Raw genomic sequence first — 55632 nt, 5'->3', positions numbered from 1 at the left:
TACATATAATGAAGATATAAGGAAAATTGTTTTTAATATGGTTCTTGAAATCACGAATAATGATGATTTGGCAGCATATATATCTGACGATTTTGGTCTAATTTGGGATGCTGAAAAAGTTGATATCAATAATAATTGGATTAATGTTTTATGGCAATCTTATAAGAAAGGAGAAATACCTTCAAGATAAATATAACAAGTGGCTCAACCTCCCCTTAAAGGTCGGTTAGCCACCAATTAGTAACGTGAAAAGAATTTGATTAGATGAAATTTAAGGATTTAATAGGGAATATAGAAAAAAGGCCAAGAGGCTATTTAAGAAATGAAAGTGTAACAGAACTTTACGTTTTGTTACTTGGCTTTTCTTTATCAGATCATGAGAAGGATACAGATGAAATTGACTTTTTCCAGCATTTCAATAAGTATGTAAATTCATATTATTCTTTTCAAGATACAAATTACTCATGGCCATATTTACTATTACTTAATACAGGTGGTAGTGAATGTGCTGCTTTGAATATGTTCTTCGCAATTTATCATGACTTTGTGAGTAAATATTCATCAGATTAAGAATTGGCAAAAAATCGTTACTAACAAACAGATGAAACATTTAAGGTGGTTTATCCGCCGAACATCAGTTTGATTTTTAATATGAAAGCAGAAGAATTACGAATAGCAATAAGAAATGTATTAGAACAAGGGGTTATTTCAACTTTGTCTAAATATGGATACAGCTGGAACAAATCTAAGATGTGTTTTCATCGTAAAGTAGGAGATTTCAAGCAAACGATTCTTATCAATTCCTCTGTTAATCCTCGATTCACTAATGGCATAGGCTATATAAGTTTTCATTTATTCTATAATTCGCCAAAAATTGAAAAGATGGCTTCTGTTCTGATAGATGCCAAAACAGATTTTGAGAAAGTTGGAAATGTTCTTAATATTAATTCAGGTTTTATTTCTGGAAAAGGGGCTGTATCGTTTGACTTGTTATCATTAGATGATCTTCTAAATGTATTTAATCTTGATAATATGCCATTCAAGGAAATATTAAGTTTCCTTAATGAAAGAACAACAATCCAGGATATACTTATGGATTTTGAGAATAATAAAGACTATATTTGGTGGAATTATAAATATCATTCTATCCTTATAATAATTACGATGTATTATATCACTGGTAATGAGAAAAAAGCTAAAGAACTCGCTATATCTTATTATCAAAATGATAAATGTGGAAGATGGTATAAGAATGTATTACGATATTTCGAAGAATCAAATAATTTTCAAACTAACAAACAGCAAACCGACTGAACAAGCGGAACGCTGCCAAACATTAGTGTTTTGTCCATAATAAAAAATGAGAAAGCAGAAATGTAAAGAGCAAGAATGCCTACGGCGTTATTATTTCTTCGACTATCTGTTCTGGTTGGGAGAAATAACATGGGAGAATTATCACAAGGTCAATTTCAAACAGCCCAGAGGAAGTGATATGCTGTGGGCCTGTATCGTGCTTTTTATATTCATACCGCTTCTGGCCATAGCCGGTCTTTTCCTTCATGACTTGGCATACGAGGTGTTTGGAGTCATTCTTGTAATCGTGTTTTCCGTTTCTGTCATCATGACAGACCGCTTGTTCGGCAAAATATACCCGCCTTCCCGGCGGAAAGCGGTCATGCAGCATTATGCGGGCTGTAAGTTCAGTCCTTTCCGACGTAACCTGTTCTTTTTCTCTCTCTATTTACTGGGTATTCCCGCAATGGTTTTATTAGTAACCGCACTGAAATGGATAAATGAAATACTCAAATGACAGAAGGAAAGAACATATTCAGCCGATTTTTCCGCATGTTGGTGATGCTGCATAAAATTCCTTATGCGCATTTCACGGAATGGAACAATAAGAGGAAGCACAAGGCGTTAGCTGCCGGAGTATATTGCCTGAGCATCATCCCGGAATATGTCCTGTTGGCCGGCACATTCCTGGCAGCAAGGGGGCAAGACGGGTATGTGCATCTGGTAAACGTGCCGCAAAAGGTTGTCTTCTACGGTTTGGCGGGTCTGGCGGTGCTGCTGTCCGCCATCCCTCTGGGATTTTTTGACGATAAGAAGATATGCAAGGAAGTCCGTCAGGAACTTCGTAAGCGTCCCCGTTACTGGAGACGGGCGTTAGCGGTCTATTGGGCGGTTATCGTAGCAATAGTGGTAGTTGTGAACATGGCGTTTCCCACGGCCTCGGAGAATACAGTTCCTGCGGAGAAAGAGCAGGTCGAAGTACCACAAAGTTACAGGGATTATCTTTCACTGCATTTCAAGATAGGAGCCCGTCAGGAAGCACCCAATGAAGCCTTGCAGCGTCAGATCGACCAAGACGAACGCACGACCCGATACGGGCAACCGGTCTATGCGATGCAGGTACGGGCAACAAAGGGGGATATGGACGGAGGGTTCCGTGCAAGGTTGTTGAACCATGCCACCATTGATGAAATCAGGGACGGCACACGGAAGTTTGCCGAATGCACATGGGGCAAGGGATATACGTCTGACAGCATAAGGATACTACTGACGGTATGGTATGAAATGAAGAAAGTTGAACTTTGTCCAGTGGACAGTCTGGAATGGACTGAAGATACGAGGTTCTAAGTACAGATTTATCTTGATTTCTTCCACATTATTGCATGACAATCAACCGATTTCGTTACTTTTGTCCTATATGAATGGAATGTTTCTGAAATACATATGTTTGGTATTACTGAATGGAATATGGAGAAAAGAAGACATAAATATAATCAGGAAAGGAAGGAAGCATACAAGCAAAAGCCCTTCATCAAACCTCCCCGAATTTCATTCTGGGACAATATCTTCTATTGGTCATGGTATTCGACCAAACATGGCTTGCCGCACCGTACCTTTGCGACTGTTACAGTTATGCAGTATGTCTATGTCGTGCTGTTCACGGCTGTCATACTCAACTGTCTTGACAGTCAGACTGCATGGCATCTGTATATTCTCCACAAGTCAAAGGGGATATTGGGCTATATCCTTGTTCCGTTTGTCATATTGATTCTGGTAAACGGACGGATCTACAAGGAAAGCCGCTATGAAAGGTTGAAGGCGGAGTTTGACCGGATGGAAAATTCAGAGAAGAAGAGGCGCAGAACAATATTTTGGATTTTTATAGGTATCACCCTGCTTGCTGGATATGCGGCATACAGGCTGTTCTGCCGTTTCAACATGCAGTTCCTGCTGCCTTGACATTAACAAAAACAGATTATCAAATGAAAACAACCCGCATCATGAACAAGATTATCATTTATCTGAGTGCCGTATTGCTGCTGTGCAGTTGCGGCAGTGCAAGACATTATGCAGCGTTTCAATATGACAACGGAGACGACTATGTAAGTGAAGGACTGTACCGCATAGTGGACCGGAAAGGACGTATCGGTTACGCTGACGAGACAGGCAAGACCGTCATCCGTCCTCGTTTTGCCTTCGGCTATCCATTCGAGGGTGGCAAGGCGAAAGTCACCGATTCGGGGGAACGGAAAGAGGTGGCAGGCTCCGGCGGCGAGCACTGGTATTGGGAAAGTGATGACTGGTACTACATTGACCATAGCGGAAACAGGATTGAATAGATGTAATCGGGGCATGATATTGTCACACCCCGATAGGATTCACTTTCATGGTGGAGAGATTCAGGTACAGCCCGTGATACTCGATCATACCGTTGCGGAACATTTTCCACAGGATGTTGCAGCCGAGCTGTGCCAATGTGGAGTTGATGAACAGGTCCTGCTTTTCCAGGGCCTCCGCCAGCGAACAGCTCGGTCCGGAATCTTTTTCCTTCACTCTCGCGTATTTGACATATCGTGTGATCACCTTCAGCGATTCCACCGTTTCGTACAGCTTGGATGCCGGTTGTTTGATTTTCTTCGGTACGGTTCCGAGGATGACCTGTCCCGTATCCTGCGTGTTGCCGAAGTCCATCCAGTACAGGGGGGTCTCGTGGCTTCTGTATTCTGAAACCGGCACGGCTTTCAGTATGTTCCACAGATCGAGACGGGACTTTATGTTGTCCGTGCATGTAATCGTTATGTTGGCCAGATTGTCCCGTCTGGCGTCCTTCAGAGCTGCCGGATAGATGTCCGGTACCGCCTTCCAGTCGTTACCGAAGAAGTTGTTCATGCGTGTGACAAGACACTGTGCCTTGTTCAGGCCGATGTCCGAGGGACTGAAGAGCTGTCGCCCGATATTGGCCTCCGTTACGATGTCGGAATCATACACAGTTATGAACAGCCCGGGGTGTCCGAGTCCCCTCAGTGCCGTGTCAAGCCTGGCCAGGCAGGTAAGCACCTGCGAGCCTGTTCCTCCCGCTCCGATAAGGTTTACCGTTACCGGATGCTGCGGGTTTATCAGATAGTTGTCGATGTAGTGTACTCTTTTCATTTCAGTATGTCTTTAAGTTTCATGTTGTTCAGCGGTTTCAGTTCGTCGAGGTTGAAGTCCCTGTCCCGTGCCGCCTTTGTCACCAGCACGAGGTTTGATTTTGTCGGGTTCCCGTTCCCTCCCAGGTGGGAGAATTCCGTAAGCCAGAATTTCCTTTCCCAGTACTGCAGCAGCTTCTCATAGGTCAGGTCCTTCGGCAGCTCTATCCTGGCGTTTCCCAGACATACGCTGGAACCTGTTACGTTGAAGAAGGGCGCGGCGTACAGCACGGTATCCGGTCCGGGAACATTTTCCTTGTAGGCATAGATTCTCATTCCGTGTTCTCCGGCCTCATAGATCACTCCCGGCAGGTAATATTCCGCGTTTTCTATTTTGAGCGCGGGGCTGAAGAACATCATCCTCTTGTGCGGAGGGTTGTACCACACGTATCTCTCGCTGCCCTTGCGCGGGTCGCAATACAACAGGTTGTCGGGTATCTTCCCGTATGGAGTGGTGCTGTGTCTTTCCGAGTATCCCTTCACGAGCGTGTTCATGAATTCCAGGGTTACCGGTCTTCCTTCCGTCATGTTTCCCCGGTCGTCAATTTCACGGATTTCAAGGAAAAAGTTCCTGTCATTCTCCGAGGCATAGGCAATCAGTGCCGCCTTGGGGTTGAGCGGCGTCTTGATTTTTCTGGTCAGTTCGTTGCTGTCTATCATATGCTTTCAGATTGGTTTATACAGTGATGTTGATGAATTTTTCCGCCCATTTGAAGAAACGTTCCGGATAGTCGTCCATATGGAACAGTTCCTCCGTTTCCGGAGACAGGTCACAGGTGGTGACCGGAATGATGTCGTATGTCTCCTGGCTGTAGGAGTTGTAATAGTCGGTGAGATATTCCGTTATCATGTCGGTGCAGTCATAGATGACCCGGATCTGCTTGCTGAGATACATGGGCAGAAAGTCCGGTTCTTCCTCGTAGAAGGGATCGTAGCCGTATTCCATGATGCCGTGTTCAGGTGTAAGGAACTCCAGCCCCTCCTTCATGACAGAGAGCAGTGACTGTTCGTACCCGTCCTTCGGCTTATATCGGTCGATTGCCTTCGGCAGATTCTTGTAATAGGATTTGCGTTCCACCCGGCGTAACAGGGCATGTATCCTGCCTTCCTCATAGGAGTGCAGGAGCCGCCGCCTCTTTTTCCGGTCAGATGCCGTTTCACCCGAATCATCCTCAGACATCAGTGTCAGGGCATAGTCCATGTCGTCCTCGTCCAGTATGGTGTTTATCCCGTTCGCCTGCATCAGGTTGTGGATGAAGGTGACGGATATGCGTCTCAGTTCCGGTCCGAGCCTTTCCATGAACTTCGTCGGGAAGTAATACAACGTGAGTTCTCCCCATTCATGACATTTCCAGAGACGGAACAGGAGTCTTTCTTCGTCCTGCTCAATGTTGACATTCATGTCATTGCCTACAAGGTTACACATCTCTTCGTGCAGTCTGGCAATGCTTTCGCCGGGCGTTCGTCCCGGTGTATGTACCGCCTCCTTCTTCATGAGGAGTGCATATCTGAAAAAGGAATCACGCAGGTACTCATAGTTTTCCTGCGTGATAAGATTGTGCGGCTTCCCGTCAGTACCGTCCGTGAACAGTTCCGATGGGGATATCGGCAAGAATGTAGCGTTCAGAAAAGAATTACGGCACCGCTGGGTGCCGCAATCCGTTTCTTCCTTTCCGTGCCGTAATGCACCTTCCTTTCGGTTTCCGCAATGATAAGTCTCGCGAGCTGTTCCGCCTGATATCCGTCCAATGGTACACATGATTTCTTCTTTTTTCTGTTGTCCTTTGCCATATCCTTTATCCTTTTGTTCCGATAGTTGTCTTGAACTCATATTCTGTCATGTCCTCCCTGATGACCGGTCCGTGAACGGTAGCCGTCGTCAGTTCCGGGTACATGTTCGAATAGTAGCTCATGACCATGTCCGGCGAGATGTTCGGATCCGGGTCATGAAGGGTTATATACTCCGTTCCTTTCTTGAATTTGAATGAGCGTGTCATTCCTTTGATTTCGAGTGCCATGTCTTAAACTGTCTGATAAGGTGAATACTTGGGTTCCAGCATGGACTGCGGGAAATCGATGTATTCCTCGTAGTCCTTCTCACTGTATGCGGGGTGTTCCTGATCGGAGAGGTACGGTTGCTGTTCGTCCTCCTGCATGAACCGTTCTTCCTGCCAGTCCTGTATTTCAGGCTGCGGCGGATATTGAGGTTGGGAAGGCTGCTGTCCTCCTGTCCGCTGTACGTATTGCGCGTGTGGCTGTATCTGCGGTCTTGCCTGCGGCTGTGGCGGCTGTTGTTGCGACGGCCATATTCCTGGCTGTTGCGGATGCTGCGTGTATGCCTGTTGTGGTCTCTGCGGTGCCGGCTGAGCCTGTCCCGGCATCGGCTGTGACGGTCTCCGCGTGTATGTCTGCTGCGGTGCCGGCTGTTGCGGACGTTGCGGTTGCGGATTTCTCTGTTCCGGTGCCTGCGTGTATGTCGGCTGCTGGGAGTGTGGCTGTTGCTGCTGTACCGAAGGTTCCGGCTGTGCTTCCTGTTCCATCAGGTCGAAGAGGCTTCCCCGGTTCATTTCCGTGTCGGCCGCCTTTATCTTCTCCTCGATTTCCTTCAACTGGGCGGCATTCGCGTGTGCTTTCGCCTGTGTAAGCACACTGACGGCTTCCCGGTGGTTTCTGGCCGCTGTCAGTTCTTCCGCCTTCTTCATCAGTTTCTCATACCTCTCCCGTTTCTCGCGTTCTTCCTTCGTCTCCTTGGATTTCGCTTCCTTGGCAGCCTTGCTGCTGGCGGCGGCCTTGTCCGCCTGTGCCTCGAACTGTGCCATGTTGGAGATCAGTCCGCACGTTTTCTGTATGGGTCTTGTGACTGCCTGCAGGAATCCCGTANTTTGGCGGGAATGCCATTCCCGGTTTCAGGGGCTTTCTTGCAGTCCGCCTCCACAGGCAAGGTTTTCGGGAAAAATACCGGAGCCTCGGGCGAGGATGATTTTTCCCAGAAACCGTAAGGCCAGACCTTGCCGGTGGAAACGGGCGGGCTGCGACCTTTGCCCCGCGAATCGGGATGGCTTCATCATTTCCTTTTCCTGCCGTTCCCGTTTTTGGGGAACGAAAGTGTCAGGGTGAACCCGGCGTCGAAAGTGACCGAAGCGTCGAAAGCCACGCCCTTCTTTCCCTTGAATCCCTTGATGAGCCGTGTGGAGCCGGAGGAGAAAAGCTGTTCCAGATGCTGGTCCGTCAGTTCCTTGTTCAGGAACCTGCGGTACACGGTCAGTCCGCACCCTTTATTGTCGCAGCGGGCACTCTTCTCCCTGACGATGATGTGTCCGGTCTTGCATTTGGGACAGGTGAACGTGCGGGCGGCTACCGCCGGAAGGCTGAGGTTCAGGATTTCACGGGTAGCCTTGCGGGTGTAGTCCGTGATGGATGCCATGAACGTGTCCGGTCCGAGTGTGTGCCGCTCTATCTGGAGCAGGGTCTTCTCCCAGCTTCCTGTCAGGGAAACATCCGCCACGAGCATGTCCTTCACCGCATCGTAGATATGGAGTCCCTTCTCTGTGGGGAGGATGCTCTTGCCGGAGCGGGCGATATAGTCACGTTTGAACAGTGTGGTGATGATGGCGGCTCTTGTGGCGGGCGTGCCGATACCCAGCTCCTTCACGGCCTCGCGTGCCTGTTCGTCGGCTATCTCCCTGCCGCAGGTCTCCATTGCTGCCAGCAGCGTGGCTTCGGTATAGAGCGGTCTGGGCACGGTCTTCTTCTGGGCCAGTCCGAATCCTGAAACAGGGACCGTGTCCCCTTCGGCAAATATGGCCGTACCCTCGTCGGTTTCCGGTTCGTCGTCCTGCCTGTCCTCTTTCCTGCGGAAGATGCCGCGCCATCCCGGACTGACGACAAGGGAGCTTTTCGAGCGGAAATCCATGTTGTCCAGACGGCACTCCATAAGAATCAGTTCCTTCTCGCAGCAGGGCGAGAACGCCTCCAGCATACGTCCGGCTATCAGCGTATAGACGGCCTCTTCCGCCTCGGAAAGCCCTTCGGGTGCGATGCCGGTCGTGATGAGGGCATGGTGGTCCGTCACTTTGCTGTCGTCCACGCTACGGGTGTTGAGATGCGCAAAGTCAAGGATTCCGGCACTTGTGGCGAATCCGGGCATGGCCAAGATTCTTTCCAGCAGACCGGGCACGCAGGCCATCACGTCGTGCGGGATATACCGGCTTCCCGTTCTCGGGTAGGAAATGAGCTTCTTCTCGTAGAGCGACTGGGCGATGTCCAGCGTCTTTGCCGCGGGCAGGTCGAGGTGCACGTTGCAGTCCTTCTGAAGTGCCGTCAGGTCGTAGAGCAGCGGCGGCTGTTGCAGGGTTTTCCTGCGCTCCACCTTCGTAACCGTCGCCGAAGAATCGGGAGTGAGACTGCGGTAGGCGGTTTCTGCCTTCTGCCTGTCGTCAAAGGTCGCGGGATGGAAGAAGCGGCGGTGTGACGTGCCGCCATTGAGGGTGACATGTAGCTGCCAGTATGGTGTGGATACGAAACTGCGGTTCTCCCTGTAGCGGCTGCATATCATGGCGAGCGTCGGAGTCTGCACCCGTCCGATCGAGTTGTTGGACGAGCCGGAGACGATGGCCAGGGCACGGCTGGCGTTCATGCCCACCAGCCAGTCCGCCTTCGCGCGGCTGTCGGCGGCGGCATACAGGCTGTCGTATTCCGAGCCGTCCTTCAGTTCCTCCAGCCCTTTCCGTATGGCCTCGTCAGTAAGCGAGGAAATCCACAGGCGTCTGAACGGTTTCGTGCAGCCCAGAAAGTCGTATATCCAGCGGAAGATAAGTTCCCCTTCACGACCGGCATCGGTAGCCACGATGATGCTGTCACAGCGGTTGAATACGCTTTCTATGACTTTCAGCTGTTTCGAGGCGGCGATGTCCGTAACCATTCCCCTGTCCGTGCGCATCTGTCGGGAGACCAGGCGGAACGGGTCCGGCAGCATCGGCAGGTCCTCCGCTGCCGTTTTCGTATAACCGTAAGTGTCCGGCGTGGCCAGTGACACGAGGTGTCCCAGTGCCCAGGTTACCATATATCCGTTACCGGAACAGTAGCCGTCATTTCTTGTATCAGCCCCGACTACACGGGCTATGTCCATGCCTACACTCGGCTTTTCTGCGATGATTGCTATCATATTGTAAGATAAAAATTAAGCCGTTTCCCGTTTTCCATGCGGAAGACAGGAAACGGCGGTAAGACATCGGTTTACTTGATAATTGCTCTCAGGTTATTTGCCCAACGGTGTCACTCCCTGGATTTCCAGCAGCGGGGCCTCGCCCTTACGGACCAGCTGGAGTGTGGCGTCCATCAGCACGTCCACGCCGAGGAGCACGAGGCTCAGGGACATCACTTTCGTTTTCTCTCCCCTGAGGAGGGTGTCCATCTCGCCGGAGAGTTCCAGCTCGTCCTTCATGATACCGATACCGGAGAGTTCGTCCCAGTTCACTTCATCAGCCTTGAAAGGCATGTCGTTTCCGTTTTCCTTTTTCATATTTCTTTCTTTTTTTATTCAACATTCATTTTCCGTTACCTATAGTCAGGCAATGCTCGCACCTTTTGACTTGCGGTTGCCCTGTTCCTGTCGCTGGCTGTTGGCCACCACGTTTCGCTGTGACGCGTCACGCTTACGGTCGGGATTTTCGTTGTAGAAGTCCAGACGCCCCTGGTTGAAGTTCGCCTTGACGTACTGCGAGATGGTCTTCCCGTCATATCCCTTTATGCCTTCCACCAGCACGGCCTTTCCGCTCTGCAGGTCCGCACGCTGCTGTCTGGTCAGTTCCACGTCCCATACCTTGGTTGGAATCTTGAAATCCTCGCGCTGCTCGAAACCGTCCGGCGTACGGGAGTAGCTCAGGCGTCCCGTTTCCAAATCGGCCTTGATGAAGGAGGAGAATTCCTCTCCCTTGCGGTTCACCATGTCATTGAGGAAAATCACCTTGCCGTCACGGAGTTGCTGCTGTTCCTCCGCCGTAATCTTCACCCCGTTGATTTCGTTGGGGATATAGATTTCTCGTGCGCCTTCCGGAGAGTCCGGGTTGTAGCGGGTGTAGGACGGGCGGCCCGTCGCCTCGTCCAGCTTCACGTAAGAGGAGAACACCTCACCGTCCTTGCGCTGCATTCCCTCCACGAAGATGGCTTTTCCGGCGTTCAGGTCCTCAATCTGTTTCTGTGTCAGTTCCACGCCCCCGAGTGTCTGGCGGTTGAAGAGTTTGTCGTTCTCGAAAATAAACTCGACACCCCTGCGTTCGGCATTCACCTGAATGAAGGCGTTGAACTCGTTGCCGGACTTGGCGATCATGCCCTCTACATAGACCTTCTTGCCTTCACGCAGGTCGTTCTGCTCCTGCTCTGTCAGTTCCACGCCCTTGATTTCCCTTGGGATGAAGGCATTCTCCGCTTTCATGGCGACCACCTCGTTGGTCAGCTTGTCGATGCTGATGAAGGATGGGATATACTCCCCGTTACGTCCTTTCAGTTCCACGACACGCCCCATGTTGCCCGTTTCGAGCAGGTTCTTCTTGTCCTCGTCGGAGAAGATATGTCCGAAATACGGTCGGTCGAGGTCGGGTTTCTGTCGGATACCATGGATGCCGAGCACCACTTCGCCCGCCATGGACTGCTGGAAGGACAGACGTGCGTCAGTCCTCAGTACGGCCGAACCGAAGTTCATGCTGATGGGTACTACCTGGTTGGTCTTGTATCCTTTGAGCATCTGTTCGAGCAGTCCGCGTTCCTGGAGGTATTCACGGGAGATTCCGAAATTCTTTAGCTGTTCCCAGTTGATCATGGACTCGTTGTAACGGTACTGGGGGGACTGGGTCTGCGGCTGGCTGTCAGCTGCGGCAGCCTGCTGCCGGGTTTCATTTTTCTTTGCCATTTCTTCTTGATTTTTTTGGTTGATACTTTGGTTTTCCTTGTTGCGCGGAACAATCTCGTACTGCTTGAGAAATTCCTCCACGGCTTTTGTCTTTTTTCCTGCGGCGATGTCCTCGATGGCCTGCTGTACGGCAGGGTCGTCCAGCCTGTCTTCCTTGACGGAGAGGATTCCGAAGCGTGTCGGGTCTTTCAGTTGGCTCCAGAAGTTCTTGATGAAGTTCTCGAAGGCGTCGGCATAGCGGTCAATTTTCAGGAAGGAGTTCCGGTTCTTCTTGTCGGCGGCTACCGTGTTGAATTTTCCGTCCTTTCCGATTTGAGATACCGCTTCAAGAATCAGTTCCATCTTGTCGAGGATGAACACGATGTCACTCATCTGCTCGTTTTCGGTGACCTGTGGTTTCGGGGGTTCTTCCCGTGCATTTTTCTTTGCCATAATTTTTGATTTTTAGTGTTGATAACTCATGTTGTCACCGCAAATATATAGGAGAAAAATTGATAAATAATTGATTTGCAATGTGTTAGGATACACATTACATCTTGTGTCATCACATTACACCGCAGGCCGGAGAAAACGGAGTGAAAAAACGGGGTAAAACGGCAGGAAAAGGAGAAAAAACGAAAGGCGGCAAAGGAAAGGGAAAAGGCTGGAACAGGCTGTACAGACAAGGGCATGGCGGTACGCACAGCCGCACAGAAGAAAAGGAAAAACTGTAATTATGCAGAGTTGGGAGCGAGCTGCTTTTGTCCCCCTTGATGTGTCCTTTTGTGACAGGAAGCGGATTTTTTTACGGGAATAACCGGATGGCGTAATCCATTGGGACGGCATACGGGAGCATGGTTCTCCCGTCAGATTCTTTTTTATGTTGACCTGTATCTATGCGTCGTAGGTCGCTTCGCTTGCTAAGTCCCGGTCCTTTCCCCAACTCGGACGGCAATACCAGAGCGTTTTTTCGGGCGGAAAATTACCGCAGGGAATTTTGTGTCCCGAAAACCGTAGGCTTGAACGTGGAGGTATTCGCCCTCCGAGTTAACTTCTCTGAAGGGACTTATCAAGTGAAGTGGAGCTTATGACCGTATGTTTTTGAATAAGGATTGCAGAAGCCTATCTGCCTGTCATTTCATTTAGTTTGTCGTAGAAATCAGAGGTGTTCAAACGACACCATAAAAGAGAAGTTAATTGAATGATTCTGAATAATTTCCAATCATCATAAATATAGTTGTCTTTTATGGGAGATTATGTGGAATGTTTCATATCTTTGTAGATAGCCATTGATTTACAATATCCTTGGCGATAACTTGGTAGAAATAGTACTAACCAAGAATAATCATAGATAATTTAGGAGATGAGATGTATTTTGATAATAATACTCATATTCATTACCTATTCCTTTCAAATAGTGAAAGGCAATGAATATGTGCCACAAATGGTTGATAAAGAATCAGCTATTATCATACGAACAGATAAAAAAACATATTTTTCTGTTCAATTATTTTGTAGATTTACAGAAGAAGGATTTTATAATAAATCTCTTTTTGTTGAAAAAAACAAGAAAACTATTGCAAAGATAAAATTCCCTTCTTCAGAAGATATAAAGAATTTTAGTGTGAAAATAAAGAAACACAGAAAAGGGGTAATACTTGAATGTTTTTATGGAGGAGGTAACAATTTATACAGTCGTCATTTTTATTTTAAATGCGATAAAGATGGTATGTATTTATATAAAATTATAGGGACACATACCACACCGAACTCTGATAAGACAATGACTGATAAAAAATACATACAACCTCAAATTGATATAAGTGATTTTGATATTGTAAATTATATAGATAACACTCCGTAATTTATTGTATTTAGAAATATTGGTGTTAATCCCGACAAATATAAGCAATCATGAAAGCAATAATGAAACAAATAATAGTATATGAATTATGAAACTTTTTTTATATCTAATTGCGCTATTTAATGTGCTTCTATCATGTTCTTGTTCATCACGTATTTCATATGAAAATTATGAAAATAAAAAATACAAAATTACGCTCAAACAAAAGTCCAATATCATTGTAGGTTTCATTATTTCAAATAAAGAGACAAACTCTAAACTGGCTTTTACTCCGTCATTAATTATGATTGATGGAGAAATACCTGAAGGAAGTCTCAGGTCTGATTATAATAGTACAGATGAAACAGAGCTTTATCAATGCGATTCTACATATTGTATAGATACAGATTCTATTTCAATTGCCTTTGCATTGGAGGTCTTAAATCATAAAAGACTGGATTTGTTAATATGCAATTCCCAGCTACAAGACTATAAAGATGAAAACTGTACGTTACTGAAACAATCTAAATAAATCAACTGGAGTATAAGAAGAAAAGCAATAAGAATGAAAATATGATAAAAGCATGGATAACAGATTATTTGGGGGCATTATTAAGATTTACATATTATAAATATGTTAAGAGGAAAAAAGTTATATATTCAAATTTTCTCACAGGTGTAAATACGCCTCGAACCAAAGTAGATAAAGCATTGTATGATAATAATTATGGTAAGAATAGAATGTGGTGTGCCGTTTTTCTATTAATCTTAGCTGGTATTTTAGGAATATGTTTTTCTTAATATACTATGATTATCAATAGTTAGATGTCGTGATTTACTCATAAAAACAAGGAAATGAAAAGTGTTACAAATAAGGAACTTATAAGTGTCATATTGGTAAATATTGGCTTATTAGCAGCTGCTGTTTATATGTGGCTCATATACGACCATAGACAAACGATAATCAAAAGTGAGGAACCAATACAAAATTATTCGGTACTGGAAGTTAATTGCCGTCGTAGAACTTCATCATCCATAGTCATAGAGTTCAATGGGAAGCGATATTATGTAGGAATTTCCAGAGATAAATGCGTACAGTTTGATCCACAAAAAATAAAATTCTTTTATGACAAAGAAAGAGATAAAGTTTATGAAGAAAGTGGGGCGGTGGTAAGACATTTAGTACCTAATTTCATTCTATATTTATGCTCATGTATATGGTTATTTTTCGTAATAAAAAAAAGACTTAGTAGTAGTTGATTATGTATTTGATGTCGAACAACTTCAGCGATGAGACTGGCATCGGCAACTCAATTTATGACGTGGCCGATGGCGTTCGAAAGAGAATTATCCGGTCACTTGAAGGCAACGTTTACTATGAAGCGCAATGTTACATGACAAGAAAGCAGGCGGTAAGCGGAAGAATTATAGAGAAAGAACAAGATTCCAGAAATGTTGCATAAATATTTGCTTGGTCATGGCAAAAAGTTCGGTGAAGAAGGTTTCGATTTAGGAACGGAAATATTGGAACAAGGTCGAGGACTCAAAGTCTCAGGAGCTGAAAAAATCACCGATAAGGTAATAGAAAAAAAAGAATCTAATAATACAAAAGAAAGTAAATAATGAGAACAATGGAACCCGTATCTCTATGGTGTATAATATTTATTAATTGCATGACAATCTTGAGCAGTATATGGATACTTATACGCCTATACAGAAACAGGAGCAAAAGAAGTGTTTCATTTTACATATATGGAATAGCTTCATTAATAGGACTGTTCCTAGGTGTAATAAGTTTCTTTTATCATATCTGTCATGCACTTTGTGCAATATTATGGGGGCTATATGTATTTATTGATACATATAAGGACCAGAAAAGTCATCCTGTATCAAAATGGACGACTAGTTATTCCTCAGTCCTTAACGGATATTATTGTGGTGCTGGTTTTATGCTCTATGGAACAATGATAATTTTATCGTATTACAACATAATATAGCACATGTTGTAAGGTAACTATTTGGCGGAAAGGAGGCAAGTGATGAAAAAACAAGAATTAAAGATGTATTCCAAAATAGTAACTATTATAGCTACCATAATTGGTCTGTTTGTTTTTGTGTCCCTGTATTTAGTTTTACCTATTCCCAGAGGTAGTAAAGTTGATAGTGATTATTATACCTACTATAAAAATATCAGAGGAATATACTATATCTCGGTTGAACACTCGCTTGAATTGATAAATCACGGCAGTTGGAGCTATCTCAAAGATGTGGACGAATCAACATTTACGGTATTAGATAACCAATGGGCAAAGGATGCAACCCATGTCTGGTTTGGAGACAAGTTGATAGAAAACGTAGATGTCAAAACATTCCATATCAATGCCAGTGGAGTTGCTGTGGATAAAGACAATGTTTATATCCGAGACTATTCGGGTAACGGTTCATACAGTTCCTACATAAGCCCTTCTCACAGTGGTATAGACGTCGAAACTGCAGAATACTTTGTGTATCGTCTCGGTTCCAGACAGGACGAATGGATGAGGGATAAAGACTACGTTTATCACTATGATAAGAGAACGGATGTTGACAGAAACAGTTTTAGGATTATAGGGGAGGACTGGTTTATTGACAAGAACTATGTCTATCTGACCGTGTATAATAATAAAACTCAAGCGTGGGATTTATGTCGTATAGACTCCTTGCAACATCCTATAGAGCCGGGTTACTGTTATTTCCGTAATGGCAGGAATGTCATTTATGGTGATTCTGTAATTGTCCGGGATATAGATATTCGGCGTTTTGAGGAAATCGGTGTCGGCAAGTATTTAGTTAATGATATGCTCTTCTTGAATGGAGAACCTTTCCTCAAAGACTCATTGGACGTAAATAATGCCACATTCTATTTTTACGGGCGCATTGCAACCGACAAACATCATGTCTTCTTTGACAGGAAGCAACTGGATGATATCGACGCCGCTACTTTTCGTCAAATAAGCAATGAGGTCTTTGAAGATAGAAACTACATCTATACCATAAAAGAAAATTCATGGAAAGAGGAATATCCATTCGATAAAAAAAGGAAATAGTAATCAAATATACAAGAATATAACAGTACAGAATGTTCCGTTCATAATGGACAACAATCTTACAAGAATAAATACCATATCTTTTGCTTTATTGGATCATACCAACAAACAAGTATATACTTGGTATAAAAAAGAATCTTATAATTTGTACAAGCACGATAAATATTATATTAGACTTAAAGATGACGGTGAGTTTTCGATTACCAGTTCTCCGTTTATTATGCAACTTCAGAATATATATAAGTTAATAGATAATTGAACAATAATCGGTTAGCACCTGCTCAATCCTAAGACATACAAGCTAATACCCATCAAGAATATAAGAATAGACATTATTCGAATGAAAGTAAATATTTCATAGTTCTCAATAAGATGAGTACGCCAGTTGGCATTGTTTATTTCCTCTGTTTTACAGAAAAGTTCTCCTTTATCCAATCGATAGGTTTCAATACCTTGGTCCGTCATGCAGCGTATATACAAGGTTGAATCCTTGACAGAATAATCATGAATCGATTCAATGTGGGCATGTGTTCCGGCCACTCGGAAACCGGGACCTAAAATTTCCAATTCATCTTCTCCAGTTATATAGAAATTGTAGTATCTATCAATCATGATGGAAACATCTTGTGGCAGGCGAACCGGATTAAAAATTATCGGACTTAGACCATAATATCGGCCATTGTAATCTGCCACTAAGAAAAGTACACAGGCAATGGCAATGATTGTCAGGCTTATAATGGGGCGGGGCACAAATTCTCTGATTCGTTTCATTCGTTCAGAAAAATAGAACAAATAAAAGAGTAACGCAAGTAATATTATTATTGAAATCGCTGCCATATTGCCATTATAATATTTTCAGTATATTCAAATCGGTATTTGTATCATTTTTTAATGACGAGCTTTTCCACCAACATTATATTTTATAATCAGTTTGGTTATATATGAGATTACGCATGAGAGGATTGGTGCAACGATTACCCATAGTAATATTAGAATTCCTACCAATTCATTATTAGTAATATATGTACCCACATCAGGCGGTAAATTTGCCGGACGACCTCCTATGTCATGCCAGTCCCACACAAAACCGAACAAGACAATGACAAAAATCACGGTTGTGACGAGAAGCATATATCCTGCCAGTTTCCACCATTGGTTCCTTTGTATAGTTTCCACGCCATAATACCACCGATAAAAAACAGGGAACAAAAAGCTGCACCAAGATATATGAGGAACAACCGGTGAAACAAATGGTTGGCCCACAAAATGACCATACTGATGGCAGAACAGATAATAACCACTGCTTCATAAAGCCAAAATTGTTTATCTCTCAGTTTCATTGCGAATTCCTTTATTTCAATAAGTTGGTCATCAGTCTTGTGATGTTTCATTTTTGTTGGCTTATTTCTTTTTACGCCAAATGAGTTTTATACTCCTTTTTCCGGTCTCTTTTTCAAAGTCGAGAGAATCCAGGGGACCTATGAGACTTTTCCTTATAACAGAATAAATATTACCTTGATAATAAATATCTCCGAATATTGAAGGATTTTCTGTATCAACCGGTATGGACTTATCAATAATCCAATAGTTAGATACTTCACCAGCAATAGTATCTTGAGGAAGAGTTTGATGAAACCCTGATCGTGTTTTCGTCTCAACTACAATCCAACGATCATCAAAACCGTATCTTGCTGTACCAAAAGGTATGACATATTCGGCAGGCTTCTCATCGATCGGCTGATAAATAATTTCACCGTCGGCACACAAAATATAATTACTACCCAAATTTTGTTCTATATCCCAATTTTTGAGAACTGAATTGAAATACAAGCCTAAACTGGCTATGAGAACAATGCCAATAATTATTTTTATTGGAATATTTAATTTGTTTTTTTTCATCCCTTATATTTAATATAATTCTCCTTGTTGATATTCATGAGGTGTGTTTTCATTACACGCCCAAGATTATGGGGCAAGGAGAATATTTGTAATATAACTATCACAGCGTTTATCATATTTACAAAGATAACTATGAAGTATCGTCTGTACAAAATAAATGACGCTTTTTATTGTTTATCAACAATATAGTTGATTTTATATATGTATGCTCTATCCATGGAACGAATTAAGCTTTATAGCGTATGATTCGTCAGGTTTGCCATAATCGAGCACTCCTCTTACTATTCCTGTTCGTCCGTCGGAAAATGCATTGTTGTAATATATTGTCACCGATACTTTTTGTGTATTCCACCACTTTGTTATAGTGTTCCTGACATTTGATTATCATATTTTCGCTTTTAGTTATCTCTATATTTCTTTATATTCACCGAATCCGAAACATCCGGCTATGACAAAATCTTCCCCGCTTTTGTCAGCCAGTGACAGCAGGCAGTCCAGAGTATCGCAGTAGAAGAAGATTTCATCGTCCATTTCCGTATCGGAATCCATGTCCAGGGCGATTCTTGTCTCCAGTGTCTCCAAGGTATCGTTCCAGCGTATGACGCATTCGAGGAAATGCGGTTCATGTCCCTTTTCAGTACGGTACTCCTGATATTTTTCACGGATTTCCTTCTTGATTTCCTCCGGCTTCTTCCAGGCACTGTCGTCCACGATTTCAAGGCTCAGACCCTCGACAAGCAGGCAAGTGCCTTTGTCATATACCATCAGGGTACGTTTTCCCATGTGGTTTTTTCTCAAGTTTTCCCAATCGGGAATGTCCCATCGTTCGGTAGTCCATACTCCCCGATAATTTTCGGGGACAGCGAGGTATTCGCTCAGTGTCATTCTTTTCATTTTTCTGTGTATTTATGGTGAAACAAAAAGAACCTTGCAGGTCTTGCAAGGCTCTCCAAATGCGGGATAGCGGTCAAACTCGTTGCAGGCGTCCCAATTAACGCTCATCGTGTATCCTTTCGGGAAATGTGTGCCGATAAATTTTTCAATCATGGCCCGTTCCTCTTCGTTCAGGCTGCCGTCCTCTTCCGTTCCGTATTCCAGGGCATATATGGCCCATTCGGGAATGTTGTCCCATTCCGTCTTTTTCATGTGCGCTGCCATAGCATACCGTTTATGCGGCGGAAAGTCTGCCGATTATCTCCTGAAGCTCCTGTTCCCATTTCCCGTCGCCATTGCCGAAGGATGGATAGGTAAGCTGGTACCAGTTGTGGTAGTCGAAGAGTTTCATCCTCAGCGGATAGTAGTCGAATATTTTCCGGCCGTCCCTGAAGATGCGGATATGATTTATACCTACGTTCATGGCCTGTAGTCCGTGTCCGTTTAGAATCTCATGGAATCTTTCCATCGGGGTGAAGTTGCTTCTGCTCATATCTTTCATTTTTTGAGTTAGACATCTGCGGCTTGTCAAGCCGGTATTTTATTTCTTGCCTGCCTTTCTGTCCCGTGCCGGATTGCGCAAGGCTTTGCGAAAAAATACCGGAGCCCCCGGGCGAGGATGATTTTTTCAGCAAACCACGGAGGGGCCCGGCCTTGCACAATCCAGCGGGCACGGGACGACCTTTGCAGGCGGAAATAAAACAGCGGGTCTCCGCTTTCGTCTATTCACCGTCATTGTTTCCCTCCCCCTCTTGCTGCGGGATGAGGTGTCTCAGTTCCGGATCATTTTTTATTCTTTCCATTTCTTCTTCTATTATCTGCAACACGTCCGCCTTTATCTGCGAGTAGTTGCGGTCAATCTGTTGCTGCATGATATCGTTTCCGTCCGCGTCCCTGAACTCGTTGATGACAGGAATTTTCTTGTAGGCTTTCATTTCTTCCGATACCTTTGCGCTGTCCACAATGATGCGGGCATGGAAAATTTTCTGGTCTATCTCTTCTCCGAAATTGTCTGCCACGCTACCCACGAACGTGCCCTGCGAGAGGTTGGCTATCTTGGAGGCGGGTATCAGGGAATCGAGTTGCGTGTTGATGGAAGTGGAAGTGTCCTGACGGTTGATGGATATGGACTGCCGCTGCTGGAGTATCTTGCCGAACCGTTCCGACAATGATTTTGCCGTTTCTCCGACCACCTGTCCGCTGAAGATATTGCCCACCGTGTTCTGGATAACCTTCGCCTCCTTGTCGCCGTAGTCACGTGCAAGCTGCGAGAAGTCCTGGAAACCGAGACAGACGGCCACCTTGTTACTTCGGGCGGTCGCAATCAGGTTATCGATACCACGGAAATAGATGGTCGGAAGCTCGTCAATGATTATGGAACTTTTCAGTTGTCCTTTCTTGTTCACCAATTTGACGATGCGTGAATTATACAGGCCGAGAGCCGCCGAATAGATATTCTGCCTGTCCGGATTATTGCCCACGCAGAGGATTTTGGGGTGTTCGGGATTGTTCAGGTCAAGGGTGAAATCGTCTCCCGTCATCACCCAGTAAAGCTGTGGCGAGATCATTCGCGAAAGAGGGATTTTCGCACTTGCTATCTGGCCCTGGAGCTGGTCTTGAGCTCCACCTTGCCATGCGTCCATAAAGGGGGAAAGATAGTTTTCGAGGGACGGATAAGAGGTAAGAATCGTGAAGATATCGGCATACGGCTTGTTAAGAAATTCGATTGCATGAGGGAACGTGCAATACTTTCCGTCCTTGTAAATCCGCAAATACCAGATGATTGCGGCAAGCAGGATAATCGGTGACTCCACGAAAAAATCACCCTGTTTCTGTATCCAGGTCTTGTTCAAATTGAGCATTATGGTATAGGCACTTTCGTAGGCATCGCTGATATCTGCCATGAATCTTGGATTGATTGGATTGCATCGGTGGCTGCGTCTGGGGTCGTCGAAATTGATGACATAGAATTCCGGCTTGACTTTGTAATGTTGTCTGTGCTTGAGCAGATGGTTGTAGGCTATCTCCGAAAGGTCCGGAAACTTGTAGTCATAGATATACATGGCAAAGGATTTCTCAATCTGCTGTTTGATGTAGTTGTTCACCACGGCATAGCTCTTTCCGGAGCCGGGTGTTCCCAGTACGATAGAGGCTCTGAACGGGTTCACGATGTTGATCCAGCCGTCCCATTCCTTGCCCTGATAGACAAATTTCGTGGGCAGGTTGACGGAATACTCGTTTTCCATAAGCCTGGTTTCCTGCATGAAACTTTCGTTGGCGGTGTTGAATACGTCTTCCATGAGGTTGTGTTTCAGCATACGGCTGATCCATATTCCCGACATAAGCAGGAGAATGTAGCCCGTGGTAAGCGTCAGCGTATATACGGTAGCATTCACTGTCGTACTGAATGGCAGGTCAAGCATCCACCAGTTCATGAAGAACAGGACGATGCCGCCGAGGAAGGCGGCGTATATTTTCCGCCACGTCATCTTCTGGTTCTTGACACCTTTCGTACCCAGACACGAAAGTCCCAGGAATATGAAGGCGAACACTTTCGTCACGAGCAGGTTGCTGAACAGTCCTGCCGTCCTCTGGAAGTTCAGCAGAATCCTGTCCACGACTCCGATGTTGATGCCCATATCCACGAATGCGCTGTAGCAGAACCAGTAGACATGGATCACAATAAACACGATGGAAATGGCACGCATGAACTCCATGACCTTGGCCAGTCCTCTTAAATCATCTTCTTGTTGCATAACTGTAAAAATTTTGATGGTTGGTAATTGACAATCAGGATATGCCGCGTGAACGGCGTTTCTTCTTTTTCTTGCGTTGCAGTCTGCGGGCGAGTGCCTCCTCCTGCGGGTCCGGTCCGTTGATGTCGGGACTGAATATTCCGAAAGCCTGCTCGATGGCGCTTTCCATGTTGTCGGAAAGGCTCTCCCGTGTGGAGGCATATTGTCCGGTGGATTCCGGCTCCGGAAATTCCTGCGGCCTGTTGAAAAGCTGTTCGAAGGCGTTGGCGGAAAACTCCTTGCCCAGACGGGAACCGTTATATACCTCACGGTTTCTGTGGTCTATGAAGGTCACGCCGTAGATACGGCCTTCCTCGTTTTCCCTGAACACCACGTCAATGCCCTTTTCCCCGAGCAGCCGGATGAAATCTTCCCGGTTTCCTCGGCAGCCGTGCATGGCCAGCGTGACGGCATCATGGATTTTCGGCTGCCACTTCCGGTTTCTGAAATCTCGGACATTGACGGCAATCCTTTTTTCTATCCCTTCGTAGCCGAAGCGCTTGCCGATGAGCGAAGACTTGATGGGCGTGCATACCGGCCTGCCCGCATCGTCCGTCAGGGTATATACGATACCGTTGTAGGGTGAGCCTTCAAATTCTCCCCGAACCTGTTTGGCCTCGATGTTGAAGCATGAGAGCATGGCACTGAACTCCCCGAATGTCTGGAAGCGGTAGGCGGTGAACACACTTTTGAGGATATTGCCGACCTGACGTTTCACGTCCCCGTCCCGGTAGTCCGCTTTCTTTAGATACGGTGCCAGCAGTTCGTTCCGCTTGTCAGCCACAGGCTTGAGTCCGAATCTGTTTTCCAGTTCCCGGCAGGCTTTCATCGAACGATTCCATTCGTATGCGTCACTGATTTTCTCGCCGTTCTCCTTCACGCAGGTGGAGACAATATGGACATGCCTGCGGTCGATGTCCTCGTGCAGATAGACGATGTAGGGCTGGTCGCCGTAGCCCATCTTCTGCATGTACTCGCGTGCCAGTTCCGCGAACTGCCCGTCCGTGAGGCGGTCGTCCACCGATGGGTTCAGAGAGATATGCAGTACCGGCTTCTCCGTGTTCCTGTTGGCGGCGAGGTAGCTCTCGAAAGCCCATAGCGTCTGCTGCATGACATTGTGGGGATTTCCGGTGAGGTCGGTAATCATGCGGTTGCCCGCGATGATACGGGCGGTTGCCTCATCCACTTTACGCTGGTTGTAGATGACCGCCCCGTAGAGCGATACACCCCTGTTGATCTTAGCCACCATTCTGCTGTTCCTCCTTTTTTCTTTTTATAAGGTATTCCTCCTCGAACTCCCGGGTAAGCATGATGATCCGCTTGCTCAGCACCACCAGGTCGATGGTGGCCTTTTCCAGATTGCGGAGCAGGGCGAACGCCCGTTTCTCGCCGAAATTGGACTTGACTGCCTTCACAGTCTGGTTGTAGTTGTTGCCGATGGCCTGGAACTGGTGATAGAAATTTGTAAGTCTGATGTAGTAGTCCATCGCAGCCTTGTCGATTCTGACGACCTTCATTTCACGTCCGAAAATCATCGCCTTGATGAATCTTGCCCGTTGTTTCATCCCGGATTTTTCAAACAGCAGCTTGAAATTTCCGTTCTCTTCCGAAGTCAGTTTGATACCGTAGCGGAATACTGCCGGGTCGGTCTTCGGTTTTCTGCCCGTTCTTCTTCTTGTTCTTCTTTTACTGTTTTCTTCCATACGCATTGAGATTTTCTGTTTCTGATTTTACGTCATGGATTTCCGACTTTGGAGGAAATCCCTCCCGAGCCTTCAGGCGAGTGGCAAGTTTGTTTTGGGATGCCCGAATCATTTCGGGCTGCCCAAAACACAACTTGCTATGTTCGCTTGAACATGAATTTGCCTGAAGTCAAATTGAGTTTTGACCTTCAGCCTCATTCTTCGGCTTCGGGATAACTCCATCCGGCATCCATTCCGTTGTCGGTGGCAAAGTTACGGTGGTATATCTACCTATAAAACAGCATGTTATATGTAACAAGATGTCATACGATGACAAGGGTCGTCACCGTCTCCGGATGATGGCGGTTATTCGGGAAAATCCTTTTTTATTTGCAGTGCGGACGGTTGCAACCTGCCTTCTGATAGCGGAATAATGGTCATATTATCCGATGATTCCGGTAACGGTTGGGATGATGGAAGCAATATCGGACGGAACCGTTGACGGATTGTCATGACCAACAGACAGACCGCGGATGGAAGCGATGTCGGAAAGATGCGGTAACAGTAGCATCAAAGGTTATGACACTGGATGATACCGTTAATAGATGCGGATTTGGATGGTTGGAAAGAAACGTCTGCGGATTCACGGATTAGTGGATGACACCGGTATTTATTCAATAACAATTAAAAAGAAAGACTTATGAGTAAAGAAACTTTGTTCGTTGCGATTAGCAACCAGAAAGGAGGGGTCGGGAAATCGGCCCTGTCCGTAGTACTTGCCAGTTACTTCCATTTCGAGAAGGGACTGAACGTGGCTATCGTTGATTGTGACTCTCCCCAACACAGTCTCGTACGTATGAGGGAGCGTGACAAAAAGGCTGTTTCCAACAGTGCCTATTACCGGCAACTGATCAAACAGCAGTGGAACCAAGTGCAGAAAAAGGCCTATCCCATTGTAGGCTCCACCGCTGAAAAGGCAAGGGAGGCGGCTGATGCGATTGCGGCAAGCGGGGATTACGACCTTATTTTCGTGGATCTTCCCGGAACGGTCGAGTCCACCGGGGTATTCCGTACGATTGTCAATATGGATTACGTGCTTACTCCCACCGTTCCGGACCTGATTGTGATGCAGAGTACACTGTCCTTTGCCACGACTGTACTTGACCATATCAAGAAGATGGAAAATACTCCGTTACTCAAGGACATCTTCTTTTTCTGGAACAAGTTGAAAAAACGTACCAATGTGGAGATTCTCAGGTCATATTCGGAGGTCATGAGAGAGCTGCATCTGACAGTCCTTGACAGCACGCTTCCTGACCTGTGCCGTTATGAAAAGGAGATAACCCATGCCAAGCGTGCCTTTTTCCGTTGCACGCTGCTGCCGCCTCCAGCCAGACAACTGGAAGGCAGCGGTCTGGTGGAACTTGCGGAAGAGCTTATGGTCAAACTTAAACTTGGACAGTCATGAAAAAGAAAATCGTTGAGGTGGACGAAGATGTCCTGAAGGAAATCATTGTCGGCGACATACCTGTTTTCGGCAAGGACAGCCCCGCCCCGAAAGAAAAGTCCGTGGAACATCAGGAAGCGAAAAGTCCCGCTGCAACCGTACCGGCAGATACTCCAGTGGAAAAGCCCGCCGTGGAGAAGCCCAAAAGGAAAAAGGATGAAACCTTCGGATACCGGGAAAGGTTTCTGGTCAACATACCCGCGTCAAACCGTTCCCATGTGTATATCAACCGTGAAGTGGCCGAGTGCATTAAACGGGTACTGCCTGTCATCGCTCCGGAGATGAGCATATCCGGCTTTATCAGCAATATTCTTGTGGACCATCTGCAGAAACACTGGGACGAAATCAACGAATTGTATAACAAAGAGTATTATAAACCATTAAAACCATTTTGATTATGACACAGATTATTTTTCAGGCCATTGTTGCCTGTTGCTGCATTTACACTGTTTACAGATTGTCATTGTTTATTTTCCGTAGGCTGTCCAAGGGCAGGAAAAACGGAAAGGATGTCTGCGATGTTTCTGTTGAAACAGCAGACATGACAAAACCGGACAACAGGGATGACAATACATCCGGGATTACGTTTGAGATATTGAAAGATTTATCTGCTTCCGAGTCTCCGGGAACCGGTTCTTATAAATCCTCCTATCTGGTAAGCTATCCTGTAGGCAACCGGATACAAGTATATATCAATCGGGAGAGTTATGCCTACATCAAGCGTTTTCTGGCAGTTACCGCTCCTGAGGTGCCCATTTCCGGTTTTGTAAACAGGATTATAGATGAACATTTGAAGAAATACGAGCATGAGATGTCAAAGCTGTACACGGAATGTATCACCAAACCTTTATAATTATGACTGCGATAGTTTATTTTACCGTAAAGGCAGTATGTGCTGTCTATATATTGTGCCATTTGTGGACATTCATTTTCCACAGACGTATGTACGGAATATGGGACCTCATTTTAAGGCTGATGCGGATTGCCCGTGTCAGAGTGTGGAGATACCGCAGACAACGCAAGGAAGAGGCGGAACGTCTTGCCCGCAGAAAGGCAAGGCGCAGAAAGCCAGAAACGGATAAGTCCAAAGGAAAAACCGAAACGACTGTTCCGTCCTCTTCTTCGGATGACGATGATGTGATAGGCAAGACAAAGGTCATCTATCTGGAAGATCCGAAAGTTTCAAGGATGACTCCAACCCGTTCCGAGCCGATGGAGAAAATTCCATTGGAGGAAGACAAGGATATCGGTTCTGATGATGTGGAGCTGGGAAATAAAGGACTGACTGAAGAAGAACGTGAGGAGCTGATGGCTCCCGTAGATGCCGAACCCGACCCGGATTTCAACACAGCATTGACAATCGAGGAAATAAACAACGTGGCGGAGGTACTTACATCCGGGATTGTTGACGAACAGAAAGCCCTGCGTGCCGCAAGAACCATCCATTACAAACTGAGTGAAACGGAGATACTGGCTTTCCTGACCGACAAGCTGAGCAATCTGGAGAAGGTGAACGGTTTGCTTGACAAGTATCTGGGAAACCGGAAGGGTGTATCAGGAAGAAAAGACAGTAAGGAAGAAGAGCCTTTCGATATAGACAAGTATGCGTGATCAGGAAGTTCAAACGTGGCCATCCTGAAACGGTCAGATGAAGGAGATTCTGGTTAAATCTGAAAGAGTGATACATACAGGATAACTTTAGTTTCATACCCCTGCTTTCCCTTTTTTATATTTAGGGGGAAGTGGGGGTATGCGATATGAGACGGTGGATATCCTATTTCCTATCCGGGTACAAAAGGTCGGGACTGACATTGATGAAACGTACGTAATCCTCCGTATGCGCGAAAGACTCGTCATTGATTCGTCCAGCCAGTTCATCGGGTGTCAGACATTCCACATCGTAGAATGTCTCGTCTTCAGGATCATCCAGACTTCTGGCGGGGGATTTCCTCCACATCTCAATGATTTTCTCATCAGAAACGTCTCTGCTGAAAAAACCGCAGTTCCATACAAAAGCGAGTAATCGTGTTTCTCTTTTCCCTGTATGGTCAGGGATTGTAATCTGTTCCTTTGATTTCATAAGTTTCTATTTTTTAATCTGTCCATTTTATATTCGGTTTATTTGGTTCATGATTGTTTTGCAATGCAGTTATGTCCGTTATCACTTCTCCAGTAAACAGATTGATGACTTCCCGTCCAGTTTCCACGGCCTTTTTCACGGTATGGTATGTACCTCCGTTGCACACGTTGTCCCAATATGCTATTACCATTGAAGCCCTGCTGACCATATAGGTGTCACGGCGCAGGTAACATCCCCTGTAATATTTTTCTGAAAGCATCACTACCCGGTCAGCCTTCTTAAGCAGTTCCCTGTAAAGCAGCTGGTCTTGCGGGTCAAACCATTCGGCTTGGGCTCTGAAAGGGATAGCAGTCACCAGTGTCATATCCTCATATTGTTCTTTCAGTTGCAGGACAGCTTCAGCCGCTATCATGTCGAACCCTTCTGCCATGCCCGAATAAAATTCTCTGAAACCTTCTTCATAGAGGTTTTTTATCATAATTATGACCTTTCCCCTGATTTGTTCGCTGAGGTTCCGGTAGTCCTTGTTTTCCTGCATCAGTCTTTGCTTCCGGTGTCCCGTGAATGCCGCTACCTTTTTTTCTTCCTGTTTCATGATGTTCTGTTTTTTGTTCTACATGTTTCCGGTATATGCCGGAGTTTGATTTCTTGCAGGCTTTTCTGTCCCGTGCCTGGATACTGCAAGGCTTGTCGGGAGAAAATACCGCAAGCGCAGCGAGGATGATTTTCTCCAGGACAACCGGAACGGCCTGCCTTGCAGATTCCGTAAAGGCACGGGCTACCTTTGCCGGAAGAATCAAAGGCCGTTTTTCCATTGTTTTTCGTCGTCGGAATTCCCCTGCCGATGTAACGTAATGACACCCGATGTCACGCATCGTCAATATTGTAAATCAATGAGTTAAGCATTATATATTCGTGGTCGAAATCATTTTTTGTCTCACCAATTAAAAGTTTCGACACATGAAAAAAAGATTCTTTTTTGCAGCCATGATGCTGCTTGCAACGACAGGGGCTTTCGCCCAGGGTAATGGTATCAGCGGTATCACTGAAGCCACCAACATGGTCACTTCCTATTTCGATCCGGGAACCAAACTGATTTATGCCATCGGAGCCGTGGTCGGCCTTATCGGAGGCGTGAAGGTCTATTCCAAGTTTTCCTCGGGAGATCCCGACACCTCCAAGACGGCAGCCAGCTGGTTCGGCGCCTGCATCTTTTTAATCGTAGCCGCCACAATCTTACGTTCATTCTTCCTCTGATTATGGCGGAGTATCCTATCAACAAGGGAATCGGCCGCAGCCCTGAGTTCAAGGGGCTGAAAAGCCAGTACCTGTTCATCTTCGCCGGCGGACTGCTCGCCCTGTTCGTCCTGTTTGTCATCATGTACATGGCAGGCATCGACCAGTGGGTATGTATCGGCTTCGGTGTCATCTGCGCTTCGGTGCTTGTCTGGGTGACTTTCCGCCTGAACGCGAAATACGGTGAATGGGGACTGATGAAATTGCAGGCGCTGCGCCGCCATCCCCGCTACATCATCAACCGGAAGGGTTTCCTCCGGTTGATTTGTCCAACCCCGAAAAAACGTAATGTATGAGAAATGTAATGAAAGCCGCCACACTGGAAAGCCGGTTTCCGCTGATGGCCGTCGAGCACGGGTGCATCATCAGCAAGGATGCCGACATTACCGTGGCCTACAGGTTGGAGCTGCCGGAAGTGTTCACGCTGACTCGCGCCGAGTACGAGGCCCTCCATTCCACATGGGCGAAGGCTGTCCGGGTTCTACCGAACTACAGCATTGTCCACAAGCAGGATATCTTTATCGAGGAGAGTTACAGACCTGACATCTGCCGGGATGACCTGAGTTTCCTCAGCCGAAGCTTTGAAAGGCATTTCAACGAACGGCCGTACCTGAACCATACCTGCTATCTGTTCCTGACTAAGACCACGAAGGAACACAGCCGCACGACAAGCAGTTTCAATGCCCTCACGCGCGGGTTTATCATCCCCAAGGAGATGCAGGACAAGGATACCGTTGCACGCTTCCTGGAATGCTGTGGGCAGTTCGAGCGTATCGTGAACGACAGCGGTCTGCTCCGCATGGTCAGGCTGACGGACGAAGAGATTACCGGTACGGAAACCTCCGCGGGCATTATCGAAAAGTATTTTTCGCTTTCGCAGGAAGATACGACCAGCCTGCAGGACATCACTCTCGGAGCCGGGGAAATGAAGGTCGGTGACAATGTGCTCTGTCTGCATACCCTTTCTGAAACTGAGGATTTGCCGTCATCCGTGGGTACGGACAGCCGTTATGAACGGCTGTCCACGGACCGCAGTGACTGCCGCCTGTCCTTTGCCGCACCGATAGGGATACTGCTCACGTGCAACCATATCGTGAACCAGTATCTCTTCATAGACGATTCGGCGGAGAACCTGAGGAAATTCGAGCAGACCGCCCGCAACATGCACTCGCTGTCCCGTTACAGCCGCTCCAACCAGATCAACCGTGAATGGATTGAGGAGTACCTGAACGAGGCGCACAGCAAGGGACTCACTTCCATCCGTGCGCACTGCAATGTCTTTGCATGGAGCGACGACCGGGAGAAGCTGAAGCGTATCAAGAATGATGTGGGTAGCCAGATTGCCCTGATGGAGGCCAAGCCCCGCCATAACACGGTTGATGTGCCGACACTTTTTTGGGCGGCCATTCCCGGCAATGCCGGTGATTTTCCGTCTGAGGAAAGCTTCTACACCTTCATCGAGCAGGCCCTGTGTCTGTTCATCGGGGAAACGTCCTACAAGGATTCGCTCTCGCCGTTCGGCATCCGCATGGTGGACCGTCTGACCGGAAAGCCTGTCCATCTGGACATTTCCGACCTGCCGATGAAGAACGGTACGATTACCAACCGCAACAAGTTCATCCTCGGACCTTCGGGCAGCGGAAAGTCATTTTTCACCAACCACATGGTGCGCCAGTATTACGAACAGGGAGCGCATGTGCTGCTGGTGGACACGGGAAATTCCTATCAGGGACTGTGCAGCCTTATCCATGCCCGAACGCATGGCGAGGACGGCATCTATTTCACCTATGAGGAGAGCGATCCGATAGCCTTCAATCCTTTCTACGTGGAGGACGGTACTTTTGATATCGAAAAAAAGGAGTCCATCAAGACGCTTATCCTTACCCTGTGGAAACGTGATGATGAGCCGCCGACACGTGCCGAGGAGGTGGCACTCTCCAACGCGGTCAATCTCTTTCTGGAGAAGATACGCACGGACAGTACCGTGGTTCCGTCCTTCAACACCTTCTATGAGTTCATCCGCGACGAGTATCAGGAAATCCTGAAGACCAAGCGTACACGGGAGAAGGATTTTGACGTGTGGGGGTTTCTGAATGTGCTGGAACCTTATTACAAGGGTGGCGAATACGACTATCTGTTAAACTCCGAAAAGCAGCTTGATTTGTTGTCCAAACGCTTCATTGTCTTTGAGTTGGACAATATCAAGGACAACAAGGTACTGTTCCCGATTGTCACCATCATCATCATGGAAACCTTCATCAACAAGATGAGAAAGCTGAAAGGTATTCGCAAAATGATTCTGCTGGAGGAGGCATGGAAGGCCATCAGCAAGGAAGGTATGGCGGAATATCTGAAGTACCTTTTCAAGACCGTCCGAAAGTTTTTCGGAGAGGCTGTTGTCGTTACCCAGGAGGTGGAAGACATCATTTCGTCACCCATCGTCAAGGGAACCATCATCAACAACAGCGACTGCAAGATTTTGTTGGACCAGAGGAAGTATGTCAACAAGTTCGATGAAATCCAGTCCCTGCTGGGTTTGACCGATAAGGAACGTGCCCAGATTCTCTCCATCAACATGGCTAACAGCCCGTCCCGCAAGTACAAGGAAGTGTGGATAGGTCTTGGCGGAACACAGTCGGCGGTCTATGCCACCGAGGTCTCGCCGGAAGAGTACTACACCTATACGACCGAGGAAACGGAAAAGCTTGAAGTAATGCGGCTTACCCGGAAGCTGGGTGGCAATATCGAGCTGGCAATCAAGCAGCTGGCCGAGAGCAAGAGGAAAAAGTGAAATCATTTATCAACCCATTAAACTTCTGAATCTATGTATAGCGATCTGGAATCTAATGAAAGCAAACGCCGTGAGGTCGTGTCATCCCTCTACTGGTCCCTGATGCAGGGCTGGAATATTCCTCTTTCCATACAGGAGTATTACGGACTCACGGAGGATTACCGTCTGTTCCATCAGCTTGAAGGGATGGCTCCTGACGAATACCTGCGGAAGAGGCAGACGGGGGAAGTACCCGACATTTTGGAGGTGGATGCAAGACTGACACACGCGGTGGAGAAGATTTTTGAAAGTGTGTGTCCCCGTCCTCCAGCTGAATACCTTGACAAGCTGAACGGGGAACTGGAGAGGCTGGGCAGTATTGCCGCCTCGCCGGGTTCCGTACATGACCCGATACATATCCGCCCGGATTTTCTTGTGAAATACGGCATTGACAGGAGCAGTCCGGAGGATGTGATACGGAAACAGGCGGAGAAGGCTTACCGGGAACTGGATGCCCGATTTGTCAGGATGACCGGCAGACGTCCCTATGCGGACGAGTTCTTCAGGAATATCAGGCCTGCTCGCACGGTCTCTTCGGAAACAACACTGCGGAGGAAACCGCACATCACCGTCCGTCCTAAGCCGAAAGGCCGCAAGATGGGACTCTGAACTAACGGAAAAGTTTTATCAACCATTAAAGATTAACGACATGAAGAAAAGAATTCTGACAGCCTTATGCTGTATCTGCCTCCTTTCGGCAGGCAGGGCACACGCCCAATGGGTAGTGACCGACCCTGGGAATCTTGCCCAGGGCATCATCAATGCCGCCAAGAACATCGTCCACACGTCCTCGACGGCTGGCAACATGCTCAACAATTTTCAGGAGACGGTCAAGATTTACAAGCAAGGCAAGGAGTATTATGATGGCCTTAGGAAGGTCAAGAATCTGGTACGCGATGCCCGCAAGGTGCAGCAGACCATCCTGATGGTCGGCGACATCACGGAAATCTATGTGACCAGTTATGAGCGTATGCTCAGTGACCCTTATTTCACCCCTGAGGAACTGAGTGCCATCGCCCTCGGCTACACGAAGCTGCTGGAGGAGAGTGCCAATCTGCTGACGGACCTGAAGACGGTGGTCAACGAGAACGGCCTTTCGATGAACGACAAGGAACGTATGGACATCATCGACCGCTGTTATACCGACATGCTGCAATACCGCAGTCTGGTGCAGTACTATACCAACAAGAACATCGGCGTGTCGTACCTGCGTGCCAAGAAACAGAATGATCTTGACCGTGTGATGGCTCTGTACGGTTCACCCAACGAACGCTACTGGTAATTTCAAGGAGGATTGCTTATGGTATTGTTGGCTGTGAATTTTGACAATCTGCACCAGATCCTGCAAAGTCTGTACACGGACATGATGCCGCTCTGTTCGCAGATGACCGGCGTGGCCAAGGGCCTTGCCGGATTGGGAGCCCTCTTTTATGTGGCGTATCGTGTCTGGCAGTCACTGGCCAGGGCCGAACCTATTGACGTGTTCCCTTTGCTGCGTCCGTTTGCTCTGGGTATCTGCATCATGTTTTTTCCGACCATCGTGCTGGGTACGCTCAACAGCATTTTGTCACCCGTCGTGACCGGAACGCACAGGATTCTGGAGACGCAAACCTTTGACATGAATGAGTATCGGCAGCAGAAGGACAAGCTGGAGATTGAGGCGATGCGGAGGAATCCCGAGACGGCCTACCTGGTGGACAAGGAGGCTTTTGACAACAAACTGGATGAACTGGGAGCTCTGGACGCTATCGAGGCTTGCGGTATGTATGTGGACCGTGCCATGTACAACATGAAGAAGTCCGTGCAGAATTTTTTCCGTGAGCTGCTGGAACTGATGTTCAATGCGGCCGCGCTTGTGGTGGACACGCTAAGGACATTCTTCCTGATTGTCCTTTCCATTCTCGGACCGATTTCCTTTGCCATTTCGTGCTGGGACGGCTTTCAGGCCTCGCTGAGCCAATGGTTTGTTCGCTATATCAGCATCTATCTGTGGCTGCCCGTCTCTGATCTTTTCAGCAGCGTGCTGGCACGCATACAGACCCTGATGCTTCAGAGAGACATCGAGCAGCTGTCCGACCCCAACTTCATTCCGGACAGTTCCAATGCCGTGTACATCACGTTCCTGATTATCGGCATCATCGGGTATTTCACGATTCCGACCGTGGCCAACTGGATTGTTCAGGCCGGTGGAGGTGCAGGAAATTACGGCAAGAACGTAAATCAGGCTGCTTCCAAGACAGGCTCCATTGTGGGCGGTGCCGCAGGTGCTACTGTAGGAAATGTGGCCGGAAGACTAATCAAGTAACAATCATAAAACGAATAAGAATGGAATTCAAATCATTGAAAAATATCGAGACCAGCTTCCGGCATCTGCGCCTGTTCGGAATAGTCTATCTGGGTGTCTGCACCCTGCTTGTGGGCTATTCCGTGTGGAAGGCATACAGTTTTGCCGAAGCCCAGCGCCAGAAGATCTATGTGCTGGATGAGGGGAAGTCGCTCATGCTCGCCCTCTCGCAGGACCTGGAGCAGAACCGTCCCGTAGAGGCAAGGGAACATGTCAGACGTTTCCATGAGTTGTTCTTCACGCTGGCCCCTGATAAGAGTGCCATCGAGGGGAACGTACAGCGTGCCATGTTCCTGAGTGACCGTTCCGCCTATTCCCATTACGGGGATCTGGCCGAACAGGGTTATTACAATAGAATAATTTCGGGCAATGTCAGCCAGCGTATCGAGATAGACAGCGTGAAATGCGACTTCAACACCTATCCGTATGATGTCATGACATACGCACGCCTTTTCATCATCCGTGAGAAGAGCGTGACGGAACGCAGCCTTGTCACGCATGGCAGGTTGCGGAATTCCACCCGCAGTGACAACAATCCGCACGGGTTCATCCTGGAAGGGTTCCACGTGCTGGAGAACAGGGATATCAGAATGTATGACAGATAAAACAATGTATGTATGAGAAAAATGTATGTAAAGTTCAAGGAATGTATCGGGGGCAGGCTGCGCGGCCTTTGTGACAGACTCACACCCCGTCAGAGGGCAATCGCCATCATCGTGATGGTTTCCCTTTTCGCGCTGGTGAATTTCTACATGATTTTCCGTGCGATTTATGACATCGGACGGGAGGATGCCCGGCAGGACATCATCAGGATAACCCCGCTTGAGGTTCCCGACTTTGTGCCTGCGGATACCCTCTCCGATATGAAAGTCCGTGAGATGGAAGAGTTTTTTAACCAGTTCAACAAGTAAGATTATGAGTACAGATGCAGAAAAATTGAAACAGAAGCAGAAAATCAGGAAATATCTGGTTTTCACAGGCATGTTCCTGCTGTTCCTCGGGTGCATGTGGCTAATTTTCGCCCCGTCCGAAAAAGACAGGCAGGAGGCGGAAAGGAAGACGGGCTTCAATGCCGAACTTCCCGATCCGAAAGGTACGGGTATAGAGGCGGACAAGATGGCTGCCTATGAGCAGGCGGACATGATTCGCCGGCAGGAGGAGAAGAAGCGTACGCTGGCCGACTTCTCCGCCCTGACCGATGGACACAGACAGGATAATGTCCCGGAAACAGAACCGGCGCAGGACATTGCAAGTGAAAATGAAAGCCGTGCGTACCATTCAGGAGGAAACGGCAGGACGGGAGCCTTCGCCTCTTCAGCCTCGGCTTACAATGACATCAACGCCACTCTCGGTAGTTTTTACGAGAGTCCTGAGGAAGACCCGGAAAAGGAAGCCCTGAAAGCAGAGGTGGAACAGCTCAGACAGGCTGCCGCAGCGCAGACGGCCGGACCGAGCTACGAGGAACAGGTGGCTCTGCTGGAGAAGTCCTATGAACTTGCCGCCAAATATATGCCTTCGGGCGGCAGCACGGGAACAGCGGACAGTCAGGAGACGGAAAGTCCCTCAAGGGAGAGGAAGGCGAAAGCCGTTCCCGTCGGGTTGGTGTCCTCTCCGGTCGTGTCGTCCCTTCCTCAGCCTCTTACCGATTCGGTACAGTTCGCGAGGCTGCTTTCCGGTGCGGATGCCGGCTTCCATACGGCTGTGGGCAGTGCCGGGACACAGATGGCGAGGAATACCATACGGGCCTGCGTGCATGGCGACCAGACCATTATCAGCGGACAAAGCGTGCGTCTCAGGCTGCTGGAGGCTATGCGTGTGGGAAGACATGTGCTTCCCCGCAATACCCTGCTGACCGGTGAGGGACGTATCCAGGGCGAGCGGCTTGGCATTGAAATCCTGCAGGTCGAATATGACGGCAATGTCATTCCCGTGGAACTGACCGTGCTGGACAGTGACGGACAGGCCGGGATATTCATTCCCGGTTCGACGGAAGCGAATGCGGTAAGGGAAGTGGCCNTGCTTGTGGGCTATTCCGTGTGGAAGGCATACAGTTTTGCCGAAGCCCAGCGCCAGAAGATCTATGTGCTGGATGAGGGGAAGTCGCTCATGCTCGCCCTCTCGCAGGACCTGGAGCAGAACCGTCCCGTAGAGGCAAGGGAACATGTCAGACGTTTCCATGAGTTGTTCTTCACGCTGGCCCCTGATAAGAGTGCCATCGAGGGGAACGTANAGGCGATGCGGAGGAATCCCGAGACGGCCTACCTGGTGGACAAGGAGGCTTTTGACAACAAACTGGATGAACTGGGAGCTCTGGACGCTATCGAGGCTTGCGGTATGTATGTGGACCGTGCCATGTACAACATGAAGAAGTCCGTGCAGAATTTTTTCCGTGAGTTGCTGGAACTGATGTTCAATGCGGCCGCGCTTGTGGTGGACACGCTAAGGACATTCTTCCTGATTGTCCTTTCCATTCTCGGACCGATTTCCTTTGCCATTTCGTGCTGGGACGGCTTTCAGGCCTCGCTGAGCCAATGGTTTGTTCGCTATATCAGCATCTATCTGTGGCTGCCCGTCTCTGATCTTTTCAGCAGCGTGCTGGCACGCATACAGACCCTGATGCTTCAGAGAGACATCGAGCAGCTGTCCGACCCCAACTTCATTCCGGACAGTTCCAATGCCGTGTACATCACGTTCCTGATTATCGGCATCATCGGGTATTTCACGATTCCGACCGTGGCCAACTGGATTGTTCAGGCCGGTGGAGGTGCAGGAAATTACGGCAAGAACGTANACGATATGGAAACTACGATAAAAATACCCAACCGGGAAATCGCGCTCGCGGCATTTGACAGGCTCCGCCGGGAAAAAAGGAAGGATGCCGCACTGAGGCTGGCCGGGTGTATGCTCAGAGGGACATACATATCCCTCGGCATCGGTGATACCGACTGGGAAATAGACACCGCACTGCACAAATGCGGCGGTGAGCCTAAAACCGGATACGGTCATACGGCACATTTCCACTTCGACGGCAAGACGGAAATGGAAACAGAGAAATATGAAAGGCTCAAGGAAGAGAACGAATGACAAGGGAGCGGCCGAAAGGTCGCTCTTCTCATTTATAAACGACATGTACGGGAAACAGAATCCTGCCGTACACAGGTAACAGAAATGGAAGAACAGGAAAGACTGACAATGGAATTCGTGAAATCGCTCATGGACAAGTCCTACACGCTGGTATGGGTGGACTACAACGACAATCTCGACAACTGCCGTGACACCATCCAGAAGTGTCTGGAAGAAAGGAGCTGTGAAAGTCTGTGGGAGAAAGTGGACGAATGGTACGGTGACGCCGAATGGGAAGCTGTCCGTGAAATCGTCTCAAAGCTGAAGGATGAATGTATCCGTTTCCATGATTTCGGGGAAGAGGAAGTGGACAAGTTCTTTCAAGAACACGAAGACGAAATCAGGGAAGAAATCTATGACAGAAACGACTCTGACACGCTGAAAGAACTTCTCAAAAACACGGATGACATCCCCGTGCGTGTCGAGATGCTGTCAAACTACGACTGCATCAATTCCAACTGGCTGGAATCGCAGGAAGGATACCGGTACAAGGAATCCTATTTCGGGGATATGATAGACGCGCTGAACCTCAATCCAGCCAAAGTGAAGAAAATGCTGGTGGAGAAAGGCTACACGGTATATGGCCGGTTCCCCGACAAAAAATACAGGGACGGCAAGGAACAGGTATCCTATGAACAGTTCTACCATGAACTCATCAACTCCTGCTGCGGTGCCAACCTGCTGACCTATATCGGCAAGGTAAGCCTGCAGGAACTTTATGATGCCGGATTCTCGCTTGGAGAAGTCATTATTCCCAAAGGCAACTGCTGCGGCATCTTCAGCTCCATGTACGGCGGTGGAAGTCTCCTGGAAATGGAACTCCTGAAAGATGTCAGACTGAAACTGGAAGTCAGGGACTATCACGGATTCCGCTTCCGTCTTGACAGCGAGAACTCAAAATATGAATGCTCCATCAAGCATGTGTACGGGGTATGCGATTCCTTCTTCGGAGAAAAGATAGGTCTTGTCGCTTCATAAATCAAGTATGGTCACTTAAAGATATCAAATCATGGAAAAGAAATATGCAATCATCCTATTCAAGGGAAAAGAATACCTGTGCGGACACGAAGACGGCTGCCATTACGATGTGTCCTGCCCGGTGAGGACATTCACTGAAGGAGAAGACGACTTCAAAATTCAGGAATCCGGGAAAAACCGGTCTGAAAGGACATTCCGGTACCATGAAAAGGAATTCAGGCTTGTCACCGGCTTCTACCCGAACGGATGGCCGGTTCTGAGTCTGGAATCACCGGACAACGGGGAACTATACACGGTACTTACCGTCAATCTGGAAGACTCCCCGGCATTCGGGATTCCCGACCAGGCATTCATTGACATAAACAACAATCCGGAAGCGATGGAATTCCTCATAAGGAACAGCCTTGCCGAAGATACGGGATACAGACGCAAAAGCGGATGGGTGGAATACCCGATGGCCAAACTGAACCTGGCTGAACTGTACCGGTTGTCACCGGAATCGTTCGAGAACCAAGAATAAGAATCAACAATAGAAATCATTAACCAAATCATAGGAATTATGGCAAAGTACGATGTAAGAGTAAGGTACACCTTCGAGGGTACCTACAAGGTCGTGGCGGAAGACCGCGACGAGGCGGAAAGAATTGTAACGGAAGACTGCGGTCTGGTATTGGGCGGAAACATCCACACTACCCGCGATGATGACGAGGTGACAGACTGGAGATTCGGCTCTCACCCCGACATGCAGATCCTTTCTTTCAGGGAACGGGTTGGCAAAGGCAAGGTCAGATACACGTCCATGTGTTTCAGCGACAGGATTGAAGAACTGAGAAAGGACATAATCGAAGCCATCAGGCAACTGCTCGATGCGCACGGCCTGAAAAAAATCACGTTTACCGACAACGAAGAAGACCCTGTATGGATCATCTGGTTTGACGATAATGCAGAACCATACGAGTGTTATGTTACAGGAATTGAGGTTACTGACAAGCACATTACCGTGTTGGCAACAATAAAGGACAGTATGGAAGAGGTTTTCTGTCAGAGTCCTTTCGAACTCGGAGCCAGCAACATTGATTGGCTTAATCAAATGTACGAAGCAGTAAGGCTTCAACTTGAAAATACAAAAGGAAACTCTTGAAACGAAAGACAATATGGCAACAAAAATCAATATGGACAGATACGTCTGGGAAGGATGGACTGTCGGAGCGTTCATCAGGGAACTGGCCCCGCAGGTGGAAATGATCATGAGCGGGCAAAGCTGGAGGGAACCTTTCAGGAACAAACAGGAACTGGCGGACTGGTGCAGGGACAACCAGCCCTATTACAAGAAAAGGATCCCTGAAGTGAACAGCTATTTTGCAAGGATGTATAACCTTAAATAAAAACAACATTATGAAATATCAAGCGGAAAATGCAGTCTCCAGCTTCTTCTACTATATGTGGAATGCCTGGTGCGAGGAAGAGTGCAGGACAGTATTCAAGGAAATGCACCCACACTTTTGGGAAAAATGGTCTCTGATGACGGACAAGGGAATATTCGGAGCCGCTGAACGGTTCTATGCGGAACTGACGGACCGTTACAGGGAAAAGCTGGTGGAACGGGCCGTCAGCCTGTATGACGGCAAAGCCAGACGCAAACACCCGGATGATTCCGAAATCAAGGTGTGCAATGATTGCGGTTCAACGGAGATTGAAATCCAGGCATGGGTGGATGTAAACACGAATGAATACCACAGTGACGTGGACGATGACATCTGGTGTTCCCGGTGTGAGGACAATGTGGAGACCTGCTCCAAACAATCCTTTCTGGAAAAGATGCAAGAATGGTGGAAATCCAACAGCACCGATAACCTTGAATACCTGACCGGATTCAAGACATCCGATTTCCCTTCAGCCAATTCCGGACAGACATTCGCCGAGGCCGCCGACGAATGGTGGAACGGCAAAAACTATGACGAGAAGAGGAACATATACCTGACAAACAATTAAAGACAACGGCTATGGCACGGAACATCATTGACCTGATCTGCAACTCATGCAGTTGCGGCAAGGAAGAGGCACAGGAATACCTGGACGACGAGATAAGAAACCTGCAGGAACTTCAGGAAGACAACGACCTGAGAAGCGAAGACTTCGAAATCGCGTGCAGCAACCTCGGACTCGACCAGGACTGGCAGATATATTTCATCAACCGTCTTGCGGGACTTTAATATCTACACTATGACTTATTTTCAGAACATACACTCACTGGCGGAGCTGAAAAAAGAATACCGCCGTCTGGCAATGCTTCACCACCCGGACAAGGGTGGTGACACTGCCCTCATGCAGCAGGTGAATACCGAATTCGGAAAGCTGTTCGAGGTCTGGAAAGATAAGCCTTGCGTTTCCACAACCCCAACAGGCTACGAACACGACTTTCAGGATGCCACCGCAAAGGAATACACCGAATACGTGTACAATGAATACCGCTGGAAAGGGCGCAACTACAACGGGCAGTCCGCGCCGGAAATCACGGAACTGGTCAGGGCATGGCTCAAGGAGACCTATCCGAGATACACCTTCTCGGTCCGCAGGGACGGATACAACTCAATCCTTATCCGGCTGATGAAAGCGGACTTCGAGGCTTTCACCAGAGAATCCGGCAAGGTACAGGGAGACATCAACCACTACAACATCCAGGCATCGGACAGTCTGACCGACCGGGCCAAGGAGGTGATGACAAACGTCAGGGATTTTGTGATGTCATACAATTTCGATGAAAGCGACCCCATGACCGACTATTTCCACACCAACTTCTACCTCACGCTCGGAATCGGCAGCTACAGACAGCCGTACCGGATGGAACTGCCGAAGATTACGGGAAAAGACACTCCTGAAGTGTTCAGGTATCCTGAAGGACCTGCACACAAGGCTATGCGACAGGCACTGGGCAAGGCGCGTTTCGGCTTCATCGAGAGCCGGAAGCATATCGGGGAAATGATACTCGGAGAAGACTTTTACGGCTCACAGGGAGAACATTATTTCTGGCCCAAGGAGTATTCAAGCGCGAAGACGGCACAGAAACGCATCGGAAAACTGGAGGCAGCCGGAATGCACTGCGAACTGACAGGCTGCAACGGCGGATACATACGCCTGCTCGGATATACTCCGGAGACGGAAAGCAGTCTGGAACGGGAAAGGCAGGAATATGCCACGGCATACCGGAAGTGGGTGTCAGAACACGGCATATCCCCAAATACGGGAACAGTACACCAGAACATTTCAAATCCAATCAGACAGATACAATTATGACAAACAGGGAAATCATCAGAGAACTGAAACGCCGCGGCTACAGCCGGGTGGACATTGATACGGACAGTAGAGCCGCAAAGACTTTCTACACCTACCGTGGCGGGCTTCATATCAACGGTACGGAAGATCTGTCATTCCATATCGTACCGCCACAGGACAGTCTCGGACTGGGACGGTTTGCAATATGCGCCACCCGTAACGGGGAAAGCTCACAGCTGGGGACAGACCAAGCCTCGTTCTTTTTCCGGTGGCTGTTCGCCTTCCTCAAAGGTGAGAGAAAAGAGAATGAGATAATAGATGGAATATGTACCGACAGAAAAACAGAATAGAAATATGAAAGCAAAAGTATTGAAATACAAGTTTGACGGCAACACCATCGTTGCCCCATACATGGAACTTGAACCGTATGCGGAGAATGTATTCATCTCGCTGGCAAGAAAAAACGAATACGGAAACGAAAGTGAAGACAGTTTCCATGTAATCTGCAAGATAGGTGATATCCATTTTTCCTGCGGACAGTATTCACGCAGAATCCTTGACAAGGAGGGGCACCGGGAAGAAGCGGCGACCTATTGCAAGAACTGGATTGAAAACACCATGAAGGATGCGGAGGATGGAAAAATCATCCCCCTCTTGTCTGTCCATGTATTCAATGCCCTCGGTCTTGACTCCACTCCCTTGGTACAGGCCCGTGAGACGTATGCAAAAAGGCAGGAAGAAAAGCGTCTGGAACGGAAAAGAAAAGAAGAACAGGAAAAAAAGGAGAAAGAATCCCGATGGCATCAACAACTCGACGAAAACAAACGGAAATTCCTGAACGGTGAGAAAATAACGGCAGAAATGTTTCTTGAAATCACAGGAAGGGACGGCTTTGACATCCATATCAGAACCAAAGGGACATTCAACCGACATGTAACAGCAATCGACCGGAACGGAACCGTCAGTTTCAGAAAATACAAAGGCCGCCGTACTCCCGACTTTACCGGATGTCATAAGGCTGTAACAGACTATCTTGCATTCCTTGCCGAAGATGAAATCAGCCAATAAAATCCAAAGCGGTAACAGCCATCCTATGCAACTGTTACCGCTATTATCAGGACATATCTGGATTTACAGCTTCCTGTTCAGTATCATCGCCAAGGGATAGATAAACTGGTTATAGACCTTGAGCTTCTTCAGATCCAGCACATACCCTGCATAGGGATTGGTACAGTCCGAATAGAAAAATACGTCGGTAAAACCCGCATGTTCCTTTATGATTTCACCTTCCAGGGGAATCTCGTCCACATCAAACTCTTCCAGAGGCAGTTCCTCCAGGCGGGCATGTTCCCCATTGCCCAATACATTGAGGTTACGGTTGAACAGCACGTATCCCCGTTTACTGTAATCCACACGCATACCATACGGACGCTCCACAAGGAAAGCATCCGCAGCTTTCTTTATATAATCTTCCATGATCTTTCAAATTAGGATTTGCAAAAATACACCATTCCTTTGTCAAAGACGAACAAATCAATGGGTTTCTCACCAATATACCTGCAAGAAAAAACAACGACACACAACCTGTATATTTTATTTTCCTCCCTGCAAAGGTAGTCCCGTGTCCAACGTACCCGGACAAGGTCAGGCCCCTATGGGGTTGGCTGAAAGAAAATCATCCTCGCCGGTGGCTGCGGTATTTTCTTTCGCCAAACCTTGCGGGTACGGCCACGGGACAGTCAGGCAGGCGAAAAATAAAAAATACCGGCTCCCGGAGCCGGACGTGTTTAACAGATAAAATACAATGAATCATGAAAATCCTGAATGAAGAACATTTCCAGAATGTAAAGCGTTACGCCGAATCCATCGGTGATACATCACTCCAGAATTGTCTGGACAGACTGAAAAAATGGGAGGAGAATCCAGACCATCCAAGCGAAATCTCGCTCTATTATGACCATGCCCCGTACTCGTTCGGCTTCACGCAACGCTATCCCGACGGAAGCATCGGCATCGTGGGCGGTCTGCTCTATCACGGAATACCCGACCAATCCTTTGCCGTGACACTTGAACCGTTCCACGGATGGCAGATACATACCTGAAAAAAGACAGATAATCATAGTATTAACTTTATAAAATTCAAGATTATGGAAGCAATGGCAGTATTGGAAAAACAACAGCAGTTTGATTTTCAGAACAACGGAATCGAAGTAATGAACTTCGAGACTCTCCAACGTACCTACAAGGAGAATGACATCTACGGCAAGCCTGTCCAGGGCATCTATCACTACCAGGTCCTGCAGCGTATGATGGACATTTGCGAGAAGTACAACCTCGATTACGAGGTGGAAGAAATCTTTGCGGCACAGAACAGGAACAAGACACAGCCGGGAGTGAGCATTCTCCCACAGGTGGAACAGACACTTGGTGAAAAAGCAGTGGAAGCCCACATCCTCCGACGCATCTTCGCTACCATCCGGATCAAGGACTGGGAAACGGACGAGCTGACAACTACGCTGGTTGTCGCCTATCATCAGGACGGCATACAGGCTGCCATAGGCCCGTGCGTGAAAGTATGCCATAACCAGTGTATCCTCTCGCCGGAAAGGAGCATCTGCAATTACGGAAAGAACAAGGTGACAACGGAAGGGGTATTCGAGACGGTGGACGGATGGCTGGCAAACTTCGAGGTGAACATGAACGAGGACATCGCAAGGATTCAGCGACTGAAACGCAGAATCGTCTCACTGGAGGAAGTGTATATGTATATCGGGCTGCTGACAGCATTGCGTGTCTCCCATGACAGTTCGGACAGGAACCTGTCATCCTCCGTGGAAACCTACCCACTGAACCAGAGCCAGATTTCCATCTTCACGGAAGAGGTGCTGAAACTGGTCCGCGAAAAGGGACAGATTACCGCTTGGGACTTGTATAACGTAGCAACTGAGATATATAAGCCGGGCAGAACGGATTTCCCGGCCCTGATTCCACAGAACGGAGCCATGGCGGAACTCCTGCTTTCCCGTCTGCCCGCAGAGGTGGAAATACAGGATGCCGTTCTGGTAGGTTAATTCTAACTAATCACAACTGCTATTTGGAAAAACAATATGTAAGCAAGGGAGAACCTGATGGTTATATGCCGTCGGATTCTCCCTTATTTATTCCTCCATATACACGATTCTTCCGAAATCCGATTTTTGAGCTCGTGGACTTCCAGTAAAGATATCGGGTTCTATGAAAATCCTTCGTTACAAAAGATTATCCATTAAATCATAATCTCATCATCATATGCTTTTACCAATGTAACGTGCAGCTTTTTTGATTATGGAAGTGATGACAGTGTTTTTTTAGGGAATTATACCCCCATTTTTATATCAACCCATGTATTAAAATATAGATTAAAGGCTATTAAGTTATAAGTTTCTCTGGGATAATTCATTGGATATATCCGATTTTACTAATTTTGCATGTTCATCCACTATTATTGGTTATTTCGATTAATTGTGGATTAAAGAATACGACATTTTATACCGAAGCAACAATGTTAATACATAAAATTCAGAATCTCATCATTTTACTGATAACTATTGTGGTATCAGTCGCCTGCGACAGAAACACTCCAATATTGGAGCAGATGGATATGGCCGAGAATTTTTTGAGTTCCAAACCAGATTCAGCCCTTACTATATTGGAAAGCATTCCGGTTACAAATATTAAAGGCAAAAAGGTCGCAGCCAGGTATGCGTTACTTAAATCCATGGCATTAGACAAGAACTATATTGATACAACAACCTTCGATGTTCTTCAACCGGCTATTGATTACTATATAAAGAATGGTTCTCCTGACGAGAAACTTCGGACATATTATTATCAAGGCAGGATATATCAGAACCAGGGCAATGATGATTCTGCCATGCGTTCTTTCATGAATGGTTGTGATTTGAAACAAGTGGTAACAGATTCATTACTACTGGCTCATACACTGGTAGCCCAAGGTACTTTGTATTTCAAACAGTACAAGACCAACGAGTTTATTCAAACAAATATGGAAGCGGCGAAGTTATACGGAGCCATAGGTAGAGACATTCTTGAAATCAAGAGCTATACAAATGCACTTGATGGCTATGTGATGTTGAATAACCAATCTATGGCTGACAGTCTTCTATCTATTTGCATACCGTTGGTGCAAAAGAATCCTGAAGGGGAAGTATATCTTTTCACTTCTTTACTATCTTATACAATAGAATTCTGTTCTCCTGATGATCTCAAAGCCTTTTTAGATGAATATCAGGATTTGGAACTTTCCAAAGATGAAACTATGAATTTCGCCCGAGGATATTCAAAAATTGGAGAATACGACAAAGCCTTGAATATTCTTGCAGAGATAAGTCCTGCTGCGTTCACCATGGATTCGTTAAAATATGTTTCGGTGAAAATCGAAATTTTGGAGAAGCAAGGGAAGTATGAACAAGCTTTTAATTTGTATAAGGATTATTCTGCCATATTTGAGCGTTATCAAAGCAAATTGCTTTCACAGGATCTGCTGTTTTCTGATAAAAAACATCAGCTTGAAATTGAAAACATCCGGAACATTCAAAACAGGGACAGAATCATTTGGGCAGTGCTTTGTGGTATATTCGCATTGACCTTATTTGTTGGCTGGTTGTATTACCAAGCATACCGCAGTAAAACCAAGCGCATTCTTGCTGAGAAAGAGAATGCGAACCTTAAGCTGGAACAAGATAACCTACGCAAAGAAAAAGAAAAGGTTGAACTTGAACGTGACAAGAAAATTCTGGAAACAGAAAACCTTAAATTAGAAATTGCTCGATTAGAAAGTGAACGTGATAATTTGAAAGAATTGCAAAGTGAGCTATCAGAACTTGCGAGGCCAATACAAGATGTCATCAAGATTAGACTTGATATGCTCAACGGCTTATTGGCGAAAGAGATAAGCAATAATGAGAGCTATGCAGAGCCATATAATAAGTGGATTGAGACTGTCCGTAATGACAAAAAGAAGTTCATGGACTCAACCCGTCTTGCTTTTTCTGCATCGCATCCCAAATTTATGGAATATCTCGAACAACATGGATTGTCCACCGATGAAATAAATTATCTGTGTTTGTATGCAATCGGATTACGCGGTAAGGAAGTTGGAGAATATATCCAAATAAAACGGCACTACATTATAAGCCATGAAATCCGTAAGAAACTGGGTATAGACGAGCATGAGACTAATATTGGTCTTTATATTCGTCGGCAGATGAAAAAATTCGAGAAATAAAATCAGAAGCGTAAGTCTGAAATTTGTTGTGACGTCGTCTTTATCGCAAGGACGACGTTTTTTATATGTTGGGAGCAATTGTTATCCTGAATTCTTGTAAAAGTAAATACACCTTTGGGGATAGTTCGTAAAACTTTTAAGGGTATTGTAAAACTTCTCATTGTTTGTTTGTTGTAAATTATTAAATATCAATAAAATAAAATTCTATACGTAAAACTTTGCCTTTGGCTGAAAACTTCATTTGCTGTAAATTCGCTACAAAAAATAACATATTACTTCAATAAACATAAGATTAATGAGACATCTCAGATTTATCCTTTGGATTGCTATATTGCTTAGTTGTGGTCAAACTGTAAATGCGCAAATTCGTATTTATGGTAAAATCGTAGATACCGATCAGAAACCGATTGCGGGAGTGAGCTGTTTGCTTTTGAATCTTTCCGATTCCATGCAAATTGCCGGAACAGCCAGTGATTTGGAAGGACGTTTTGAATTGGAAGCGCAAGAGGATAAAGAATATATCCTACAATTATCATTTATTGGATATGAGAAGAAAAGCCAAATCTGTAAACCCGGTAATTTGGGAAATATAATGCTTAACGAAGATGCCATGCTTCTGGACGAAGTGGTTATTACTCCGCAAATCCTGAATACTTTCGGGAACAAAAATCAATTGACACTGGGTGAAACTGCCAAGAAAGTAGGCAACAATGCTTTGGATGCCATCAGTAGCCTTCCGCAATTCAAGACAGATATCAGCAGTGATGCTCTGGTGACAGTGGACAATAAAAGTATTCTTGTACTGATAGATGGCATGAGACGTTCTTCACGCGAACTGAAAATGCTCAAAGCTGATGAAATCAAGAATATTCAATATTACAGCAATCCTCCGGCAAGATATGCACATGAAAACATTGGTGCCGTCATTGATGTGAAAACAAAGAAAAAAGTCGATAAACTATATAGTCTGTATCTTGACACAAAGAACGGAATAACAACGGGATATGGTACAAATATGCTCTCAATGGCATATGTGGACTCTTTGAATATGGTTACGGCAGCGTATTTCATAGACTATCGTGCACTGAACGACAATAGGATGAACAATACCTATTCGTATGCAGGAAAAACAAATGAATATAGAGGACTACCTGGTAGCTATAACGGGCAATATCATATTGGTCAGCTCGCCTATCAGCGTTACCAAGGCAAGAATCTTTTCAATGCCAAAGTTGAATACCGCAAATCACCCGGCAAACAAGAATACAAACAAGAGCTGGTGGGGCAAAACGATAATTCTACAACCAACAGCCGTAGTCTCCAAAGCGACTATTCATCTGTTTCTGCCGACCTCTACTACATGTATATGTTCAATCAGAACAGAAATTTATCTGTAAATGTATTGAACACTTACTATCATTCAAACTCGGATAATATTTTGGCAAGCAACGAAGGCGGATACTCTTTTGAGAACCATATAGACAACAAATCCTATTCTTTAATAGCGGAAGTTCTGTATAGCGATAAATTATGGAACGGTGATTTCAATTTGGGAGCCTATTACCAATATAAAAATCTGGATCAAAAATACAATCTAACTGAAAACACAACAATTGACACACATAAAGAATATGTATATACCGATTATAGTAATGCTATAGGCAAATTTTCATATAACATTGGTCTTGGATTGGAAAACAATCATTATAAGACTGCGGCAAACGATAATTTCAATTATTTGGTATTCCGTCCCTCATTGGTCTTGAATGTTCAATATAACAAACACTCAGCAATGAGGCTTACCGCCTCCATTAACTCATCTGTTCCTAATGTCGGAGATTTGACCAATAGTATTTTTACAATTGATGAACATTTCTATTCACAAGGAAATACGGCACTTAAACCATATTATTACTATTATTCAAACCTTAATTACCAATATGCTTCTGACGATGGGAAATTTTATATCACTCCGTCAATAACCTATTCGTATTATCCGAATAAGAATATGCCGGTATTGTTTACCGACGGTGACGATATTATTCTCAAGGTAGCAAATATTGATGATATTCACAGCATAGGAGCATCTTTGTCGTTAAACTACAAGCCCGTCAATTGGTTTGTCATCCAGCCATTCTATAACTATGAATACTCAACATACAAGACATATAATCAAATAGTAAACCATAACCTACATAATGCAGGTATCAGTATCCAGTTCCTGCCCAAAAACTGGCAGATTATATGGAACGGCAACATTCCTATGACATTGGTCGATGGTGATATATATACTCGTATGGGATTCAATATGAGTGCTTCAGTGCTTTACAAATTCAAGTCTATGTCAGTGGGAATGGAATATATTTACAATCCGTATCCATCAAAAATTTATGCAGACATAAAAGGATTCAGCTACTCGGAAGAAACCAGATGGAACAACTTCAAGAATCTTGTATCTCTGAAGTTCACCTACTATTTCTCTAAAGGTAAATCCCGTGGCCATGCAGGAAAGCGTATCAGTAATTCAGATAAAGATTCTGGATTGATAAACATTAATACTGCAAAATAATTTGACATGACATTTCTTTTGTTTAACTAATGTATGTCATCAACCGTATTAATTAAATATAAAGACAAGAGCCAGACCATCACCGTAGGCATAAGATACCCGTTCTATGATTCATGGAAACAGGTTACATCCGTATCAGAGGCACCGTTTCTGCAACGTACAGAAACCGAAAGAATCATCAACAATGTCAATATGGTATATATAAACCTTGTTTACAACTTCTCATTCGGCAAGTCCAAGTCAGGCGTGAAACTGAAGATGCAGAATAAAGATAAAGATTCAAGAATACTGAACAGAAATTGATAGACTCAAGAATAGTGAAAAGGGAGAACCAATCGGCTCAATGTCGAAAGGTTCTCCCTTCTCTTTTACTCTTCAAAAAGCAGCATATATTCTACCTTCCTTCTCCGTTCAATACTCGGAACTACCTTACCTTTGTAACACCGGAAAGAAACATACTCCTTATAGATATTCCGGTCTCCGGCCTCCAGCTTCTTCAACAGGCTGCTCTTGGGCATCTTGCCGTAACCTTTCAAACGGTATGCCCCCACATTATAGCTCAAAACAGCTACAATCAGCGAATCACGTCCCAGATAACTGAACATACGGCACAACTTGCGTAAATCCGCTCTCAGGATTGAATCCCCCTGTTCTTTTGTAATGCCATTGGTCAGCCTTTCCCCGGGAAGGACCTTATGCCCGTACCCGACATAAGGCCAGTGTCTTTTTTCTCCATGCCAGCCCTCGAACCGCTTAATGCACTCGACCGCAAGGCTGAACCTGTCCTGTTTCTCCTTTACCGGATTCTCCGCCCGCAACGGTATGCTCCCGAAGCAGGCTATGGCGAAAAACGCCGCAAACAATCTTGCTCTTATTCCCATAGGCAGGTCAGGTTCATTGTGATACGATGACGACAGGCAGTTCTTTGCCGCCGGAAGTAACCACGGTATCCTCGTTCTCTGTTTTATTGTTGAAATCGAAGGTCAGCTGGAAAAGCTGTGCCGGCTCGCTGTTGTCCTCAAAATAGATGTCAATGCTCTGCTGGTCCTCACACTCGGAAGTGTAATAAAGGCGGAACACCTCCCTGTCCAGAGGATAACGGTCGTTGGGCAGCAGCACCATCCCGTCGTCTATGCGCAGCTTGCCTTCACCGTCCGGCTGGAAATAACGGATGGTATATCGGGCGTCGGAGAACCGTCCTTCACGTTTCAGTTCACAGCGGATTTCCACGGTTTCACCCTTCACAATACGTGTGGGAACCGGCATCGTCTCCACCGTAAATGGGTAGGACTGCTGCACGTCAAGGTCATCGCTGCACGAGGTCAGCATACCAAAGGTCAGGCCCATCAGGGCGCATACAAGGGCATACAGCCCTTTTCTGTTCATAATCGGTTTCATATTCATTTCTTGTTTTAACGGTTTATAAAAAATTACTGTTCAGGCGGAAAATTACTTTCCAGGTATTCGTTCAGGTCCTTGCATCCGGCATACAGGTCGGAACAGTCGTCAATCCTGTCACCGTAGCGTTTCCGAAGGACGGCCAGCGTCCTTCTTCCGGCATCATCATTGTCCAGATAGCACCGGATCTTCCCGTAATTGTCCAGATAAGGAAACGAGCGTTCAAGCAGGGCCACCGAATTGAGGACCAGATAATCCTCACCGCGGCTGATGCCGAGTACCTTCCATGAAAGAAAGTCGATAAAACCCTCAAAAAGGTTACAGGTAAGCGAGCCGTTGCGGATAAGGGAAATGTCCTTGGGCGGCAGACACCATTTCATGAATCTGGTCCGCAGTTCATAGCCTCCTCCCATATTCCTGAAACCGACGGCGAAATACCGCTTGCCGTACAGACGGAACCGTATTTCCTCGCACTCTGCACGGGCGATTTCCTCTGGAATACCGCGTCCTTTCAGATAGCCGAGCAGTGTATTACACCGCAAGGGACCGCAAACCACCTCCTCGAAGCGGGAAGGCTCCTTGCGCATTTCTGTCCTGACACATTCCTTTTCTCTTTTCTGTCCGACATATTCAGGTATAGTTCCTCCATATACTCCGGCGATGAACCTCGCCTGCGCCATGAAGCCGTCACTTCCTGAAAGCTCCCCCGCAAGGGTGAAGATGTCGCCTCCATGTCCGGTGCCGAAGTCATGCCATACACCCTTACGGGTGTTCACATGGAACGAAGGTGTCCTTTCCTCACGGTACGGAGAGAGATACCAGCATTCGTCGCCGTGCCTTCTGACCGGCTCATGTCCCAAATGGGACAGGAATTCCTCAATGGGAATGCCTCTTATCATCTCTATATCCATAGGCGTCTAATTGATGATGAAACGGACTCCAAGCCCGAACTGTGTCGTGAACTTTCCCAAAGAACTGCCCCATAGCACTCGTTCGCGCACATGGGCAAGCAGCACGATACGGTCCGTCACATAGCTTTCCAGCTCCAGCGTCAGGGCTCCGCCATAGACGAAGGCATCCCGGTGGGAAAGCATGGAACCGTCATACAGAACCTTTTCTCCCCAGTTCAATGTCTCATATCCCACCAGGGCAGAACCGCCGACAGAAAGGAAGAATATCTTCGCCGGGTCGGACAGGAACTTTAAGTAATAGCCACCCTCGGCAGTAAACTGGGCCCGTGGAACGAAGGTCCCGCGATAGCCGTAGTTCTTCAGCAGATATTCCACGCCAGCCACCCAATGGTTGGCCCTTTTCGTATATCCCGACACGGCAAAGCCCGTGTACCAGTCAACCGGTGATTTCAGGTTTCCGGCAAAGCCTCCCCTGAGTTCCACGCCCTTCATTCCCGGAAGGTAACGCTGGGCGTATGCCTGCCCCGATGACAGGGCAAGCGATACGCATACGGCAAAAAGAAACAAATACTTCTTCATGGTCATTTCACTTTAAGTTCATTGATCACCCTCGCTCTCACGATGTCCTCACTCTCCACGGTGAAGGTCTGGTGACGGCCTCCGCTCTTCTCGTGCATCTCCACCACCAGCATCTTGTCGGCGGGAATAGTGAACTTGTCAAAGACAAAGACAGTACGCTCATCCTTCTTTCCGGCGACAGCCGTGGCATAGTTGTAGGCACGCAGTGGAAATATCACCTGCTCCTGGATAGCCGTACGCTTGAGTACCTTCTTGTCCACAATCTTGAACGTCACGAAATCCACCTCATAAGGCACATTCGACGTGTTCTTCACCTGGGTGTGGAAATAGAGCAGCCCGTTATGGGTATAGAGCCCGCGCAGCAGGTACTGGATGCCGAACGCCTTGCTCCCGATATGCTTGATATGACGTCTGTTATCCTTGTGGATGGCCTTGGATATAAGGTGTACCAGCTTGGGCGACTCGCTGCCGAGTTCCTTCAGGTAGATGTCAAGGGCATTGTTCGGGCGGTTCACCTCGCTGCCGTCATGAACAAAATCGGCCATCTCGATGTTGAGCAGCAGAGGCTCATCGGCATACTTCACATTGAAGGTGTAGAAACTTCCGCTTTCGGTAATCACCGACATGTTGGTCTCCTCACGGAAATTCTTTCTGGTAGCCTTTACCCTGATTACATTCTCAGAACCGTCCGCCTTGCCCGCAATCAGATTCGGAGAACCGAGATCCACGTAACGGACAGCCGAGGGAAAGATGATATGGGTCGTCTTGTCATACGTCACTTCCAGACCGTAAGGCGGAATCATCCGGTCAAAGGTGAGCTTTCTGGACAGCCCGTGATAGAGGTCGCCGTCCTCCTGCTGCGGATAGATATCCGCCTTCAGGGTCAAATCATTTACGGTCGTGGTATCAGCCGACTGTGCATGTGCACTTGCAACGCCGCTTGCGAGGGCAAGCATCAAAAGAATCTTTTTCATGTCTTTACTGTTTTAATGGGTTATTGATTGTTGTTCTGATAAAGCATCAGTCCGTAGCCTGATTTGAGGTGTACCTTCTCCTCGCGCATCTTTTTGGAGATGTACTGCGACACGCCCTGTATGGCCCCTCGTCCAAGCTCGGAGAGAAGCTGGTCGCCTGCCGACTGGTTGGTGATGGAGATGGTCGTGCCGAGATTCTGTCCCATGTTGGCAGCCACTTCCCTTACCGCATTCGCTTCCGTCGAACCGGGAATGAATATCCCGGCCTGTCCGTCACTGTCCAGCACGGTCAGTTCCACGGGAATGACATTGCCGTCATATTCGACCTGCAGGATTTCAATGCCAAGCCGCTCGCCCTGGATACGTCCCTCACCGGTCAGCAGGGTATTGCGGGGAAGCACATGTCTTCCCACACGCATGGCCTCCAGCAGCCTGAGACGCACGCTTTGTCCGCTGATAATGGTCTGGTCGCCATGCACGCAGGCCCGTATGGTATTCCTCGCCATCTGTGTCCCGGCACTGCCCACAGCCGTATGGAAGCCGATATCAGCACCGGAAAGCAGCCTCGCGAACTGTACCGAATCGGTAAGAGGCTGAGGAAGGGACGACACGACCGGAGAGGACACCAGCCCGACGGGAACGGCTTTCGCCTTCCTCTCCCTTGAGGGACTTTCCGTCTCCTGACTGTCCGCTGTTCCCGTGCTGCCGCCCGAAGGCATATATTTGGCGGCAAGTTCATAGGACTTCTCCAGCAGAGCCACCTGTTCCTCGTAGCTCGGTCCGGCCGTCTGCGCTGCGGCAGCCTGTCGGAGCTGTTCCACCTCTGCTTTCAGGGCTTCCTTTTCCGGGTCTTCCTCAGGACTCTCGTAAAAACTACCGAGAGTGGCGTTGATGTCATTGTAAGCCGAGGCTGAAGAGGCGAAGGCTCCCGTCCTGCCGTTTCCTCCTGAATTGTACGCACGGCTTTCATTTTCACTTGCAATGTCCTGCGCCGGTTCTGTTTCCGGGACATTATCCTGTCTGTGTCCATCGGTCAGGGCGGAGAAGTCGGCCAGCGTACGCTTCTTCTCCTCCTGCCGGCGAATCATGTCTGCCTGCTCATAGGCAGCCATCTTGTCCGCCTCTATACCCGTACCTTTCGGATCGGGAAGTTCGGCATTGAAGCCCGTCTTCCTTTCCGCCTCCTGCCTGTCTTTTTCGGACGGGACGAAAATTAGCCACATGCACCCGAGGAACAGCAGGAACATGCCTGTGAAAACCAGATATTTCCTGATTTTCTGCTTCTGTTTCAATTTTTCTGCATCTGTACTCATAATCTTACTTGTTGAACTGGTTAAAAAACTCTTCCATCTCACGGACTTTCATATCGGAGAGGGTATCCGCAGGCACAAAGTCGGGAACCTCAAGCGGGGTTATCCTGATGATGTCCTGCCGGGCATCCTCCCGTCCGATGTCATAAATCGCACGGAAAATCATGTAGAAATTCACCAGCGCGAAAAGGGAAACCATCACGATGACGGCGATTGCCCTCTGACGGGGTGTGAGTCTGTCACAAAGGCCGCGCAGCCTGCCCCCGATACAANAGAACAGCTCATGGAAACGTCTGACATGTTCCCTTGCCTCTACGGGACGGTTCTGCTCCAGGTCCTGCGAGAGGGCGAGCATGAGCGACTTCCCCTCATCCAGCACATAGATCTTCTGGCGCTGGGCTTCGGCAAAACTGTATGCCTTCCACACGGAATAGCCCACAAGCAGGGTGCAGACACCCAGATAGACTATTCCGAACAGGCGCAGATGCCGGAAGCTGGTCTCGATATTTTTCAATGATTTGAATTCCATTCTTATTCGTTTTATGATTGTTACTTGATTAGTCTTCCGGCCACATTTCCTACAGTAGCACCTGCGGCACCGCCCACAATGGAGCCTGTCTTGGAAGCAGCCTGATTTACGTTCTTGCCGTAATTTCCTGCACCTCCACCGGCCTGAACAATCCAGTTGGCCACGGTCGGAATCGTGAAATACCCGATGATGCCGATAATCAGGAACGTGATGTACACGGCATTGGAACTGTCCGGAATGAAGTTGGGGTCGGACAGCTGCTCGATGTCCCTCTGAAGCATCAGGGTCTGTATGCGTGCCAGCACGCTGCTGAAAAGATCAGAGACGGGCAGCCACAGATAGATGCTGATATAGCGGACAAACCATTGGCTCAGCGAGGCCTGAAAGCCGTCCCAGCACGAAATGGCAAAGGAAATCGGTCCGAGAATGGAAAGGACAATCAGGAAGAATGTCCTTAGCGTGTCCACTACAAGCGCGGCCGCATTGAACATCAGTTCCAGCAGCTCACGGAAAAAATTCTGCACGGACTTCTTCATGTTGTACATGGCACGGTCCACATACATACCGCAAGCCTCGATAGCGTCCAGAGCTCCCAGTTCATCCAGTTTGTTGTCAAAAGCCTCCTTGTCCACCAGGTAGGCCGTCTCGGGATTCCTCCGCATCGCCTCAATCTCCAGCTTGTCCTTCTGCTGCCGATACTCATTCATGTCAAAGGTTTGCGTCTCCAGAATCCTGTGCGTTCCGGTCACGACGGGTGACAAAATGCTGTTGAGCGTACCCAGCACGATGGTCGGAAAAAACATGATGCAGATACCCAGAGCAAACGGACGCAGCAAAGGGAACACGTCAATAGGTTCGGCCCTGGCCAGTGACTGCCAGACACGATACGCCACATAAAAGAGGGCTCCCAATCCGGCAAGGCCCTTGGCCACGCCGGTCATCTGCGAACAGAGCGGCATCATGTCCGTGTACAGACTTTGCAGGATCTGGTGCAGATTGTCAAAATTCACAGCCAACAATACCATAAGCAATCCTCCTT

The 55632-nt window shown here is 47.1% G+C and carries 66 protein-coding genes and 3 pseudogenes (1 of these 69 only partly in view); 39 read left to right on the top strand and 30 right to left on the bottom strand.

All coding sequences use genetic code 11. The features are described 5' to 3' along the window. The 7 genes from BQ7483_RS08055 to BQ7483_RS08035 all read left to right on the top strand — a co-directional run. Positions 1-190 carry the 3' portion of a hypothetical protein gene (locus BQ7483_RS08055; protein ID WP_083535686.1) on the top strand. Its footprint begins 179 nt before the window's first position, so only the last 190 of its 369 coding nucleotides appear in the window; its start codon lies off the left edge, out of view; its stop codon occupies positions 188-190. Positions 191-264: 74 nt separating this feature from the next. After that, a complete protein-coding gene (locus tag BQ7483_RS17510; RefSeq protein ID WP_139247599.1) occupies positions 265-570 on the top strand; it encodes a hypothetical protein in 306 nt (101 codons plus the stop codon). 81 nt (positions 571-651) lie between these two features. After that, positions 652-1314: a hypothetical protein gene (locus BQ7483_RS08050; protein WP_139247597.1), complete on the top strand. Its 663-nt coding sequence runs from the start codon at positions 652-654 to the stop codon at positions 1312-1314. A gap of 46 nt (positions 1315-1360) precedes the next feature. Continuing rightward, the gene (locus tag BQ7483_RS08045; RefSeq protein WP_072545519.1) at positions 1361-1810 is read left to right on the top strand and encodes a hypothetical protein; all 450 of its coding nucleotides are present in this window, start codon (positions 1361-1363) and stop codon (positions 1808-1810) included. Further along, positions 1807-2640, top strand: coding sequence for a hypothetical protein (locus BQ7483_RS08040; protein ID WP_072545518.1), 834 nt, complete (start codon positions 1807-1809; stop codon positions 2638-2640). Before BQ7483_RS08045 ends, BQ7483_RS08040 begins: the two co-directional genes overlap by 4 nt. A gap of 120 nt (positions 2641-2760) precedes the next feature. After that, the gene (locus BQ7483_RS17505; RefSeq protein WP_139247595.1) at positions 2761-3252 is read left to right on the top strand and encodes a hypothetical protein; all 492 of its coding nucleotides are present in this window, start codon (positions 2761-2763) and stop codon (positions 3250-3252) included. Positions 3253-3275: 23 nt separating this feature from the next. Next, positions 3276-3632 carry a WG repeat-containing protein gene (locus BQ7483_RS08035; RefSeq protein WP_235847334.1) on the top strand — a complete coding sequence of 119 codons (357 nt, stop codon included), beginning with the start codon at positions 3276-3278 and terminating at the stop codon, positions 3630-3632. A gap of 22 nt (positions 3633-3654) precedes the next feature. Here the strand turns inward: BQ7483_RS08035 and BQ7483_RS08030 are convergent, their stop codons facing one another. The 8 genes from BQ7483_RS08030 to BQ7483_RS07990 all read right to left on the bottom strand — a co-directional run bounded on the left by BQ7483_RS08030 (position 3655) and on the right by BQ7483_RS07990 (position 11820). After that, complete coding sequence (locus tag BQ7483_RS08030; protein ID WP_072545517.1) at positions 3655-4443, bottom strand: PRTRC system ThiF family protein; 789 nt, start codon at positions 4441-4443, stop codon at positions 3655-3657. Next, positions 4440-5141 carry a prokaryotic E2 ligase family D protein gene (locus BQ7483_RS08025; protein WP_072545516.1) on the bottom strand — a complete coding sequence of 234 codons (702 nt, stop codon included), beginning with the start codon at positions 5139-5141 and terminating at the stop codon, positions 4440-4442. Before BQ7483_RS08025 ends, BQ7483_RS08030 begins: the two co-directional genes overlap by 4 nt. 16 nt (positions 5142-5157) lie before the next feature. Then, entirely contained in the window at positions 5158-6240 is a 1083-nt protein-coding gene (locus BQ7483_RS08020; protein WP_072545515.1) for a hypothetical protein, read from the bottom strand. A 37-nt stretch (positions 6241-6277) separates the two neighbouring features. Continuing rightward, a complete protein-coding gene (locus BQ7483_RS08015; protein ID WP_032944520.1) occupies positions 6278-6499 on the bottom strand; it encodes a PRTRC system protein C in 222 nt (73 codons plus the stop codon). Positions 6500-6502: 3 nt separating this feature from the next. After that, on the bottom strand, positions 6503-7300 hold the full coding sequence (locus BQ7483_RS08010; protein WP_235847333.1) for a PRTRC system protein E: 798 nt from the start codon (positions 7298-7300) through the stop codon (positions 6503-6505). A gap of 245 nt (positions 7301-7545) precedes the next feature. Then, positions 7546-9645: a type IA DNA topoisomerase gene (locus BQ7483_RS08000; RefSeq protein WP_072544874.1), complete on the bottom strand. Its 2100-nt coding sequence runs from the start codon at positions 9643-9645 to the stop codon at positions 7546-7548. Positions 9646-9738: 93 nt separating this feature from the next. Next, positions 9739-10002, bottom strand: a complete 264-nt coding sequence (locus BQ7483_RS07995) for a DUF4099 domain-containing protein (RefSeq protein ID WP_072544392.1) — start codon at positions 10000-10002, stop codon at positions 9739-9741. Positions 10003-10047: 45 nt separating this feature from the next. Further along, positions 10048-11820 carry a DUF3945 domain-containing protein gene (locus tag BQ7483_RS07990; protein ID WP_072544393.1) on the bottom strand — a complete coding sequence of 591 codons (1773 nt, stop codon included), beginning with the start codon at positions 11818-11820 and terminating at the stop codon, positions 10048-10050. 964 nt (positions 11821-12784) lie between these two features. Between BQ7483_RS07990 and BQ7483_RS07980 the strand changes: the two genes are divergently transcribed. The 5 genes from BQ7483_RS07980 (at position 12785) to BQ7483_RS07960 (ending at position 16296) form a co-directional block, all read left to right on the top strand. Beyond that, a complete protein-coding gene (locus tag BQ7483_RS07980) occupies positions 12785-13231 on the top strand; it encodes a hypothetical protein (RefSeq protein WP_235847332.1) in 447 nt (148 codons plus the stop codon). 88 nt (positions 13232-13319) lie between these two features. Continuing rightward, positions 13320-13742, top strand: coding sequence for a hypothetical protein (locus tag BQ7483_RS17500; protein WP_055172693.1), 423 nt, complete (start codon positions 13320-13322; stop codon positions 13740-13742). Positions 13743-13783: 41 nt separating this feature from the next. Continuing rightward, a complete protein-coding gene (locus BQ7483_RS17495) occupies positions 13784-14011 on the top strand; it encodes a hypothetical protein (RefSeq protein WP_055172691.1) in 228 nt (75 codons plus the stop codon). A 651-nt stretch (positions 14012-14662) separates the two neighbouring features. After that, positions 14663-14833 carry a hypothetical protein gene (locus BQ7483_RS17730; protein ID WP_154673572.1) on the top strand — a complete coding sequence of 57 codons (171 nt, stop codon included), beginning with the start codon at positions 14663-14665 and terminating at the stop codon, positions 14831-14833. A gap of 416 nt (positions 14834-15249) precedes the next feature. Then, positions 15250-16296, top strand: coding sequence for a DKNYY domain-containing protein (locus tag BQ7483_RS07960; RefSeq protein ID WP_055172685.1), 1047 nt, complete (start codon positions 15250-15252; stop codon positions 16294-16296). Positions 16297-16566: 270 nt separating this feature from the next. Here the strand turns inward: BQ7483_RS07960 and BQ7483_RS07955 are convergent, their stop codons facing one another. The 10 genes and pseudogenes from BQ7483_RS07955 to mobA all read right to left on the bottom strand — a co-directional run bounded on the left by BQ7483_RS07955 (position 16567) and on the right by mobA (position 23632). Continuing rightward, positions 16567-17133 carry a hypothetical protein gene (locus BQ7483_RS07955; protein ID WP_072545513.1) on the bottom strand — a complete coding sequence of 189 codons (567 nt, stop codon included), beginning with the start codon at positions 17131-17133 and terminating at the stop codon, positions 16567-16569. A 272-nt stretch (positions 17134-17405) separates the two neighbouring features. Then, positions 17406-17687, bottom strand: a complete 282-nt coding sequence (locus tag BQ7483_RS18035) for a hypothetical protein (protein WP_235847331.1) — start codon at positions 17685-17687, stop codon at positions 17406-17408. A 10-nt stretch (positions 17688-17697) separates the two neighbouring features. Then, entirely contained in the window at positions 17698-18195 is a 498-nt protein-coding gene (locus BQ7483_RS07945; protein WP_072545512.1) for a hypothetical protein, read from the bottom strand. Positions 18196-18405: 210 nt separating this feature from the next. Next, positions 18406-18583 (bottom strand): annotated as a pseudogene (locus BQ7483_RS17490) (DUF4120 family protein). A gap of 20 nt (positions 18584-18603) precedes the next feature. After that, positions 18604-19089, bottom strand: coding sequence for a hypothetical protein (locus BQ7483_RS07940; protein ID WP_072545511.1), 486 nt, complete (start codon positions 19087-19089; stop codon positions 18604-18606). Positions 19090-19101: 12 nt separating this feature from the next. After that, a complete protein-coding gene (locus tag BQ7483_RS07935) occupies positions 19102-19341 on the bottom strand; it encodes a DUF6926 domain-containing protein (RefSeq protein ID WP_072545772.1) in 240 nt (79 codons plus the stop codon). Between the two features lie 22 nt (positions 19342-19363). Further along, positions 19364-19621 carry a hypothetical protein gene (locus BQ7483_RS07930; RefSeq protein WP_055172787.1) on the bottom strand — a complete coding sequence of 86 codons (258 nt, stop codon included), beginning with the start codon at positions 19619-19621 and terminating at the stop codon, positions 19364-19366. Positions 19622-19850: 229 nt separating this feature from the next. Next, positions 19851-21884, bottom strand: a complete 2034-nt coding sequence (mobC, locus tag BQ7483_RS07925) for a conjugal transfer protein MobC (RefSeq protein ID WP_072545510.1) — start codon at positions 21882-21884, stop codon at positions 19851-19853. 34 nt (positions 21885-21918) lie between these two features. Then, positions 21919-23172: a conjugal transfer protein MobB gene (gene mobB, locus BQ7483_RS07920; RefSeq protein WP_072545509.1), complete on the bottom strand. Its 1254-nt coding sequence runs from the start codon at positions 23170-23172 to the stop codon at positions 21919-21921. Continuing rightward, positions 23162-23632 carry a conjugal transfer protein MobA gene (gene mobA / locus BQ7483_RS07915; RefSeq protein WP_072545508.1) on the bottom strand — a complete coding sequence of 157 codons (471 nt, stop codon included), beginning with the start codon at positions 23630-23632 and terminating at the stop codon, positions 23162-23164. Before mobA ends, mobB begins: the two co-directional genes overlap by 11 nt. Positions 23633-24305: 673 nt before the next feature. Here mobA and BQ7483_RS07910 point away from each other — a divergent pair. The 4 genes from BQ7483_RS07910 (at position 24306) to BQ7483_RS07895 (ending at position 26723) form a co-directional block, all read left to right on the top strand. After that, positions 24306-25073 (top strand): ParA family protein, encoded by a 768-nt coding sequence (locus tag BQ7483_RS07910; protein ID WP_072545507.1) that lies wholly within the window; start codon positions 24306-24308, stop codon positions 25071-25073. Then, on the top strand, positions 25070-25507 hold the full coding sequence (locus BQ7483_RS07905) for a DUF3408 domain-containing protein (protein WP_072545506.1): 438 nt from the start codon (positions 25070-25072) through the stop codon (positions 25505-25507). Before BQ7483_RS07910 ends, BQ7483_RS07905 begins: the two co-directional genes overlap by 4 nt. A 2-nt stretch (positions 25508-25509) precedes the next feature. Continuing rightward, positions 25510-25965: a DUF3408 domain-containing protein gene (locus tag BQ7483_RS07900; RefSeq protein ID WP_072545505.1), complete on the top strand. Its 456-nt coding sequence runs from the start codon at positions 25510-25512 to the stop codon at positions 25963-25965. An 89-nt stretch (positions 25966-26054) separates the two neighbouring features. Next, positions 26055-26723, top strand: a complete 669-nt coding sequence (locus BQ7483_RS07895) for a DUF4122 family protein (protein WP_235847330.1) — start codon at positions 26055-26057, stop codon at positions 26721-26723. A 163-nt stretch (positions 26724-26886) separates the two neighbouring features. Here the strand turns inward: BQ7483_RS07895 and BQ7483_RS17485 are convergent, their stop codons facing one another. The 3 genes from BQ7483_RS17485 to BQ7483_RS18030 all read right to left on the bottom strand — a co-directional run bounded on the left by BQ7483_RS17485 (position 26887) and on the right by BQ7483_RS18030 (position 28007). Next, on the bottom strand, positions 26887-27069 hold the full coding sequence (locus BQ7483_RS17485) for a hypothetical protein (protein WP_139247520.1): 183 nt from the start codon (positions 27067-27069) through the stop codon (positions 26887-26889). A gap of 136 nt (positions 27070-27205) precedes the next feature. Continuing rightward, the gene (locus BQ7483_RS07885; RefSeq protein ID WP_235847329.1) at positions 27206-27730 is read right to left on the bottom strand and encodes an SLOG family protein; all 525 of its coding nucleotides are present in this window, start codon (positions 27728-27730) and stop codon (positions 27206-27208) included. Further along, on the bottom strand, positions 27651-28007 hold the full coding sequence (locus tag BQ7483_RS18030; protein WP_235847328.1) for a hypothetical protein: 357 nt from the start codon (positions 28005-28007) through the stop codon (positions 27651-27653). Before BQ7483_RS18030 ends, BQ7483_RS07885 begins: the two co-directional genes overlap by 80 nt. Before the next feature lie 145 nt (positions 28008-28152). Here BQ7483_RS18030 and BQ7483_RS07880 point away from each other — a divergent pair, with 145 nt between their 5' ends. The 19 genes and pseudogenes from BQ7483_RS07880 (at position 28153) to BQ7483_RS07790 (ending at position 42104) form a co-directional block, all read left to right on the top strand. Further along, complete coding sequence (locus BQ7483_RS07880; protein WP_072544864.1) at positions 28153-28449, top strand: DUF4134 domain-containing protein; 297 nt, start codon at positions 28153-28155, stop codon at positions 28447-28449. A 2-nt stretch (positions 28450-28451) separates the two neighbouring features. Then, complete coding sequence (locus BQ7483_RS07875) at positions 28452-28784, top strand: DUF4133 domain-containing protein (protein ID WP_072545503.1); 333 nt, start codon at positions 28452-28454, stop codon at positions 28782-28784. After that, on the top strand, positions 28781-31279 hold the full coding sequence (locus tag BQ7483_RS07870; protein WP_072545502.1) for a TraG family conjugative transposon ATPase: 2499 nt from the start codon (positions 28781-28783) through the stop codon (positions 31277-31279). The genes BQ7483_RS07875 and BQ7483_RS07870 overlap by 4 nt, the downstream gene beginning before the upstream one ends. A 33-nt stretch (positions 31280-31312) precedes the next feature. Further along, on the top strand, positions 31313-31927 hold the full coding sequence (locus BQ7483_RS07865; protein WP_072545501.1) for a hypothetical protein: 615 nt from the start codon (positions 31313-31315) through the stop codon (positions 31925-31927). Between the two features lie 40 nt (positions 31928-31967). After that, positions 31968-32600: a DUF4141 domain-containing protein gene (locus tag BQ7483_RS07860; protein ID WP_055172651.1), complete on the top strand. Its 633-nt coding sequence runs from the start codon at positions 31968-31970 to the stop codon at positions 32598-32600. 18 nt (positions 32601-32618) lie between these two features. Next, positions 32619-33623 carry a conjugative transposon protein TraJ gene (gene traJ, locus BQ7483_RS07855; RefSeq protein ID WP_032944415.1) on the top strand — a complete coding sequence of 335 codons (1005 nt, stop codon included), beginning with the start codon at positions 32619-32621 and terminating at the stop codon, positions 33621-33623. 20 nt (positions 33624-33643) lie between these two features. Beyond that, entirely contained in the window at positions 33644-34267 is a 624-nt protein-coding gene (gene traK, locus BQ7483_RS07850) for a conjugative transposon protein TraK (RefSeq protein ID WP_029426967.1), read from the top strand. Positions 34268-34279: 12 nt separating this feature from the next. Beyond that, a complete protein-coding gene (locus BQ7483_RS07845) occupies positions 34280-34573 on the top strand; it encodes a TraL conjugative transposon family protein (protein ID WP_071149221.1) in 294 nt (97 codons plus the stop codon). Between the two features lie 4 nt (positions 34574-34577). Further along, positions 34578-35846 (top strand): annotated as a pseudogene (gene traM, locus BQ7483_RS07840) (conjugative transposon protein TraM); the annotation flags it as partial. A 42-nt stretch (positions 35847-35888) separates the two neighbouring features. Then, a pseudogene (traJ, locus tag BQ7483_RS18025) lies at positions 35889-36461 on the top strand (conjugative transposon protein TraJ); the annotation flags it as partial. 369 nt (positions 36462-36830) lie between these two features. After that, a complete protein-coding gene (locus tag BQ7483_RS07830; protein ID WP_005801755.1) occupies positions 36831-37763 on the top strand; it encodes a hypothetical protein in 933 nt (310 codons plus the stop codon). 31 nt (positions 37764-37794) lie between these two features. Next, positions 37795-38283 (top strand): DUF4313 domain-containing protein, encoded by a 489-nt coding sequence (locus BQ7483_RS07825; RefSeq protein WP_055172621.1) that lies wholly within the window; start codon positions 37795-37797, stop codon positions 38281-38283. A 39-nt stretch (positions 38284-38322) separates the two neighbouring features. Beyond that, the gene (locus tag BQ7483_RS07820; protein ID WP_072545500.1) at positions 38323-38904 is read left to right on the top strand and encodes a hypothetical protein; all 582 of its coding nucleotides are present in this window, start codon (positions 38323-38325) and stop codon (positions 38902-38904) included. 13 nt (positions 38905-38917) lie between these two features. After that, positions 38918-39148, top strand: a complete 231-nt coding sequence (locus tag BQ7483_RS07815) for a hypothetical protein (RefSeq protein ID WP_005801758.1) — start codon at positions 38918-38920, stop codon at positions 39146-39148. A 10-nt stretch (positions 39149-39158) separates the two neighbouring features. Then, a complete protein-coding gene (locus BQ7483_RS07810; protein ID WP_072545499.1) occupies positions 39159-39755 on the top strand; it encodes a hypothetical protein in 597 nt (198 codons plus the stop codon). A gap of 11 nt (positions 39756-39766) precedes the next feature. Beyond that, positions 39767-39976: a hypothetical protein gene (locus tag BQ7483_RS07805; RefSeq protein WP_005801761.1), complete on the top strand. Its 210-nt coding sequence runs from the start codon at positions 39767-39769 to the stop codon at positions 39974-39976. Between the two features lie 10 nt (positions 39977-39986). Beyond that, a complete protein-coding gene (locus tag BQ7483_RS07800; RefSeq protein WP_032944375.1) occupies positions 39987-41057 on the top strand; it encodes an LPD29 domain-containing protein in 1071 nt (356 codons plus the stop codon). Beyond that, on the top strand, positions 41054-41386 hold the full coding sequence (locus BQ7483_RS07795; RefSeq protein ID WP_072545498.1) for a hypothetical protein: 333 nt from the start codon (positions 41054-41056) through the stop codon (positions 41384-41386). Before BQ7483_RS07800 ends, BQ7483_RS07795 begins: the two co-directional genes overlap by 4 nt. Before the next feature lie 4 nt (positions 41387-41390). Further along, positions 41391-42104 carry a hypothetical protein gene (locus BQ7483_RS07790; protein ID WP_072545497.1) on the top strand — a complete coding sequence of 238 codons (714 nt, stop codon included), beginning with the start codon at positions 41391-41393 and terminating at the stop codon, positions 42102-42104. A gap of 63 nt (positions 42105-42167) precedes the next feature. Here the strand turns inward: BQ7483_RS07790 and BQ7483_RS07785 are convergent, their stop codons facing one another. Further along, a complete protein-coding gene (locus tag BQ7483_RS07785; protein ID WP_072545496.1) occupies positions 42168-42512 on the bottom strand; it encodes a hypothetical protein in 345 nt (114 codons plus the stop codon). A 335-nt stretch (positions 42513-42847) separates the two neighbouring features. Between BQ7483_RS07785 and BQ7483_RS07775 the strand changes: the two genes are divergently transcribed. From BQ7483_RS07775 to BQ7483_RS07760, 4 genes are all read left to right on the top strand, one after another. Further along, a complete protein-coding gene (locus tag BQ7483_RS07775) occupies positions 42848-43138 on the top strand; it encodes a DUF4120 family protein (protein ID WP_055172636.1) in 291 nt (96 codons plus the stop codon). 45 nt (positions 43139-43183) lie between these two features. Then, the gene (locus BQ7483_RS07770; RefSeq protein WP_072545495.1) at positions 43184-44107 is read left to right on the top strand and encodes a DUF932 domain-containing protein; all 924 of its coding nucleotides are present in this window, start codon (positions 43184-43186) and stop codon (positions 44105-44107) included. A 569-nt stretch (positions 44108-44676) separates the two neighbouring features. Beyond that, the gene (locus tag BQ7483_RS07765; protein WP_139247591.1) at positions 44677-46323 is read left to right on the top strand and encodes a hypothetical protein; all 1647 of its coding nucleotides are present in this window, start codon (positions 44677-44679) and stop codon (positions 46321-46323) included. A gap of 295 nt (positions 46324-46618) precedes the next feature. After that, positions 46619-48892 (top strand): TonB-dependent receptor, encoded by a 2274-nt coding sequence (locus BQ7483_RS07760; protein ID WP_072545493.1) that lies wholly within the window; start codon positions 46619-46621, stop codon positions 48890-48892. Positions 48893-49260: 368 nt separating this feature from the next. Here the strand turns inward: BQ7483_RS07760 and BQ7483_RS07755 are convergent, their stop codons facing one another. From BQ7483_RS07755 to traJ (BQ7483_RS07720), 8 genes are all read right to left on the bottom strand, one after another. Beyond that, entirely contained in the window at positions 49261-49773 is a 513-nt protein-coding gene (locus BQ7483_RS07755; RefSeq protein ID WP_072545492.1) for a glycoside hydrolase family protein, read from the bottom strand. 13 nt (positions 49774-49786) lie between these two features. Then, positions 49787-50290, bottom strand: coding sequence for a DUF3872 domain-containing protein (locus BQ7483_RS07750; RefSeq protein ID WP_072545491.1), 504 nt, complete (start codon positions 50288-50290; stop codon positions 49787-49789). Positions 50291-50322: 32 nt separating this feature from the next. Beyond that, positions 50323-51201 (bottom strand): toprim domain-containing protein, encoded by an 879-nt coding sequence (locus BQ7483_RS07745; protein WP_072545490.1) that lies wholly within the window; start codon positions 51199-51201, stop codon positions 50323-50325. 6 nt (positions 51202-51207) lie between these two features. After that, positions 51208-51780 carry a conjugal transfer protein TraO gene (locus BQ7483_RS07740; RefSeq protein ID WP_072545770.1) on the bottom strand — a complete coding sequence of 191 codons (573 nt, stop codon included), beginning with the start codon at positions 51778-51780 and terminating at the stop codon, positions 51208-51210. Positions 51781-51782: 2 nt separating this feature from the next. Next, complete coding sequence (gene traN / locus BQ7483_RS07735) at positions 51783-52754, bottom strand: conjugative transposon protein TraN (RefSeq protein WP_072545489.1); 972 nt, start codon at positions 52752-52754, stop codon at positions 51783-51785. A 20-nt stretch (positions 52755-52774) separates the two neighbouring features. Continuing rightward, entirely contained in the window at positions 52775-54067 is a 1293-nt protein-coding gene (traM, locus tag BQ7483_RS07730) for a conjugative transposon protein TraM (protein WP_072545488.1), read from the bottom strand. Between the two features lie 4 nt (positions 54068-54071). Then, the gene (locus BQ7483_RS18375) at positions 54072-54593 is read right to left on the bottom strand and encodes a TraL conjugative transposon family protein (RefSeq protein ID WP_072545487.1); all 522 of its coding nucleotides are present in this window, start codon (positions 54591-54593) and stop codon (positions 54072-54074) included. Positions 54594-54613: 20 nt separating this feature from the next. Beyond that, positions 54614-55618, bottom strand: a complete 1005-nt coding sequence (gene traJ / locus BQ7483_RS07720; RefSeq protein ID WP_032944415.1) for a conjugative transposon protein TraJ — start codon at positions 55616-55618, stop codon at positions 54614-54616. Positions 55619-55632 lie beyond the last annotated feature (14 nt).

The organism is Mediterranea massiliensis (assembly GCF_900128475.1).
Lineage (GTDB): Bacteria > Bacteroidota > Bacteroidia > Bacteroidales > Bacteroidaceae > Bacteroides > Bacteroides massiliensis_E.
The sequence above is the reverse complement of the archived record's forward strand: the minus strand, read 5'-3'. Positions and strand labels throughout refer to the sequence as shown.

Bases quoted from the DNA above. Each gene is read 5' to 3' on its own strand.
- BQ7483_RS17510 (WP_139247599.1), top strand. From the start codon at position 265: ATGAAATTTAAGGATTTAATAGGGAATATAGAAAAAAGGCCAAGAGGC.
- BQ7483_RS08050 (WP_139247597.1), top strand. From the start codon at position 652: ATGAAAGCAGAAGAATTACGAATAGCAATAAGAAATGTATTAGAACAA.
- BQ7483_RS08045 (WP_072545519.1), top strand. From the start codon at position 1,361: ATGAGAAAGCAGAAATGTAAAGAGCAAGAATGCCTACGGCGTTATTAT.
- BQ7483_RS08040 (WP_072545518.1), top strand. From the start codon at position 1,807: ATGACAGAAGGAAAGAACATATTCAGCCGATTTTTCCGCATGTTGGTG.
- BQ7483_RS17505 (WP_139247595.1), top strand. From the start codon at position 2,761: ATGGAGAAAAGAAGACATAAATATAATCAGGAAAGGAAGGAAGCATAC.
- BQ7483_RS08035 (WP_235847334.1), top strand. From the start codon at position 3,276: ATGAAAACAACCCGCATCATGAACAAGATTATCATTTATCTGAGTGCC.
- BQ7483_RS08030 (WP_072545517.1), bottom strand. From the start codon at position 4,443: ATGAAAAGAGTACACTACATCGACAACTATCTGATAAACCCGCAGCAT.
- BQ7483_RS08025 (WP_072545516.1), bottom strand. From the start codon at position 5,141: ATGATAGACAGCAACGAACTGACCAGAAAAATCAAGACGCCGCTCAAC.
- BQ7483_RS08020 (WP_072545515.1), bottom strand. From the start codon at position 6,240: ATGTGTACCATTGGACGGATATCAGGCGGAACAGCTCGCGAGACTTAT.
- BQ7483_RS08015 (WP_032944520.1), bottom strand. From the start codon at position 6,499: ATGGCACTCGAAATCAAAGGAATGACACGCTCATTCAAATTCAAGAAA.
- BQ7483_RS08010 (WP_235847333.1), bottom strand. From the start codon at position 7,300: ATGGCACAGTTCGAGGCACAGGCGGACAAGGCCGCCGCCAGCAGCAAG.
- BQ7483_RS08000 (WP_072544874.1), bottom strand. From the start codon at position 9,645: ATGATAGCAATCATCGCAGAAAAGCCGAGTGTAGGCATGGACATAGCC.
- BQ7483_RS07995 (WP_072544392.1), bottom strand. From the start codon at position 10,002: ATGAAAAAGGAAAACGGAAACGACATGCCTTTCAAGGCTGATGAAGTG.
- BQ7483_RS07990 (WP_072544393.1), bottom strand. From the start codon at position 11,820: ATGGCAAAGAAAAATGCACGGGAAGAACCCCCGAAACCACAGGTCACC.
- BQ7483_RS17500 (WP_055172693.1), top strand. From the start codon at position 13,320: ATGAAACTTTTTTTATATCTAATTGCGCTATTTAATGTGCTTCTATCA.
- BQ7483_RS17495 (WP_055172691.1), top strand. From the start codon at position 13,784: ATGATAAAAGCATGGATAACAGATTATTTGGGGGCATTATTAAGATTT.
- BQ7483_RS17730 (WP_154673572.1), top strand. From the start codon at position 14,663: ATGTTGCATAAATATTTGCTTGGTCATGGCAAAAAGTTCGGTGAAGAA.
- BQ7483_RS07960 (WP_055172685.1), top strand. From the start codon at position 15,250: ATGAAAAAACAAGAATTAAAGATGTATTCCAAAATAGTAACTATTATA.
- BQ7483_RS07955 (WP_072545513.1), bottom strand. From the start codon at position 17,133: ATGGCAGCGATTTCAATAATAATATTACTTGCGTTACTCTTTTATTTG.
- BQ7483_RS18035 (WP_235847331.1), bottom strand. From the start codon at position 17,687: ATGAAACATCACAAGACTGATGACCAACTTATTGAAATAAAGGAATTC.
- BQ7483_RS07945 (WP_072545512.1), bottom strand. From the start codon at position 18,195: ATGAAAAAAAACAAATTAAATATTCCAATAAAAATAATTATTGGCATT.
- BQ7483_RS07940 (WP_072545511.1), bottom strand. From the start codon at position 19,089: ATGAAAAGAATGACACTGAGCGAATACCTCGCTGTCCCCGAAAATTAT.
- BQ7483_RS07935 (WP_072545772.1), bottom strand. From the start codon at position 19,341: ATGAAAAAGACGGAATGGGACAACATTCCCGAATGGGCCATATATGCC.
- BQ7483_RS07930 (WP_055172787.1), bottom strand. From the start codon at position 19,621: ATGAGCAGAAGCAACTTCACCCCGATGGAAAGATTCCATGAGATTCTA.
- mobC (WP_072545510.1), bottom strand. From the start codon at position 21,884: ATGCAACAAGAAGATGATTTAAGAGGACTGGCCAAGGTCATGGAGTTC.
- mobB (WP_072545509.1), bottom strand. From the start codon at position 23,172: ATGGTGGCTAAGATCAACAGGGGTGTATCGCTCTACGGGGCGGTCATC.
- mobA (WP_072545508.1), bottom strand. From the start codon at position 23,632: ATGCGTATGGAAGAAAACAGTAAAAGAAGAACAAGAAGAAGAACGGGC.
- BQ7483_RS07910 (WP_072545507.1), top strand. From the start codon at position 24,306: ATGAGTAAAGAAACTTTGTTCGTTGCGATTAGCAACCAGAAAGGAGGG.
- BQ7483_RS07905 (WP_072545506.1), top strand. From the start codon at position 25,070: ATGAAAAAGAAAATCGTTGAGGTGGACGAAGATGTCCTGAAGGAAATC.
- BQ7483_RS07900 (WP_072545505.1), top strand. From the start codon at position 25,510: ATGACACAGATTATTTTTCAGGCCATTGTTGCCTGTTGCTGCATTTAC.
- BQ7483_RS07895 (WP_235847330.1), top strand. From the start codon at position 26,055: ATGTACGGAATATGGGACCTCATTTTAAGGCTGATGCGGATTGCCCGT.
- BQ7483_RS17485 (WP_139247520.1), bottom strand. From the start codon at position 27,069: ATGTGGAGGAAATCCCCCGCCAGAAGTCTGGATGATCCTGAAGACGAG.
- BQ7483_RS07885 (WP_235847329.1), bottom strand. From the start codon at position 27,730: ATGCAGGAAAACAAGGACTACCGGAACCTCAGCGAACAAATCAGGGGA.
- BQ7483_RS18030 (WP_235847328.1), bottom strand. From the start codon at position 28,007: ATGGAAAAACGGCCTTTGATTCTTCCGGCAAAGGTAGCCCGTGCCTTT.
- BQ7483_RS07880 (WP_072544864.1), top strand. From the start codon at position 28,153: ATGAAAAAAAGATTCTTTTTTGCAGCCATGATGCTGCTTGCAACGACA.
- BQ7483_RS07875 (WP_072545503.1), top strand. From the start codon at position 28,452: ATGGCGGAGTATCCTATCAACAAGGGAATCGGCCGCAGCCCTGAGTTC.
- BQ7483_RS07870 (WP_072545502.1), top strand. From the start codon at position 28,781: ATGAGAAATGTAATGAAAGCCGCCACACTGGAAAGCCGGTTTCCGCTG.
- BQ7483_RS07865 (WP_072545501.1), top strand. From the start codon at position 31,313: ATGTATAGCGATCTGGAATCTAATGAAAGCAAACGCCGTGAGGTCGTG.
- BQ7483_RS07860 (WP_055172651.1), top strand. From the start codon at position 31,968: ATGAAGAAAAGAATTCTGACAGCCTTATGCTGTATCTGCCTCCTTTCG.
- traJ (WP_032944415.1), top strand. From the start codon at position 32,619: ATGGTATTGTTGGCTGTGAATTTTGACAATCTGCACCAGATCCTGCAA.
- traK (WP_029426967.1), top strand. From the start codon at position 33,644: ATGGAATTCAAATCATTGAAAAATATCGAGACCAGCTTCCGGCATCTG.
- BQ7483_RS07845 (WP_071149221.1), top strand. From the start codon at position 34,280: ATGAGAAAAATGTATGTAAAGTTCAAGGAATGTATCGGGGGCAGGCTG.
- BQ7483_RS07830 (WP_005801755.1), top strand. From the start codon at position 36,831: ATGGAAGAACAGGAAAGACTGACAATGGAATTCGTGAAATCGCTCATG.
- BQ7483_RS07825 (WP_055172621.1), top strand. From the start codon at position 37,795: ATGGAAAAGAAATATGCAATCATCCTATTCAAGGGAAAAGAATACCTG.
- BQ7483_RS07820 (WP_072545500.1), top strand. From the start codon at position 38,323: ATGGCAAAGTACGATGTAAGAGTAAGGTACACCTTCGAGGGTACCTAC.
- BQ7483_RS07815 (WP_005801758.1), top strand. From the start codon at position 38,918: ATGGCAACAAAAATCAATATGGACAGATACGTCTGGGAAGGATGGACT.
- BQ7483_RS07810 (WP_072545499.1), top strand. From the start codon at position 39,159: ATGAAATATCAAGCGGAAAATGCAGTCTCCAGCTTCTTCTACTATATG.
- BQ7483_RS07805 (WP_005801761.1), top strand. From the start codon at position 39,767: ATGGCACGGAACATCATTGACCTGATCTGCAACTCATGCAGTTGCGGC.
- BQ7483_RS07800 (WP_032944375.1), top strand. From the start codon at position 39,987: ATGACTTATTTTCAGAACATACACTCACTGGCGGAGCTGAAAAAAGAA.
- BQ7483_RS07795 (WP_072545498.1), top strand. From the start codon at position 41,054: ATGACAAACAGGGAAATCATCAGAGAACTGAAACGCCGCGGCTACAGC.
- BQ7483_RS07790 (WP_072545497.1), top strand. From the start codon at position 41,391: ATGAAAGCAAAAGTATTGAAATACAAGTTTGACGGCAACACCATCGTT.
- BQ7483_RS07785 (WP_072545496.1), bottom strand. From the start codon at position 42,512: ATGGAAGATTATATAAAGAAAGCTGCGGATGCTTTCCTTGTGGAGCGT.
- BQ7483_RS07775 (WP_055172636.1), top strand. From the start codon at position 42,848: ATGAAAATCCTGAATGAAGAACATTTCCAGAATGTAAAGCGTTACGCC.
- BQ7483_RS07770 (WP_072545495.1), top strand. From the start codon at position 43,184: ATGGAAGCAATGGCAGTATTGGAAAAACAACAGCAGTTTGATTTTCAG.
- BQ7483_RS07765 (WP_139247591.1), top strand. From the start codon at position 44,677: ATGGCCGAGAATTTTTTGAGTTCCAAACCAGATTCAGCCCTTACTATA.
- BQ7483_RS07760 (WP_072545493.1), top strand. From the start codon at position 46,619: ATGAGACATCTCAGATTTATCCTTTGGATTGCTATATTGCTTAGTTGT.
- BQ7483_RS07755 (WP_072545492.1), bottom strand. From the start codon at position 49,773: ATGGGAATAAGAGCAAGATTGTTTGCGGCGTTTTTCGCCATAGCCTGC.
- BQ7483_RS07750 (WP_072545491.1), bottom strand. From the start codon at position 50,290: ATGAAACCGATTATGAACAGAAAAGGGCTGTATGCCCTTGTATGCGCC.
- BQ7483_RS07745 (WP_072545490.1), bottom strand. From the start codon at position 51,201: ATGGATATAGAGATGATAAGAGGCATTCCCATTGAGGAATTCCTGTCC.
- BQ7483_RS07740 (WP_072545770.1), bottom strand. From the start codon at position 51,780: ATGAAGAAGTATTTGTTTCTTTTTGCCGTATGCGTATCGCTTGCCCTG.
- traN (WP_072545489.1), bottom strand. From the start codon at position 52,754: ATGAAAAAGATTCTTTTGATGCTTGCCCTCGCAAGCGGCGTTGCAAGT.
- traM (WP_072545488.1), bottom strand. From the start codon at position 54,067: ATGAGTACAGATGCAGAAAAATTGAAACAGAAGCAGAAAATCAGGAAA.
- traJ (WP_032944415.1), bottom strand. From the start codon at position 55,618: ATGGTATTGTTGGCTGTGAATTTTGACAATCTGCACCAGATCCTGCAA.